This is a genomic window from Erythrobacter litoralis (assembly GCF_029760855.1).
GTDB lineage: Bacteria > Pseudomonadota > Alphaproteobacteria > Sphingomonadales > Sphingomonadaceae > Qipengyuania > Qipengyuania litoralis_A.
The window spans coordinates 283,931-341,601 of sequence record NZ_SOSI01000003.1 but is presented as its reverse complement, the minus strand read 5'-3'; the positions used below and the strand labels follow the sequence as shown (position 1 = coordinate 341,601).

General features: G+C 60.9%; 53 protein-coding genes and 1 tRNA gene (2 of these 54 running past the window's edge). 29 read left to right on the top strand and 25 right to left on the bottom strand.

The genetic code is table 11. From position 1 onward, the window contains the following. On the bottom strand, positions 1–265 hold the start of the coding sequence (gene nth / locus E3U23_RS07365; RefSeq protein ID WP_279350584.1) for an endonuclease III. The gene continues 386 nt to the left of window position 1, outside the view; 265 of the gene's 651 nt are visible here — the first part of the coding sequence; its start codon is at positions 263–265; the stop codon falls past the left edge of the window. A 10-nt stretch (positions 266–275) separates the two neighbouring features. After that, a complete protein-coding gene (dapB, locus tag E3U23_RS07360; protein ID WP_279350583.1) occupies positions 276–1,004 on the bottom strand; it encodes a 4-hydroxy-tetrahydrodipicolinate reductase in 729 nt (242 codons plus the stop codon). Positions 1,005–1,112: 108 nt separating this feature from the next. On the opposite strand from dapB, the gene E3U23_RS07355 reads away from it, so the two are divergent. Next, positions 1,113–1,832, top strand: a complete 720-nt coding sequence (locus E3U23_RS07355) for an NAD-dependent deacylase (protein WP_279350582.1) — start codon at positions 1,113–1,115, stop codon at positions 1,830–1,832. On the opposite strand, the gene E3U23_RS07350 is transcribed toward E3U23_RS07355, so the two are convergent. From E3U23_RS07350 to rpsT, 4 genes are all read right to left on the bottom strand, one after another. Then, positions 1,823–2,821 carry an SGNH/GDSL hydrolase family protein gene (locus E3U23_RS07350; protein WP_279350581.1) on the bottom strand — a complete coding sequence of 333 codons (999 nt, stop codon included), beginning with the start codon at positions 2,819–2,821 and terminating at the stop codon, positions 1,823–1,825. The genes E3U23_RS07355 and E3U23_RS07350 overlap by 10 nt on opposite strands. An 80-nt stretch (positions 2,822–2,901) precedes the next feature. After that, positions 2,902–3,693: a HesA/MoeB/ThiF family protein gene (locus E3U23_RS07345; RefSeq protein ID WP_279350580.1), complete on the bottom strand. Its 792-nt coding sequence runs from the start codon at positions 3,691–3,693 to the stop codon at positions 2,902–2,904. Between the two features lie 49 nt (positions 3,694–3,742). Further along, positions 3,743–5,200 carry a chromosomal replication initiator protein DnaA gene (gene dnaA / locus E3U23_RS07340; RefSeq protein WP_279350579.1) on the bottom strand — a complete coding sequence of 486 codons (1,458 nt, stop codon included), beginning with the start codon at positions 5,198–5,200 and terminating at the stop codon, positions 3,743–3,745. Between the two features lie 451 nt (positions 5,201–5,651). After that, complete coding sequence (gene rpsT / locus E3U23_RS07335) at positions 5,652–5,912, bottom strand: 30S ribosomal protein S20 (protein ID WP_279350578.1); 261 nt, start codon at positions 5,910–5,912, stop codon at positions 5,652–5,654. A 205-nt stretch (positions 5,913–6,117) separates the two neighbouring features. On the opposite strand from rpsT, the gene msrB reads away from it, so the two are divergent. Both msrB and E3U23_RS07325 read left to right on the top strand, forming a co-directional pair. After that, a complete protein-coding gene (gene msrB / locus E3U23_RS07330) occupies positions 6,118–6,516 on the top strand; it encodes a peptide-methionine (R)-S-oxide reductase MsrB (protein ID WP_279350577.1) in 399 nt (132 codons plus the stop codon). A gap of 100 nt (positions 6,517–6,616) precedes the next feature. After that, positions 6,617–8,815, top strand: coding sequence for a PBP1A family penicillin-binding protein (locus E3U23_RS07325; protein ID WP_279350576.1), 2,199 nt, complete (start codon positions 6,617–6,619; stop codon positions 8,813–8,815). A gap of 62 nt (positions 8,816–8,877) precedes the next feature. Here the strand turns inward: E3U23_RS07325 and E3U23_RS07320 are convergent, their stop codons facing one another. The 3 genes from E3U23_RS07320 to hflK form a co-directional block, all read right to left on the bottom strand. Next, positions 8,878–10,407, bottom strand: coding sequence for a Do family serine endopeptidase (locus E3U23_RS07320; protein WP_279350574.1), 1,530 nt, complete (start codon positions 10,405–10,407; stop codon positions 8,878–8,880). 141 nt (positions 10,408–10,548) lie between these two features. Further along, positions 10,549–11,394: a protease modulator HflC gene (gene hflC / locus E3U23_RS07315; protein ID WP_431732668.1), complete on the bottom strand. Its 846-nt coding sequence runs from the start codon at positions 11,392–11,394 to the stop codon at positions 10,549–10,551. Position 11,395: 1 nt separating this feature from the next. Continuing rightward, positions 11,396–12,538 (bottom strand): protease modulator HflK, encoded by a 1,143-nt coding sequence (hflK, locus tag E3U23_RS07310; RefSeq protein ID WP_279350573.1) that lies wholly within the window; start codon positions 12,536–12,538, stop codon positions 11,396–11,398. Between the two features lie 76 nt (positions 12,539–12,614). Between hflK and E3U23_RS07305 the strand changes: the two genes are divergently transcribed. From E3U23_RS07305 to E3U23_RS07290, 4 genes are all read left to right on the top strand, one after another. Beyond that, entirely contained in the window at positions 12,615–13,589 is a 975-nt protein-coding gene (locus E3U23_RS07305) for an Mrp/NBP35 family ATP-binding protein (RefSeq protein WP_431732667.1), read from the top strand. Beyond that, positions 13,568–15,865, top strand: a complete 2,298-nt coding sequence (locus E3U23_RS07300) for a xanthine dehydrogenase family protein molybdopterin-binding subunit (protein WP_279350571.1) — start codon at positions 13,568–13,570, stop codon at positions 15,863–15,865. The genes E3U23_RS07305 and E3U23_RS07300 overlap by 22 nt, the downstream gene beginning before the upstream one ends. After that, positions 15,862–16,884 carry a ferrochelatase gene (gene hemH, locus E3U23_RS07295; protein ID WP_279350570.1) on the top strand — a complete coding sequence of 341 codons (1,023 nt, stop codon included), beginning with the start codon at positions 15,862–15,864 and terminating at the stop codon, positions 16,882–16,884. Before E3U23_RS07300 ends, hemH begins: the two co-directional genes overlap by 4 nt. A 62-nt stretch (positions 16,885–16,946) precedes the next feature. Further along, positions 16,947–18,353 carry a cytochrome P450 gene (locus E3U23_RS07290; protein WP_279350569.1) on the top strand — a complete coding sequence of 469 codons (1,407 nt, stop codon included), beginning with the start codon at positions 16,947–16,949 and terminating at the stop codon, positions 18,351–18,353. Here E3U23_RS07290 and E3U23_RS07285 read toward each other — a convergent pair. Next, positions 18,350–18,508 carry a DUF1674 domain-containing protein gene (locus E3U23_RS07285; protein ID WP_279350568.1) on the bottom strand — a complete coding sequence of 53 codons (159 nt, stop codon included), beginning with the start codon at positions 18,506–18,508 and terminating at the stop codon, positions 18,350–18,352. The genes E3U23_RS07290 and E3U23_RS07285 overlap by 4 nt on opposite strands. Before the next feature lie 57 nt (positions 18,509–18,565). On the opposite strand from E3U23_RS07285, the gene E3U23_RS07280 reads away from it, so the two are divergent. After that, complete coding sequence (locus tag E3U23_RS07280; RefSeq protein WP_279350567.1) at positions 18,566–19,804, top strand: RsmB/NOP family class I SAM-dependent RNA methyltransferase; 1,239 nt, start codon at positions 18,566–18,568, stop codon at positions 19,802–19,804. On the opposite strand, the gene E3U23_RS07275 is transcribed toward E3U23_RS07280, so the two are convergent. From E3U23_RS07275 to E3U23_RS07260, 4 genes are all read right to left on the bottom strand, one after another. Next, positions 19,805–20,464, bottom strand: coding sequence for a potassium channel family protein (locus tag E3U23_RS07275; protein ID WP_279350566.1), 660 nt, complete (start codon positions 20,462–20,464; stop codon positions 19,805–19,807). It lies immediately after the preceding gene. Next, the gene (locus E3U23_RS07270; RefSeq protein WP_279350565.1) at positions 20,454–21,782 is read right to left on the bottom strand and encodes a TrkH family potassium uptake protein; all 1,329 of its coding nucleotides are present in this window, start codon (positions 21,780–21,782) and stop codon (positions 20,454–20,456) included. The genes E3U23_RS07275 and E3U23_RS07270 overlap by 11 nt, the downstream gene beginning before the upstream one ends. 64 nt (positions 21,783–21,846) lie before the next feature. Further along, entirely contained in the window at positions 21,847–22,233 is a 387-nt protein-coding gene (locus tag E3U23_RS07265; protein ID WP_279350564.1) for a response regulator, read from the bottom strand. Further along, positions 22,233–23,159 (bottom strand): HWE histidine kinase domain-containing protein, encoded by a 927-nt coding sequence (locus E3U23_RS07260; RefSeq protein ID WP_279350788.1) that lies wholly within the window; start codon positions 23,157–23,159, stop codon positions 22,233–22,235. Before E3U23_RS07260 ends, E3U23_RS07265 begins: the two co-directional genes overlap by 1 nt. Between E3U23_RS07260 and E3U23_RS07255 the strand changes: the two genes are divergently transcribed. Next, entirely contained in the window at positions 23,130–23,291 is a 162-nt protein-coding gene (locus tag E3U23_RS07255) for a hypothetical protein (protein ID WP_279350797.1), read from the top strand. The two genes, E3U23_RS07260 and E3U23_RS07255, sit on opposite strands and share 30 nt — an antisense overlap. 108 nt (positions 23,292–23,399) lie before the next feature. Here the strand turns inward: E3U23_RS07255 and msrA are convergent, their stop codons facing one another. Further along, entirely contained in the window at positions 23,400–23,939 is a 540-nt protein-coding gene (gene msrA / locus E3U23_RS07250; RefSeq protein WP_279350562.1) for a peptide-methionine (S)-S-oxide reductase MsrA, read from the bottom strand. A 106-nt stretch (positions 23,940–24,045) separates the two neighbouring features. Between msrA and E3U23_RS07245 the strand changes: the two genes are divergently transcribed. The 9 genes from E3U23_RS07245 to E3U23_RS07205 all read left to right on the top strand — a co-directional run bounded on the left by E3U23_RS07245 (position 24,046) and on the right by E3U23_RS07205 (position 34,875). Then, positions 24,046–24,909 (top strand): class I SAM-dependent methyltransferase, encoded by an 864-nt coding sequence (locus tag E3U23_RS07245; RefSeq protein ID WP_279350560.1) that lies wholly within the window; start codon positions 24,046–24,048, stop codon positions 24,907–24,909. Positions 24,910–24,980: 71 nt separating this feature from the next. Then, positions 24,981–25,739, top strand: a complete 759-nt coding sequence (locus tag E3U23_RS07240) for an SIMPL domain-containing protein (protein WP_279350559.1) — start codon at positions 24,981–24,983, stop codon at positions 25,737–25,739. 13 nt (positions 25,740–25,752) lie between these two features. Further along, positions 25,753–26,628, top strand: a complete 876-nt coding sequence (aguB, locus tag E3U23_RS07235; RefSeq protein WP_279350558.1) for an N-carbamoylputrescine amidase — start codon at positions 25,753–25,755, stop codon at positions 26,626–26,628. 17 nt (positions 26,629–26,645) lie between these two features. Continuing rightward, on the top strand, positions 26,646–27,152 hold the full coding sequence (gene folK, locus E3U23_RS07230; RefSeq protein ID WP_279350557.1) for a 2-amino-4-hydroxy-6-hydroxymethyldihydropteridine diphosphokinase: 507 nt from the start codon (positions 26,646–26,648) through the stop codon (positions 27,150–27,152). 62 nt (positions 27,153–27,214) lie between these two features. Then, positions 27,215–27,290: transfer RNA gene (locus E3U23_RS07225), tRNA-Lys, on the top strand. A gap of 135 nt (positions 27,291–27,425) precedes the next feature. Further along, positions 27,426–29,048 carry an efflux transporter outer membrane subunit gene (locus E3U23_RS07220; RefSeq protein ID WP_279350556.1) on the top strand — a complete coding sequence of 541 codons (1,623 nt, stop codon included), beginning with the start codon at positions 27,426–27,428 and terminating at the stop codon, positions 29,046–29,048. Further along, positions 29,035–30,345 (top strand): efflux RND transporter periplasmic adaptor subunit, encoded by a 1,311-nt coding sequence (locus E3U23_RS07215; RefSeq protein WP_279350555.1) that lies wholly within the window; start codon positions 29,035–29,037, stop codon positions 30,343–30,345. Before E3U23_RS07220 ends, E3U23_RS07215 begins: the two co-directional genes overlap by 14 nt. Next, entirely contained in the window at positions 30,342–33,419 is a 3,078-nt protein-coding gene (locus E3U23_RS07210; RefSeq protein WP_279350554.1) for an efflux RND transporter permease subunit, read from the top strand. The genes E3U23_RS07215 and E3U23_RS07210 overlap by 4 nt, the downstream gene beginning before the upstream one ends. Positions 33,420–33,669: 250 nt before the next feature. Further along, positions 33,670–34,875 carry an Nramp family divalent metal transporter gene (locus E3U23_RS07205; RefSeq protein ID WP_279350553.1) on the top strand — a complete coding sequence of 402 codons (1,206 nt, stop codon included), beginning with the start codon at positions 33,670–33,672 and terminating at the stop codon, positions 34,873–34,875. 373 nt (positions 34,876–35,248) lie between these two features. Here the strand turns inward: E3U23_RS07205 and E3U23_RS07200 are convergent, their stop codons facing one another. Next, complete coding sequence (locus E3U23_RS07200; RefSeq protein WP_279350552.1) at positions 35,249–36,070, bottom strand: ImmA/IrrE family metallo-endopeptidase; 822 nt, start codon at positions 36,068–36,070, stop codon at positions 35,249–35,251. Continuing rightward, positions 36,067–36,396 (bottom strand): helix-turn-helix domain-containing protein, encoded by a 330-nt coding sequence (locus E3U23_RS07195; RefSeq protein ID WP_279350550.1) that lies wholly within the window; start codon positions 36,394–36,396, stop codon positions 36,067–36,069. Before E3U23_RS07195 ends, E3U23_RS07200 begins: the two co-directional genes overlap by 4 nt. A gap of 108 nt (positions 36,397–36,504) precedes the next feature. On the opposite strand from E3U23_RS07195, the gene E3U23_RS07190 reads away from it, so the two are divergent. From E3U23_RS07190 to E3U23_RS07180, 3 genes are read left to right on the top strand one after another with little or no spacing between them, the layout of a single operon-like run. Further along, entirely contained in the window at positions 36,505–37,836 is a 1,332-nt protein-coding gene (locus tag E3U23_RS07190; RefSeq protein WP_279350549.1) for a site-specific DNA-methyltransferase, read from the top strand. After that, a complete protein-coding gene (locus E3U23_RS07185; protein WP_279350548.1) occupies positions 37,833–38,624 on the top strand; it encodes a DUF5681 domain-containing protein in 792 nt (263 codons plus the stop codon). The genes E3U23_RS07190 and E3U23_RS07185 overlap by 4 nt, the downstream gene beginning before the upstream one ends. A 50-nt stretch (positions 38,625–38,674) precedes the next feature. After that, positions 38,675–39,565 (top strand): hypothetical protein, encoded by an 891-nt coding sequence (locus E3U23_RS07180; protein ID WP_279350547.1) that lies wholly within the window; start codon positions 38,675–38,677, stop codon positions 39,563–39,565. A gap of 71 nt (positions 39,566–39,636) precedes the next feature. Here E3U23_RS07180 and arsH read toward each other — a convergent pair whose 3' ends face one another. The 4 genes from arsH to E3U23_RS07160 are packed head-to-tail and all read right to left on the bottom strand — an operon-like array spanning position 39,637 to position 42,487. Next, positions 39,637–40,383 (bottom strand): arsenical resistance protein ArsH, encoded by a 747-nt coding sequence (gene arsH, locus E3U23_RS07175; protein ID WP_279350546.1) that lies wholly within the window; start codon positions 40,381–40,383, stop codon positions 39,637–39,639. Positions 40,384–40,399: 16 nt separating this feature from the next. Continuing rightward, positions 40,400–41,686 carry an arsenic transporter gene (locus E3U23_RS07170; protein WP_279350545.1) on the bottom strand — a complete coding sequence of 429 codons (1,287 nt, stop codon included), beginning with the start codon at positions 41,684–41,686 and terminating at the stop codon, positions 40,400–40,402. Further along, entirely contained in the window at positions 41,686–42,114 is a 429-nt protein-coding gene (arsC, locus tag E3U23_RS07165) for an arsenate reductase (glutaredoxin) (RefSeq protein ID WP_279350544.1), read from the bottom strand. The genes E3U23_RS07170 and arsC overlap by 1 nt, the downstream gene beginning before the upstream one ends. 40 nt (positions 42,115–42,154) lie before the next feature. Continuing rightward, positions 42,155–42,487 (bottom strand): ArsR/SmtB family transcription factor, encoded by a 333-nt coding sequence (locus tag E3U23_RS07160; protein ID WP_279350543.1) that lies wholly within the window; start codon positions 42,485–42,487, stop codon positions 42,155–42,157. A 309-nt stretch (positions 42,488–42,796) separates the two neighbouring features. Between E3U23_RS07160 and E3U23_RS07155 the strand changes: the two genes are divergently transcribed. The 4 genes from E3U23_RS07155 to E3U23_RS07140 all read left to right on the top strand — a co-directional run bounded on the left by E3U23_RS07155 (position 42,797) and on the right by E3U23_RS07140 (position 45,557). Next, on the top strand, positions 42,797–43,405 hold the full coding sequence (locus tag E3U23_RS07155; protein ID WP_279350542.1) for a hypothetical protein: 609 nt from the start codon (positions 42,797–42,799) through the stop codon (positions 43,403–43,405). Between the two features lie 31 nt (positions 43,406–43,436). Then, complete coding sequence (locus E3U23_RS07150) at positions 43,437–44,108, top strand: hypothetical protein (RefSeq protein ID WP_279350541.1); 672 nt, start codon at positions 43,437–43,439, stop codon at positions 44,106–44,108. Between the two features lie 595 nt (positions 44,109–44,703). Then, a complete protein-coding gene (locus tag E3U23_RS07145) occupies positions 44,704–44,928 on the top strand; it encodes a DUF2188 domain-containing protein (protein ID WP_279350540.1) in 225 nt (74 codons plus the stop codon). A 2-nt stretch (positions 44,929–44,930) separates the two neighbouring features. Then, on the top strand, positions 44,931–45,557 hold the full coding sequence (locus E3U23_RS07140; protein ID WP_279350539.1) for a hypothetical protein: 627 nt from the start codon (positions 44,931–44,933) through the stop codon (positions 45,555–45,557). Between the two features lie 574 nt (positions 45,558–46,131). Here E3U23_RS07140 and E3U23_RS07135 read toward each other — a convergent pair. Beyond that, positions 46,132–46,590 carry a hypothetical protein gene (locus E3U23_RS07135; RefSeq protein WP_279350538.1) on the bottom strand — a complete coding sequence of 153 codons (459 nt, stop codon included), beginning with the start codon at positions 46,588–46,590 and terminating at the stop codon, positions 46,132–46,134. On the opposite strand from E3U23_RS07135, the gene E3U23_RS07130 reads away from it, so the two are divergent. Further along, entirely contained in the window at positions 46,560–50,192 is a 3,633-nt protein-coding gene (locus tag E3U23_RS07130; RefSeq protein WP_279350537.1) for a tetratricopeptide repeat protein, read from the top strand. The genes E3U23_RS07135 and E3U23_RS07130 overlap by 31 nt on opposite strands. 9 nt (positions 50,193–50,201) lie before the next feature. On the opposite strand, the gene E3U23_RS07125 is transcribed toward E3U23_RS07130, so the two are convergent. The 3 genes from E3U23_RS07125 to E3U23_RS07115 form a co-directional block, all read right to left on the bottom strand. Continuing rightward, positions 50,202–51,716 (bottom strand): type IV secretory system conjugative DNA transfer family protein, encoded by a 1,515-nt coding sequence (locus E3U23_RS07125; RefSeq protein ID WP_279350536.1) that lies wholly within the window; start codon positions 51,714–51,716, stop codon positions 50,202–50,204. After that, a complete protein-coding gene (locus tag E3U23_RS07120) occupies positions 51,685–52,842 on the bottom strand; it encodes a hypothetical protein (protein WP_279350535.1) in 1,158 nt (385 codons plus the stop codon). The genes E3U23_RS07125 and E3U23_RS07120 overlap by 32 nt, the downstream gene beginning before the upstream one ends. A gap of 71 nt (positions 52,843–52,913) precedes the next feature. Next, positions 52,914–53,264, bottom strand: coding sequence for a TA system antitoxin ParD family protein (locus E3U23_RS07115; protein ID WP_279350534.1), 351 nt, complete (start codon positions 53,262–53,264; stop codon positions 52,914–52,916). Positions 53,265–53,835: 571 nt separating this feature from the next. On the opposite strand from E3U23_RS07115, the gene E3U23_RS07110 reads away from it, so the two are divergent. The 3 genes from E3U23_RS07110 to E3U23_RS14340 form a co-directional block, all read left to right on the top strand. Next, positions 53,836–56,184: a TonB-dependent receptor gene (locus E3U23_RS07110; RefSeq protein ID WP_279350533.1), complete on the top strand. Its 2,349-nt coding sequence runs from the start codon at positions 53,836–53,838 to the stop codon at positions 56,182–56,184. Positions 56,185–56,541: 357 nt separating this feature from the next. Then, complete coding sequence (locus tag E3U23_RS07105; protein WP_279350532.1) at positions 56,542–57,402, top strand: phosphoribosylglycinamide synthetase; 861 nt, start codon at positions 56,542–56,544, stop codon at positions 57,400–57,402. Next, on the top strand, positions 57,399–57,671 hold the start of the coding sequence (locus E3U23_RS14340; protein ID WP_431732666.1) for an NTP transferase domain-containing protein. The gene runs 531 nt beyond the window's last position; the window shows 273 of its 804 coding nt (coding positions 1–273); the start codon lies at positions 57,399–57,401; the stop codon falls past the right edge of the window. Before E3U23_RS07105 ends, E3U23_RS14340 begins: the two co-directional genes overlap by 4 nt.

Below are 57,671 nucleotides of genomic sequence, written 5' to 3'. Positions count from 1 at the left end.
CGTTCTTCGCTTTGGAATTGAAAAGCCCGATCGTCTTGATGTGCCGCTTCAGCCCCTCCTCGCCCAGATCGAGCATCTGTTGCGGCGTTTTCACCTTCGCGAACAGTGCGCGGGTGGCCTTGTTTACGCCGACGTCGGTCGCCTGCGCGCTTAAAGCCACCGCGACGACCAGTTGGTAGGCGTTGCCGTATTCGAGTTCGGTTTCGGGGGCGGGATTGTCTTCTGCAAGGCGCCGGAAAAATTCGAAGATCTGATCTTTGGTCATGCTGCGAATGTCAAAGGTCGAGCACGTCGGTCATCGCGTAGCGACCCGGTTCACGACCGATCAGCCATTCTGCCGCGCGCACCGCGCCTCGTGCGAAAATCGAGCGGTTCTCCGCGCTATGGGACAGGGATATGCGTTCCTGTTCGCCGGCAAAGATCACCGAATGCTCGCCCGCCACGGTGCCGCCCCGCAACGCCGCGAAACCGATCGCGCCTTCGGCCCGTGCACCCGTATGCCCGTCGCGTCCGCTTTCGCGATAGGCTCCGAGGTCGATGTTGCGTCCCCCGGCGGCGGCTTCGCCGAGCAGGAGCGCGGTGCCTGAAGGCGCATCGACCTTGCGGCGGTGATGCATCTCGACGATCTCGATATCCCAGTCGGGTCCGAGCCGCTGCGCCGCCTCGCGTACCAGATGGGCGAGCAGGGTAACGCCGAGCGAAGTGTTGCCGGTTTGCAGGACCGGGATACGTTCGACCGCCTCGTCGATAAGCCGATGGTGCGCTTCGGAAAGGCCGGTCGTGCCGATGACGATGGGAATATCGGCGTCGCGCGCGGCGGACAGGTTCGCCTCGAGCGCTTGGGGGGCGCTGAAATCGACTAAGGCATCGGCGTCCTTCGCGAGTGCAGCGACGTCGTCGCCGTGATCCGCGCCTCCGACATAAATATGCTCGCTAGCTTCGATTATCTGCCGCAAGGCTGCGCCCATTGCGCCGGCACTTCCAATTATAGCCAGTCTTGCCACGCTCACCTCCGTTCGCCTGAGCTTGTCGAAGCCCCGCCTTTTCTTCTAGCGGAGGCTGTAAGGGGAAGTAGAGCCCTTCGACAAGCTCAGGGCGAACGGGAATTGCGCATGTCCAAGGCCGAAAACATCGTCATCCTCACCGGCGCGGGCATATCCGCCGAGAGTGGGATCGACACCTTTCGCGATAGCGGGGGATTGTGGGAACAGCACCGGGTCGAAGATGTCGCGACGCCCGAAGGGTTCGCTCGCGATCCCGATCTGGTCCAGCGGTTCTACGATGCGCGGCGCGCGGCGGTGCAGACGGTTGATCCAAACGCGGCGCACGAGGCGCTCGCGCGGTTGGACCGCGAATGGCCGGGAGAGTTGCTGATCGTGACCCAGAACGTCGACGACCTCCACGAACGTGCCGGTGCGAAGCGGGTCTTGCACATGCATGGCGAGCTGTTGAGTGCGCTATGCGCCCGCTGCGAGGCCCGCCATCGATGGAACGAGAAGCTGGTCGATCGGCCACCCTGTCCAGGCTGCGGCGAGACGGCGCTGCGTCCCGATGTCGTGTGGTTCGGAGAAATGCCTTACGAGATGGACCGCATCTACGCGGCCTTGCGCGATGCCGACATCTTCGCATCCATCGGGACGAGCGGCGCGGTCTATCCGGCGGCGGGCTTCGTGCGCGATGCCCGCGAGCTGGGTGCCCATACCGTCGAACTTAATTTGGAACGGAGCGGAGGCTCGCACTGGTTCGACGAGGCCCGGCAGGGCCCGGCGGGGCAGCTCGTACCCGAATGGGTGGACGAGCTGCTGGCCGGGATATCGCCGGATCAGGCGTAGGCGAGGGTGGTTTGGCGGCGGCGGGCATTGGCGCGCCGCATGGCAGCACCGGCCAGTCCGAAGCCGAGGATCATCAATGCCCATGCGTCCGGCTCCGGTACGGCGCCGGCACCGCCGGCCGCAGCAAAGCCGAACTGCGACTGGATATCGCCGAACGCCGCCGCCTGAACAGCTGCAGTCGGGTGGACGCCGTCGAACGAGAAATAGCCCGTGCAATCCGGGAAGGCCTGCGCCTGCTGGCACGTAGTCGTAAAGTCAAGGTCCGCCGGGAGGCCGAACGCGGTCGGATCAGCGGACAGACGGGTAAAGAAATCGAAGAAATCGAAATAGTTGACGTTCACGCCGTCGGAGAGAGGCAGCGCGCCGAGGGCAGTTGCGAGGTAGCCATTCGCTTCTACCGCTTGCGGTACGGCATTAGGGAAGCCAGTGATGAGAAAGTTGGTCACGCCAAGGTTGGCGAGATCGAGTACACCCTGCGCGTAAGCGTTAGCCGCCGCCATCAGGTAGGCGCTGTCGCTGTCGAAGCCGGCCGGTGAACCCGGCTGGAGCGCCGCGAAAATGTCGTTGCCGCCGAAGGTCAAGACGTAAAGCCCGGTCGGATCGACTTCGCCTCCGGCAGCGAGGAAGCCTTGATAAATACCGAGCTGTTCGCCGAGGTCCGGTACCGCGGATGTATTAATCGCCCGCGCGCCGCCGAAGGCGAAGTTCGTGCCGCCTTCCAATGAAGCCGTGGTCGGCATGTCGAACAGTTCGAGGCTCAGAAGGTCCGTATAGTCGTACCCGTTGGTGAAGCGGCCTTGAAAATAGCCGTTGGCCGAGCTTGCGACGGCGGGATTGAGGAAATTGACGTTGCCCGCATCGACGAGGGAATCGCCGAACACCGTTATCGAGGTAATATTCCGGTTCGGATCATCCGCATCCTGCGCAACAAGCGGCGCGGCGATTGATGTTACGGCAAACGAAGCCGCGAGTGCGGTGGCTTTCAGCATGGGTCTCTCCTCGGTTTTTTATAGTTAACCGGGTAACACTACGCCTTTCGTCCCATCGCGCAATAGCGCGTAATCGATGGTTAATATTTGTCCGGTTTCGGGACTCCGGACCCACATGCCTTGCAGTTCGGGTCTTTCGCGATGGCGAATTGACGCATCGCCGGGGCCATTCCGTCGAGCAGGTGCACCGTGCTCCATTGCGGCTCGCCGAAACCCCCCGTGGGATTGAGGAGAATGCGCACCGCATGCAGCGATGCGAAGGTGCCGACCCAGCCCACCATGGCGCCCAGCATGCCTTCTTCTGCGCAAGTGTCGCAATCGTCGGCATCGAAGGCATCGCCGACGAAACAGCGATAGCAGGCTTCGTGCGGCAGATGTCCGGCGAATGCGCCCACCTGCCCTTGAAAGCGACCGACCGCGGCGGAAAGGAGGGGGACGCGCTCGGCCACGCAGGCATCCGACATGGCGAGCCGGGTGGCAAAATTGTCGGTACCGTCGAGCACGAGGTCCGCGCCTTCGACCAGCGTTGCGGCGCGGTCGGAGTCGATCCGTCGATCGCTGATCGTTACATCGAGTGCCGGGTCGAACCCGGTCACCCAGCGTTTCGCCGCGACCGCCTTGCCATGGCCGATATCGCGCTCGGAATAGAGCGTCTGGCGCTGCAAATTAGTCGCATCGACCCGGTCGTTATCGACCAGCGTAAGCTTTCCGATCCCGGCGGCGGCAAGATACTGGAGGGCGGGGGAGCCGATCCCACCCAGACCCACGAGGACAAGATGCTTGCCGGCCAGCGCCACCTGCCCCGCGCCGCCGATTTCGGGCAACACGATATGGCGGGCGAACCGGTCGAGACGGTCGGGGGATAAGGGCATGAACGGCCTGTTGGCAGGCTGTGGATGCCCTGTCGATAGCTTCCGCGCGTCAGCTTTCGAGCTGGCGCAACAGGCTGCGCACATCGCCGTCCATATCCGCATCGCGTTCGCGCAAATCCTCGATCAGGCGCACGGCGTGGATAACGGTGGAGTGGTCCCGCCCGCCGAACTTGCGCCCGATTTCGGGGTAGCTGCGCGGCGTGAGAACCTTCGACAGGTACATTGCCACCTGCCGCGGACGAACGACGGCGCGCGCGCGACGCTTGCTCGACATCTCGCTGCGGTCGATCCGGTAGAACTGGCAGACGGTACGCTGAATTTCGTCGATCGTGATCCGCCGGCGATTGGCCGACAGGATATCGGTCAACTGTTCCTCGGCCAGCTGGAGCGAGACTTCCTGCCCCGTCAGCTGCGCATAGGCGATCAGCTTGTTGAGGCCGCCGCACAGCTCGCGCACATTACGCGTAATCGTACGGGCGAGAAAATCGAGCACGTCCTCCGGCACGGCAAGCGGCGCAAAGCGAGTGAGTTTGCTATGCAGGATCTTCTTGCGAAGTTCGATATCGGCGGGCTGGATATCGGCGACGAGGCCCATGCTGAGGCGGCTGAGCAGCCGCGGTTCCACCCCGTCGAGCGCCTGCGGCGCGCGGTCGGCCGCGAACACAAGGCGCTTGCCTTCGGCCAGGAGCGCATCGATCGTGTAGAGCAATTCTTCCTGCGCTGACGCCTTGCCGATGATGAACTGGATATCGTCGACGAGCAGCAGGTCGAAACTGCGCAGCCGCGCCTTGAATTCCATCATTCGTCCGGCTTTCAGCGCCTGGACGAATTCGACCATGAACCGCTCCGCGCTGCAGTAGAAGATGCGGCTGCGGCTGTGCGCCTGAAGGAAGGCATGGCCAATCGAATGCAGGAGGTGCGTCTTGCCCTGACCGGTCGCCGCCTTGAGATAGAGCGGCGAGAATTGCGGCTTCTCGTTCGCCGACATGCGCTGCGCCGCGTTGAAGGCGAGCACATTCGCTTCGCCGGTGACGAAGGCGGCAAAAGTCAGCGAGGCATCGAGCCCGATGCTCGAGGTGAAACCGGAATCCCCGATCGTATCGGCACCGATCGCATTGATCGCGCCCGAATCGTTGGCCGCGCGGCGATTGTCCGCACCGAGGCGCAGTTCCGAAACCTGCCGGCGACCGGGATGGACGCCTATGCGCACGCTGCGCACTTCGCTGCGGGCGATCTTCCAGGCGAGGCTAAGGCGGTCGGCGAAGCGGTCCTTTACCCAGTTGGCACTGAATTCGGTCGGCAGGAAAAGGTCGAGCGTTCCGGTTGCGGCATCGATCCGGCCGAGCTGGATCGGCTTGATCCACTGGCTATGGAGCTGGTGCCCCAGATCCTTGCGCAGGCCCTGGCTGATATCGGCCCAGTCCGCTGCAAGATTTACGGCTTCCAGATCTTCCATATCGTTATCGGCCTTGCGTTTGATGCCTGCAGCGTCCGATGCCTTCACCATGTTAATCCAACCCCCGGCCTCATCGGCCCCTGTCTTGCGTGAAGGGCGACCCGGCACAGCTTCGCCGTGCCCCGGAATCGCATTCCGGCGGTCGCTCCCAAAGGTAGCTTCGAATGTGGTAGCCCGGGCTGTCCCTTCCCGAGCGGTGGCCATTGTGTAGGTCGCGTTCGCGATGAGTCGCAAGGGTGGAGAACGCAAAAAATCTGAAATAAACTTGTTGACCGGGCGAAAGCCGCAGGACCCCGTTCAACCCTTTGCATTTCAACGATAAAGCCGTTTTGGCGTTACCGAATCACGGAAAAACAAAGGGTTTCCTTTCGGGCAATATGACGGAACTCTGACACCGGCTTGCGACAGCAAAAAGGGCCAGCACCGCTACGCGCGGGCTGGCCCTCATCGTTGCTTTTTAGGTAGATATACGCAGCGCCTGAGGCGCCCCGCCGATAACCAGTTAGAGTGCCGAAACGCGCTTCGACAGACGGCTCATCTTACGGGCCGCCGTGTTCTTGTGCATCACGCCACGCGCCACACCGCGAGCGAGTTCGGGCTGCGCCGCCTTGAGCGCCGTCTGCGCCTGATCCTTGTCACCCGCTTCGATCGCGGTCTCGACGCGCTTCAGATGCGTACGGATGCGGCTGACGCGCGCGCCGTTGATTTCGGCACGGGCATTGTTGCGACGGATGCGCTTTTTGGCTTGCGGCGTATTGGCCATGTGTGTCCTCGGTCGGGCCACGCAGCGAGCGTGGCGGAAATCTCGTAAATCGTCGAAAATGGCGGACGAACCGCCGGAAAGCGGCGCACTTAGCCACCGTGCGTGGATTCGTCAAGGCAAACCGCGCCGCCCCCTCGCACTCCGCACCGGAACCGCGGCGCCGGGTGCACCGTTGCCAGTTCATACCCGAAAACGGAAGAGACTTATGAGCGACAGCAAGACGATGACCGATGCCGAATGGCGCGAGAAACTGAGCCCCGAGCAGTATCACGTACTCCGCGAAGGCGGCACCGAACGGGCCTTCACCGGCAAATACGACAAGAACAAGCAGGACGGCGAATATCACTGTGCCGCCTGCGGGCAGGTCGTGTTCGAAAGCAGCGACAAATACGACAGCGGTTCGGGCTGGCCGAGCTTCACAGATCCCGCCGAAAGTGATTCGGTCGAAACGAAGCGCGACACCAGCCACGGCATGGTCCGCACCGAGGTGCTATGCGCGAATTGCGAAAGCCACTTGGGCCATGTTTTCCCGGATGGGCCGGGCGAAAGCGGGCTTCGCTATTGCATCAATTCCGCCGCGCTCGATTTCGCACCGGAGGGATAGCAGCTACTGCGCCTTCCGATATTCACCCGCCGTTACGGCTCGCCATGAAACAGCGCGGCGACTATAGGGCAGCCAGACGGTACCGGGGTGACGGCGAAGAATGGATAAGAGAGGCGATCGGCGAAAGCGATCGAAGCGTGATGGGCGCGCAAAACGCGCCGCGTCCGAGACACGGGAAGGCGGCCGCTTTGCTCGCTGGATGAAGCGGCTTTTCCTGTGGGGCGGCGCCATTGGCGCGCTCGGGCTGCTGTTCCTGGCAATCGCCGTCATCTTCGCTGCGCGCTCTTTGCCGAGCTTCTACCAATTGAAGGCGACGCAGAACGCGCAGACCATCGTCGTGCGCGCGAGAGACGGAACCGAGATCGTCGAACTCGGGCCGAGCTACGGCAAATGGCTTTCGTCGAACGAAATACCCGAAGTCATGAAGGATGCGATGATCGCGGTGGAGGATCGCCGCTTCTATTCTCATCCCGGTGTCGATCCTTACGGCCTTGGGCGGGCGCTTTATACAGCCGCAACGGACGACCGGCGCGTATCGGCAACGTCTACAATTACCCAGCAACTCGCTCGAAACGTCTTCCTCAACTCCAATCGCACGCTCGATCGCAAGCTGCGCGAAGGCGTGCTGGCGCTGGCGCTCGAATGGAAATTCTCCAAGCAGCAGATCCTCGAGCTGTACCTCAACAAGGTCTATTTCGGCGGCGGTGCGTACGGCATCGACAGCGCGAGTCGAAAATTCTTCAGCCATCCCGGCACCGATCTTTCCGTGGCCGAAGCGGCGATCATCGCCGGTCTCGTCAAGGCGCCGAGCCGCTACTCCCCGACCGCAGACGTCGACGCAGCCGTCGGGCGGGCGGGCGTGGTCCTGCGGCTGATGGAAGAGCAGGGGTACATCACGCCTGCGCAGGCGTCTGTCGATGTCTCGAACGTCAAGCTGAAGGAAGAGCCGGGGCAGAACTCGGTTCGCTATTTCACCGACTGGGCGCTGCCGCAGCTCGATCTGCTGCTGCCCGAGACCTTCGAGCCGATCGAGGTCTGGACCACGCTCGATCCCGGCATGCAGGCGGCGGCAACCGCGGCGATCAAGGCCAATTCACCGACCGGGGCGCAAGGGGCCCTGGTCAGCCTCGACCGCGACGGGGCGATCCTCGCGTTGGTGGGCGGCACGGATTACGTCGAGACGAATTACAACCGGGCCACCAGCGCGCTGCGACAACCCGGTTCCGCCTGGAAGCTCTTCGTCTATCTCGCCGCTCTCGAAGCGGGTTACACGCCGGACGACCGCGTGGTGGATACGCCGGTGACGATCGGCGGCTGGAGCCCGCGCAATTCGAGCGGACGCAATATCGGCGAGACCAACCTGCGCACGGCGTTCGCCTATTCGATCAACACGGTCGCCGCCCAGCTCGGCAACGAAGTCGGCTTCGGCACGGTCGCTTCGATGGCGCGGCGGTTCGGCATCACCACCCCGATCACGACCTATCCCTCCATGGTGCTGGGGTCGAACGAAACGCGCCTGATCGACATGACACGCGCTTTCGCGGCGATCTCCGCTGGCGGCAATTCGGTCGAGCCCTACGGCATCGTCAAGGTGACGACCGCAGACGGCGAATTGCTTTACCGCCACGAACAGCGCCGCGCGGCGCAGCTCATTCCCGATTACGTCACCGCCGGCATCACCGACCTGCTGCAGACGGGCGTGCAGACCGGTACCGGGCGGGCGGCTCAGATCGGGCGCCCCGTGGCAGGCAAGACCGGCACGACCAGTTCGAACAAGGATGGCTATTTTGTCGGCTTCTCCTCCGGCATCACAACCGGCGTCTGGATGGGCCGCGACGATAACCGCGCGGTGAGCGGATTGCAGGGCGGGCGCGCACCGGCACAGGCCTTCGCTGCCTATATGCGCTATGCCGTGAAGGATCGTCCGGTCGAGGAATTCGTCACCGAGCTCAAATTGCCCGAGTGGCAGCTGGAGCCGGACGACGAATATCTCTTCGGCGATCCCGACGACTATTACTACATCGACGAGCAGGGCAACCTGATCGAACCGGGCCGTGGTGAGGGACCGGTCGAGCAAAACCCCTATCCCGCCGATCCGAACGCTCCACCTTCGCAGGATGGGACTACGCCGCGCCCGCCCGCGCCTCCGCCGACACGCCGGGTGCCGCCGCCGCCGGGCAGCCAGGACCGCGCTGTAGATGGCGCACCGCAGGCGGTGGGCGATGACTTCCTTGACCGGGCATTGGGCCGGGGCGGCGAACCGCGCTCGCAACCTGCGCCTACTCCAACTCCGCGCTGATACGAAAAAACCCTCCCGGCATTGCTGCCGGGAGGGTTCGATATTGCTTCGAATTTCGACGTTTAGTTGAAGCGTACCGCCACATATTGGGCGGGACCACCACGGCGCTGAACCCGCAGCAGGACCGCATCGCGGTTTTCCCGCCGCGCGGCTTCAACCGCGGCTTCGAGCGCCGAGGGTGTGTTCACCGTTTGATAGTTGGCGCTCAGGATGATGTCGCCGCGACGAAGGCCCTTGCGCGCCGCATCCGAATTGGGCGACACGCCGCCGACAACCACGCCGTTCGTATCGGCCGAAACGCCAAGCTGCCGCGCGATCTGCGGGGTAAGGGCGATGACCTGCAGGCCGAGCCGCTCCATCACCACTTCGCTGCCCGTTTCGGGTTCCTGCTCGTCCATGTCTTCGGCGTCCGGATCGAACATCTGGCTTTGGCGCAGCTCTTCCTCACTCGGGCGCTTGCCCACTGTGACATTCAACCGTCGCCGTTCGCCATTACGGATCAGTTCGACAGGGATACTCGTGCCGGGTTCGATATTGGCGACCAGGAAGGACAGCGTCTGATCCGGCGTCACGTCCTCGCCGTTCACACGCAGGACGATATCGCCGGCCTGGATGCCGGCGCGTTCCGCCGCTTCACCCGGCTGAACGCCTTGGACGAATTCGCCGCGGTTCTCGCTGATGCCCAGCGATGCCGCGAGATCGTCGGTCACTGGCTGGATCTGCACGCCGAGATAGCCGCGCTGGATTTCCACCCCGCGCCGCAGCTTGTCGACGATGGGTGCGGCCGTTTCGGCGGGGATCGCGAAGCCGATCCCGACGCTGCCGCCCGAGGGCGAAAGGATGGCGTTGTTAATGCCGATTACATTGCCCTGCATGTCGAACAACGGACCGCCCGAATTGCCGCGATTGATCGAGGCATCGGTCTGGAGATAGCGATCGTAGGCGCCGCCCGAACCAGTGTTGCGATACACGGCGGATACGATGCCGCTGGTCACCGTTCCGCCGAGGCCGAAGGGATTGCCGATCGCGACCACCCAGTCACCCACGCGGGCCTGCGACGAATCGCCGAACTGTACGAACGGGAAAGGTTCGTCGCGGGCGATCTTCAGCACTGCGAGGTCGGAAGACGCATCCGCACCGACCAGTTCGGCCGGATATTCGGTGCCGTCCGGCATGGTCACGGTGATTTCCTCGACCGTGCCTCGGCCCGTCGGGCTGACGACGTGATTGTTCGTAACCACATAGCCATCGGCCGACATGATGAAGCCGGAGCCGAGCGACTGGCCTTCGCGGTATTGCGGCTCTTGTTGTCCGCCGCGCCGCTGGTTGAACAGATCTTCGAGCGGTGTGCCTGCGAAGGGATTTCCGCCCGATTGCACCTCGACCCGCTGGCGAGTGGAGATATTGACCACGGCCGGCTGCAATTGTTCGGTCAGATCGGCGAAGCTGGCCGGTGCCCCATTTCGCGGGACCATGCGGGCCATCTGACTGTCGTCGTTCTGCGCGACTTGCGCGCCCGCCGGAAACCCGGCCAGCGACATGGCGGCACCGCCTGCAAGAAGGGCGGCAGTTACGGAATAGGCATAACGCACAGGTTGGTTGTCCTCTCTAAAGTTGAGTGACCCGGCACGAAGCCGTAGATAAATCACCTACGCTTTCGTGCGGTTTCCGCTCCGAATTTGGTTCAGCGCGCTTAATCGCGATTGAACGGGGCGGGGCGGTTCGACGAACGGTCAACGCTGTCCGCGGAACTGCCTCAAATACTCGTTGTCGGGCGACAGGATGAAGTTGCTGGCTGCATTCCCGTTCTCCGGTGCGAAGGTCGCATCGTAGCTCTGCATGGCGCGATAGAAATCGTAGAACTGCGCATCCTTGCCGAACGCATCCGCATAGATGCGGGCGGCTTCCGCGTCGGCGTCGGCCCGGATGATGCGGGCATCGCGGCCGCCCTGCGCGCGAATGGTGCGCGCTTCGCGTTCGCGATCGGACTCCATGCGGCGGAAAGCGGATTGCAGCGGGGCTTCGGGCAAGTCGGTCCGCTTGATCTGCACATCGACCACTTCGGCACCGTATTGGCGGGCCTGCCGGTCCAAATTTGCGCGCACATTGGCGAGCGCCGAACCGCGTTCCGCCGTCAGCATCGCCTGGAAGGTCCGGCGACCAAGTTCCTGCCGCAGCACCGAGTTCAGGATCGGCTCGAGCGCGCTACGTACGCCGTCCGTCGAGCCTGCGCGTTCGACCATGCGCACGGGGTCGGTGACGCGGAACCGGGCATAGGCATTCACGAGCAGGCGCTGCTGATCGTTCGACAGCACTTCCTCGTCCGCCATCTCGAGGTCGAGCAAACGTTTCTCGACACGGACCACCCGGTCGATGAAGGGCGCGCGCAGATAAAGCCCGGCCTTCGAATCTCCACCGACGGTATTGACAGTGCGGATCGGCTCACCCGTCCGCACGACAACCGCCTGCTCTTCTTCGGGCACGACATAGATGCTCATGGCAAGAATGACGACGAGCACCGCGAGCACGATGATCGAGAGCTTGTGATCCTGCCAGATACGTTCGGGGTTCATAGCCATCTCAATTTCCTCCCGTCGTGGGGGCGGGGGCGGCAGGCGTCGCCTGTTGGGCGCGGCGCTGGATTTCGGGGAGCGGGAGGTATGGCGTCACACCGGGGGCCTCCACGATCGTCTTGTCGGTCTTGGACAAGACGCGTTCCATGGTTTCGTAATAGAGGCGCTGGCGAGTGACCTCGGGCGCGAGGCGATATTCCTCGTACACCTTATCGAATGCCTCGGCTTCACCCTGAGCCTGCGCCAGGACCTGCTGCGCATAACCCTGCGCCTGGTTGCGCGCAGCATCGGCGTTCTGCTCGGCGACCTGCACATCGCGGAACGCGTCGACGACTTCGGAGGGCGGGTCGGCCTTTTCGATTTCCACACCCAGCACGCGGATACCGGCATTGTAGCTATCCAGAGTGCGCTGCATCCGCTCGCGCACATTCTGTTCTATCGCCGCGCGGCCCTGACCGGAGAATGTCTCGTCCAGATTTGTCTCGGCCACTGCGGCGCGCATTGCCGCCTCGGCAACCTCGGCGACGGTATCTTCCGGCGTCGTCAGGCGGAACTTGAAGTTCGCCAGATCGGTTATGTTCCAGCGCACGATGTAACTTAAATCGACGAGGTTCTGGTCACCGGTCAGGATCAGCTTCACCTGCTGGTTGTTGCCCGGAATGCGAATGGCGCGAACGCCTTGCACGTCTTCGACATCGACCGTCTCGATCGGGAAGGGTGCCGTGAAATTGATACCGGAATCGAGCGATCTCGTATAACTACCGAAGGTCTTGACCACCCCCTGCTGCTGCGGGCCGATCAAGTGGATGCTAGTCGCCAGAAGAACGATGACGACAAGAGCGATGATTGCCAACGGAAACCAGCTCTTGCCGTTTGGGCGTTGAGGCATGCGAAAGCCGGGGCCGCCCGGCCCACCGGTACGGCGCGGGCCTTCGGGACCGCGGTTCTTGAAGATATCCTCGATATTCGGACCCCGCCGACCCTGATTACCGGAATTCCCGCCCGAGGGCGGAAGCCACGGATTGCGGGGACCATTCGGTTTGTCGGCGCGCGGCTTGTCGCCATCGTCGTCGTTCTTGCCGCCCCACGGATTGTTCGTGCCGGCCATCGCCAGGCGAATACCCTTCGTAAGCCCGTCCAAAAGTCTCATGTCTGTTCTTATAGGTGCGCTTCGCGGGAAAAACAGGGGTTGCCGCGCGCTTTTCGATGATACAGCAGCAGCGGCCATGGCCGGGACAAATCCTAAAACACGCTTGCAAGGCAGATTGGACGACGACGAGGCGCGCCGTATCGGCGCTGTCGTCGTGAACGAAGGCCGCGCGACTGCGGTGCTGGACGTCGCCGGGATGGCCGAAGCCGAGCGTTCCGGCTTTGAGGAGCGTGTGCGATCCGCCCTGCTTGCGGAAGACGATATCGCCGATGTGCGTATTGCCTCCACCGCCCAGCGAACCGCGCGCACGATTATCGCCATCGGATCGGGCAAGGGCGGGGTCGGCAAATCCACGTTGACCGCCAACCTCGCCGTCGCGCTCGCACGGCAGGGCGTGAAGATCGGCCTGGTCGACGCCGATATTTACGGCCCCTCGCAGCCGGTGATCTTCGGCGTGCAGGGCACCAAGCCTACCACACGGGACGAGAAGCTGGTCCCGGTCGAGACGCCATTCGGCGTGCCCTTGCTTTCGATGGGCCAGCTCGTCGCGCCGGGGAAGGCGCTGGCGTGGCGCGGGCCGATGGCGGGCGGGGCGCTTACCCAGCTGATGGATGCGGCGTGGGGCGAAACCGAAGTGCTGCTGGTCGATCTGCCGCCCGGCACCGGCGACGTGCAATTGACCATGCTCCAGAAGTTCAAGCCTGCGGGTGCCGTGCTCGTGTCCACGCCGCAGGATCTCGCGCTGATCGATGCCGCGCGCGCCGGGCAGTTGTTCGATGCTGGCGGCGTGCCGGTGATCGGTCTCGTCGAGAATATGGCCGGCTATGCCTGCCCGCATTGCGGCGAGGTGTCCGACCCGTTCGGCGCCGGCGGAGTGGAAGCCGCCGCCGAACGGCTCGAATTGCCGTTCCTCGGACGCATTCCGCTCGACCTCGCGATCCGGCAAGGCAGCGATGGCGGCAAGCCTCCCGCGGCGGGCGACGATGCGGTCGCCGCGCCGTTCGCGGACATCGCCAAAACGTTGCGCGAATGGCTGAGCGCGAGAAGGTAAGCTTTCCCGTGACGCGGCGAGGCCTGCTTGCCAGCGGCGCGGTGGCGGGCGGGCTGGTCGTCGCTTGGACGCTCTGGCCGAGGCATTACGGCGCGCCCCTGTCGCCGCGCGAGGGCGAGTTCGCATTCGGCGGCTGGCTGACGGTGGCGCGCGACGGGGTGGTCACGATATCCATCCCGCAGCTCGAAATGGGGCAGGGGGTTACGACCATCCTGGCGCAGGTCGCGGCGGTGGAACTGGGAGCCGATTGGCGGCAGATTGCGGTGGAACCGGCGCCGCCTGCCGGCCTCTATGCCAATTTGCCGCTTGCCGCCGAGTGGGCAGAAATGTGGGCAGCGATCCCCGCGCTGGCCGATACGGCGGACGACTTTCTCGTCGAGCGCTTCGCCCGGGCCGAGGCATTCGGCGCGACGGCGGCCGGCACCTCGCTCGCCGCTTACGAAACGCCGCTGCGCGAAGCGGCCGCCAGCGCGCGCGACATGCTGACCCGCGCAGCCGCCGAACAGTTCGACGCCGCGCCAGAGGAATGCCTGGTCGAAAACGGCATCGTATCGCATGGTGGCCGGGGGCTCCCGTTCGGCGCGCTGGTCGATGCCGCCGCCGAACTCGATCCGCCCGACCCTCCGCCGCTGAGGCCCACGCTCGCCTTCGAGGAACCGACCTTCGGCGAGGCGGAGACCTCAACGGCATTTCCTCGATTGGACCTGCCCGCCAAGATCGACGGGAGCTTCCTGTTCGCGGGCGACGTGCGCCTGCCCGGCATGGTCTATGCCTCGGTCCGGCATGGGCCGTGGGGGCTGCCCGAACTCTATCGGTTCGATGCCGATGCGGTGGCCGGCATGCGCGGCTTGATGCGCGTGGTGAAGTCCAAACGCTGGCTGGCTGCGGTTGCGACAAGCTGGTGGATCGCCGACCGTGCGTTGGCCCGAATGCGAGCGCATTTCACCGGGCCAGGCGCGGTCGATCACGGCACGCTCGAGACGCTACTGGAAACAGGACTGGCCGAGGCGGACGAGCGGGCAGAACGCATCGCAAGCGTGGGGGAGCCGGACGAGGCGCTCGGTGGCAATACCTTCGCGCGTCGCTATGCAATCGCGCCTGCGGTTCATGCACCGCTCGAAACCGCATCGGCGACGGCGCGGATCGAGGGCGGCCGGCTGGAGCTGTGGATGGCGGCGCAGGCGCCCGAGGCGGCGCGGATTGCTGCGGCAAGGGCTGTCGGACTCTCGCCTTCCGATGCGGTGCTTTATCCGATGGCGGCGGGCGGCAGTTTCGACGCGAGGCTGGAAAAGCAGCATGCGATCGAGGTCGCACAGATTGCGGCAGAGGTCGGGCGGCCGGTGCAGCTAACTTGGTCGCGCGCGCAGGATATGCAAGCGGTGCCGCCGCGCCAGCCAATCCGGGCCGAACTTGCCGCCAGCCTTGCGGGCGAGGGCGAGCCGATTGCCTGGCGAACCCAGCTCGCGATGCCCTCTACTATGCGGGAAATTGGCCACCGCCTGTTCGACAATGCCACACCAGAGGCGGCGATCGAGGGAAGCGCCGGCACCGCCGATCCTCTAGCTTGCGAAGGTGCGATCCCGCCCTACGGCATCGCCCATGTCGCGGTGGATCACATCCCCATCCGTCTGCCTTTGCCCACCACCCGGATGCGCGGGGGCAGCGCGGCTTACACGGCATTCTTCACCGAATGCTTCATCGATGAGCTGGCGGTCGAGGCGGGGCGCGACCCGTTTCTCTATCGCATGGCGCTGCTCGGCGGGGCGCCGCGCATGGCCGAATGCCTGCGCCGTGCAACGCGGTTGGCGAACTGGGACGGCGGGAGGCAGGGCAGCGGGCAGGGGCTGGCCGTGGTGCGGATGGGCCGTGATCCCGAAACCGCCGGCCACATCGCATGCGTTGCCGAGGCGACACCGGGGCCGGGCGGCGCGACGGTGAGCCGCCTGACGGTTACCTGCGATATCGGGCGCATCGTCAATCTCGACATCGCACGCCAGCAGATCGAGGGCGGGCTTATCGTCGGGCTGTCGCAAGCGGTCGGTGCAAGCCTGCGCTACGATAGCGGGCGGCCCGTGCCCCGGACGCTCGGCGGCTTGAACCTGCCGCGCCTTTCGACCTCGCCCGAAATCGTCCTCGATTTCCTGCCCAGCAAGGCGGAGCCGTTTGATCCCGGCGAACTCGGCACCGCCGTAGCTCCGCCTGCCATCGCCAACGCCCTGTTCGCGGCGACCGGCAGACGCTATCGCACCCTCCCGCTAATATCGGAGAGCGCATGACCTGGCAGCCGCAGTCCCTCCCTACCGATCACCCGCCCGTCGCCAGCGGCAAGGTTGGCGTGCTGATCTGCAATCTCGGCACGCCGGACAGCGCCGAGCCAAAGGCGGTCAAACGCTATCTGGGCGAATTTCTCTCGGACAGACGCGTTGTGGAAATCCCCGCGATCGCGTGGCAGCCGATCCTGCGCGGCATTATCCTGAACACACGCCCCAAGAAAAGCGCCCACGCCTATTCGCAGGTGTGGACCGAGGAGGGCTCGCCTCTCGCCGTTATTACCCGCAATCAGGCGGAAGCGATGCAGAAGCGGCTGGGCGGCGGCGTGCTGGTCGACTGGGGCATGCGCTACGGCAATCCCGCCCTCGGCGACCGGATCGAGAAGCTGATGCAGGCAGGATGCGAGCGGATATTGCTCGCACCGCTCTATCCGCAATATAGCGGCGCGACGACGGCGACGGTTGTGGACAAGGCTGCGGACAAGCTGCGGGAAATGCGTTGGCAACCGAGCCTGCGCACATTGCCCCCCTATCACGACGACCCTCTCTATATCGATGCGCTGGCGAAGGATGTTGCCCGCCAGATCGATGCGCTGTCGTTCGAGCCGGAAGTGCTGCTGCTCAGTTTCCACGGCATGCCGCAGCGCACTCTGGAACTGGGCGATCCCTATCATTGCCATTGCCAGAAGACCTCGCGCCTTCTGCAGGAACGGCTGAAGCGACCGGATCTGCGCTTCCGCACTACTTTCCAGTCGCGCTTCGGACGGGCGAAGTGGCTTGAGCCGGCAACGGATACGGTGCTCGAGGAAGAGGGACGGAAAGGAACTAGGAGGCTCGCCATTGCCGCGCCGGGCTTCTCCGCCGACTGTCTCGAAACGCTGGAAGAACTCGCGATACAGGGCCGGGAGCAGTTCACAGATGCAGGGGGCGAGGATTTCGCCGCGCTATCCTGCCTCAACACCTCGCCCGCCGGGCTCGATATGCTGGAAGGCCTCGTCCGCCGAGAACTCGCGGGCTGGATTTAGATCGAATTTCTATTTACACGAAGGTAAGTAGCAAAACGCAATCCATTCCACGGGAGAGACGAATGGCGACTGCGGCGGCCGATATGGCCTTGGGCTCGGAAAGCCCGCCCGAACATTTCAGCGAAGGCAAGGTGAGTGCGCGAGACCTCGCTCATATTCCAGGCGAAGCGGGACCTCCCCTTATCGGCAACACGTTCCGTCTTCTGGCCGACCCCCACGCATTCGCTCGCCGGATGTTCGAAACCTACGGCAAGGTCTACAAGAACCGCGCCTTCGGCAGCTGGCACGTTGCCCTGATCGGGGCCGAGGCGAACGAGCTCATCCTGATGGACCGGCACCGGAACTTCAGTTCCGAACAGGGCTGGGGGCCGACCCTGCACAAGCTGTTTCCGCGCGGACTGATGCTGATGGATTTCGACCATCATCGGATCGACCGGCGCGCCCTGTCGATCGCGTTCAAGCCCGAACCGATGCGGCACTATGCCGGCTCGCTCGACGCCGGGATCGCCCGCGAGGTATGGGGCTGGGGCGGCGAGATGCTGTTCTATCCGGCAATCAAGCAGCTGACCCTCGACCTTGCAGCGGAAAGCTTTCTCGGAATTCCGTTCGGGCCGGAGTCGGCGAAGATCAACCAGGCCTTCGTCGACATGGTGCAGGCGTCGGTCGCGCCTGTTCGCAAGCCTCTGCCCTTCACCGCGATGAAACGCGGTGTCGATGGGCGCGCCTATCTGGTCGATCTCTTCACCCGCGAAACGCACAAGCGACGGGCCGAGGGCGGCGGGCAGGATATGTTCAGCCAGTTCGCCAATGCGACGCGCGAGGACGGCACGCTCATCCCGGTCGATCAGGTCGTCGATCACATGAACTTCCTGATGATGGCGGCACACGATACGATAACTTCGTCGGCGACGGCGCTGGTCTGGAAGCTGGCGCAGCATCCCGAATGGCAGGAGAAGTTGCGGCAGGAGATCGTCGCGATCACCGGCGGACCGGATGCGGCGGGCGAGGCGCGAGGCGTATCCTACGACGATCTCGGCAAGCTCGACCTTACCGACATGGCGTTCAAGGAATCGCTGCGGATGATCCCGCCCGTCCCCTCGCTGCCACGCCGGGCGCTGCGCAGTTTCGAGTTCAGGGGATACCGCATACCGGCCGGGGCGGAGGTCGGCTTCAACGTGCACCTCACCCATCACATGGACGAATACTGGGACGCGCCGTTCACTTTCGATCCCATGCGCTTCACACCGGAGCAAGTGAAGAACCGCCACAAATATGCCTGGCTGCCGTTCGGCGGCGGCGCGCATATGTGCCTAGGCCTGCACTTCGCCTATATGCAGGTGAAGATCCTGATGGCGCAGCTTCTGCAGCGCTACCGGATCGAGATTGCCGACGGTTATGCGCCGGAATGGCAGCCGTGGCCGATCCCCAAACCGAAAGACGGGCTGAAGATCACGCTCCGCCCGCTTTAAAAATCGATTGCGATCCCATCCTTCACCCAATCGCCATAGCGCGTGGGGCTGAGGTCTTCGTCGACCTCGCCCTTCTTCGGCTTCGGCGGAGGATCGCTGCTCCAGCTTTCGGGCTTTTCGAAGGGTTCGGGCCGCTTGGTCGCGCGTTTCGTCATGGTAAGGAAATGCGCATGCTGGCGCGCGGTTTCAAGGCGGGCTAGGGCGCCGAGATAATGGCCGATCCTTCCGGAATTCACGCGCGCAAGGCGGCGCTTCGTTTGCTCGATGCCGTATCGCGGCGGGGCGAAACGCTCGATCAGGCGTTCGGCGCGGCGACGCAGGATGTCCGCCGGTTCGAGGACAAGGCGCTGGCGCGCGCCATCGCGGGCGAGACCTTGCGCTGGTCGGACGATCTCGACCTCGCGATCGACAGAGCGACAAAAAAGCGCCTGCCGGACGATGCCAAGGCCCGGATCGTCTTGCGGCTGATGCTCGCCCAGCTATGGCGGCTTGGCACACCGCCGCACGCGGTCATCGCGACGGGCCTGCCACTACTTGCGGGGGGGCCGCGGCGATTGGCCCACGGTGTGTTCTCGACCCTGGCGAAACGGGACGATCCTCTACCGGGAGCACCGACCTTGCCGCCGGATGTCGCCGCACGGTGGGGCGAGCGATCCGCGGCCATTGCGCGCGGTCTTGCCGAACCCCCGCCGCTCGACCTGACATTGAAAGACCCTTCGGAAACGCAGCACTGGCAGACGCAGCTTGCAGCCGACAGCTTTGCATCCGGCCATCTGCGACTGCCGCGCGGCGAGAACGTCGAGAAACTTGCGGGTTTCGCCGAAGGGGCATGGTGGGTGCAGGATTTCGCCGCGTCGCTTCCTGCCATATTGCTCGGAGCGGGCGAAGGTCGCCATGTTCTCGACCTGTGTGCCGCACCGGGCGGAAAGACCCTGCAACTCGCGGCAGGCGGATGGGATGTCACCGCGCTCGATATGTCGAAGCGGCGGCTTGATCTGCTCAAGGCAAACCTGAAACGCACCGGCCTTTCCGCATCCCCCGTCCGCGCCGACGCACTCCGCTGGGAGCCGAAGCATCGGTTCGATGCGATCCTGCTGGATGCGCCATGCACCGCCTCGGGCACCGCCCGGCGCCATCCCGACGTGATCCATCGGATCGGGCCCCGGCAGATCGAGGAAGCGGCGGAGCTGCAGCGCGCCTTGCTTGACCGCGCCGCTACCTGGCTGAAACCTAATGGACGACTGATTTACGCGGTGTGTTCCATCGAGGACGAGGAAGGCCCGGACATCGTGCGCGATTGTGCCCTTCAGCCCGATCCCATTGTACCCGCCGAACTGCCCGCCGGTCTCTTGCCGACCGATGAGGGCTGGCTTCGCACCGATCCGGGCATGATGGCGGAGCAGGGCGGCTTGGACGGTTTCTTCATCGCCCGCTTCCGCGCGCCGACCTGATCAGGGCGCGGAAAAGCGCTCGATATCCTCGATCCGGCCGGAAACGACCAGCTCGTCGTCGGGGAAGATGATCGTGTCGGGTACGGCATGGATGAAATCCTGCCCTTCGCGTTTTACGCCGACAACCGTTACGCCGTAACTCTTGCGGCACTGGCTGGTCACCAGCGGCACGCCGACGATCGCTTCGGGCGCAGCGAGCTTGGCGATGGCGAACTCGTCGCCGAACTGGATGAAATCGGTCAGCCGCTCGTTGAGGAGATGGGCAACCCGCTCGCCCATCCGCTGTTCGGGGAAGACGACATGGTCGGCACCCGTCCGTTCCAGAATGCGCGCATGGCGATCGTTGGTCGCTTTGGCCCAGATGTTCTCGAAACCGAGATCGGTGAGCGCGAGCACGGTCAGCACGCTCGCCTCGATATCCGTGCCGATCGCGACCACGGCGCCCTCGAAGCCCGAAATGCCGAGACGCTTGAGCGTTTCGGGATCGGTGCAGTCGGCCTCCACCACGCGGGCGAGATCAGAGGCGTATTCCTGCACCAGCGCCGGGTCGATATCCACGCCGAGCACTTCGTGCCCCATCCGCTCCAGCGTCAGAGCGACAGCCCCGCCGAACCGGCCCAGGCCGACCACCAGAATAGGTTTGCGATGTTTAGCCGACAATGAGGTCCTCCTCGGGGTAGCGATAGGGCCGCTCGCGCTTGCCGAGCGCAAGGGCGGTGGCGATGGTGATGGTGCCGACACGCCCGATGAACATTAGCGCCATGATGACGACCAGTGCCGTCGGCGGCAGATCGGCGGTGATGCCGGTCGACAGGCCGACGGTCGAAAAGGCGGAAATGCACTCGAACAGGATGTCGTCGAGCGGCAACGGACTGATCGAGGCGATGTAGGTGGTGGCGACGAAAATCAGCGAGGCACCCAGTACGGTGACCGACAGGGCCTGCCGCTGCACTTCGCCCTTGAACCGGCGCTGGAATAGTCCGGTATCGCGCCGGCCCAGTATCTCGGAAAGAACGACCGCAAACAGGACGAAGAAGGTCGTCACCTTGATGCCGCCCGCCGTGCCCGCGCTGCCTCCGCCGATGAACATCAGCAGGTAGTTCGCCATGACCGTTTCATCGTGCATGCCGCCCATATCCAGGCTGTTGAACCCGGCGGTGCGCGGCATAACCGAATGGAAGGCAGCGTTGAGCATTTTGGTGCCCACGGCCATCGGGCCGAGCGTTGCGGCATTGCTCCATTCCATGAACAGGATCGCGGCGAAACCGCTCGCCAGCAGGAATGCCGTGCCCGCCACGGTGACCTTGGAATGCAGCGCCCAGCGCCGCCAGTGCAGCCGGTTCGCGCGAATATCCTGCATGACCGGGAAGCCCAGTGCGGTTAGGACGACGGAAAGCGCGATCGGACCCAGAATGACCGGGTCCGCCTGATATCCCATCACGCTGTCCGAGAAGCTGGAGAAGCCCGCATTGTTGAACGCGCTGACCGAATGGAACAGTCCGTGCCATAATGCGGCGGGGAGGGACATGTCGTAAGAGAAGGCGAAGCGGGCGGCGAGAATGATAGCGACTACCGCTTCTACCACCAACGTGATCGCGAGGACGAGGCGCAGCACGGAAGGGACATCGCCCGTCGCCAGCCGGTTGCGCTCGACCTGAGTGGTCACGTGATCCCGCACGCCGAAACCGCGCCCGACCATCAGGCCGAACAGGGTGGCGGCGGTCATGATGCCGAAGCCGCCGATCTGGAACAGGATCAAGATCACCGTTTGGCCGAACGGCGACCAGTAAACCGGCGTGTCCTCCACGATGAGCCCGGTCACGGCCACGGCGGATGTCGAAGTGAAGAGCGCCGTAAGGAGCGGCGCGGCGCGGCCGCTGGATGTCGCGAAGGGAAGGCTGAGGATCAGCGCGCCGACCAGAATCGCAGCAGCGAACAGCAGCGGAATCAGCAGGATCGGGTCGCGCAGTCGCCGCATCGGGAGGCGCCTGTGCGCCTTTACTGCCTACGGGTAAAGCGGGTTTATCGCATGCTTTCGCTTTTTATTCGGCGCTGCTTTTCAGCTCGACATCGGGCAATACCGCTTGCAGCGTCTCGTAAAGTTTGCCGTTGGTAATAGGCTTGCGAACGATCTTCTCGTTCGGAAGCACGAAGGTGATTTCATCGCGGTCGTAAGCGGTGATGAACACGAAAGGCACGCCACGTTCCCGCAGAACTTCCGCGACAGGCTTCGACGTATCGCCCCCGCCGAGGTTCACATCGAGGAATGCTGCATCCATCTCGTCCGATTTGGCGCGGGCTTCCGCGTCCTGCAGGTGCACGCTGGGACCGACGATCTCGAACCCGAGATCTTCCAGCATGTCGCACATCTCGAAGGCAATCAGAACTTCGTCCTCGACTACGAAGATCTTCTCTTTCCTGCTCGGCATTATTGAAGCCCCTGCTCGGTATAAGGCATATCAAGTTCCCATCGAAGGCCGTCTTTCTCCAGCCCCCATTCCACGGTTCCGCGTGTTTCCGCAGCGATTGCGCGCTGCGTTATGAATGCCCCGAAAGTATTACCCTCTGGCAAGCTTTTCGGATGCGGCCCCCCGCTTTCCTGCCAGGTTACAATCAATCGCTGACCATCTTTTTCGGATTTCAAATTCCAAGTCAGGGAAACAGTTCCAGCCGGATCGGACAGGGCGCCGTGTCTTCTCGAATTGGTCGTGAGCTCGTAAAAAGTCATGGCGAATGCGACACCGGTAGGAGATGAAAAATCGACCTCTGCACCGTGTGTTTTGAGGCGACGGGGATCGATCGGCACAATGGCTTCGTCCAATATGTCGTCGAACGAGACACGGCCGATCTTTTTGCCCAATAACCCGGCATGCGCCTGCGCATAGGCAGAAAGCCGGCGGTCCAACCTTTCGAGGAATTCCGGATTGACGGTCCCGCGCAGCGAACGATTGACAATCGCCTGGGTCACGCTGAACGCATTTTTGACCCGGTGGTTGAGTTCGGCAATCAGCAAGCGCTGATTATCCTGCAAGCGCCGTTCTTCGTCGATGTCGATTACGGCTACGGCCGCCCCGACGCGCTCGCCGCTCTCGTCACGAATAGGCTCCGCAATGGCGCGTATCCACGAACGCGAACCATCGCCGTGCTCGTAATCGACATCGAGCTGTGAATGATCGGCTTTTCCGCGGATCACTTGGGCGAGAGGATAATCGCCGGACGCAACCCTCCGGCCATCCTCATGATAGCCGACCCATTCTTCATAGGAATCGGCATCCGCAGACAACCGGACGGGATGGCCGAGCATCCGCTCGATATTCGAATTCCCGTGAAGTATGCGTCCGTCCCGGTCCGCGATAAGAACGCCGACCGGGACAGTTTCGAGAGTGGACTCGAACAGCAGCCTCATCCGATCCAGTTCGGTGCGACTGGCATCCCGCTCTTCGGAAAGGATCGCTATCTGCTTACGCAGGGCATCGAGTTCGTCTGAATTCTGTTTTTCAGGCATGGCAATCAATGTGTTCCATGCCTGGCTTTAACAATTTTAAAATACAAGAGCAGTCCGAGATTTTACCCATCAACCTGCGATTGTTCTGCTTCAGGCGTCCTGCTTCACCTTGTTCTGGAAGCTCTTGCGCAGCTTCATCAGCTTCGGCGGGATGACGGCCATGCAATAGGGATTGCGCTGGCCTTCTCCGGCCCAGTATTCCTGGTGATAGTCTTCGGCCGGATACCACGTGTCCGGACCTTCGATGGTTGTGACAGCGGTGCCGTCGTTCTCGGCATTCCAGCGTTCGATGGCCGCCTGCGCTTCGTCGCGCTGAGCATCGTCCTGCGGGAAGATGGCGCTGCGATACTGGGTGCCGACATCGTTGCCCTGTCGGTTCAGCTGACTCGGATCGTGCGTGCCCATGAACACATCGAGGATTTCGGGCAGCGAAATGGTCTCGTCATCGAACGTCACCCGCACTGCTTCGGCATGGCCGGTATTGCCCGAGCAGACTTCCTTGTAGGTCGGATCGGGCTTGTCGCCGCCGATATAGCCGCTTTCGACTTCGCTGACGCCGATCACGTCCTTCATCACCGCTTCGGTGCACCAGAAGCAGCCGCCGGCCACGATTACCTGTTGCTGTGCCATAATTCTCAATCTCCTTGCTTGGAGGTGGAGATAGGAAGTGCGGCCCCGCTTGTCATGGGGGGTGGACGGCCTAGAAGGAAGGCAACCGATCACTGGGAGACGAACGATGCGCCTTTTCTCGATCCTCGCTGCCGGCTGCGCGCTGGCTACCGCAATGCCCGCCGCCGCCGATCATCACATGAACCAAACTTCGGGTGGGCAAGACACGATGCCGACGATGGACGTAACGGCCGGACAACGCATGGCGGCTACCCTTTTGCATACGCGGCGGGCGGAGGATCAGAGCCGCGACGAATGGCGGCACCCGGCCGAAACGCTCGCCTTCTTCGAGGTCGAGCCGGGGATGACCGTAGTGGACTACATGCCGGCAGGCGGCTGGTATACACGGGTGCTGGTACCGTATCTGGGCGAAGAGGGCCGCTATGTCGGCCTTACGCCTGATCCCGCCGCCGCCGATAACGAGCGCTTCGGCGAGTATTTCGGCGCGCTGCCCGGCCGGTTCGAGGAAGCGCGCGGGGGCTGGAACCTCGACGGCGCACCGGTCTCGGTCTACGCCTCGCAGGACATTCCCGACGCGATGAAAGGCACTGCAGACCGCGTGCTGGTGTTCCGCGAAATGCACAATTTGCTGCGCTCGGGTGTGATGTATACCGAGCTCACGCGTATGCGCGATTTGCTTAAGGACGACGGGATGCTCGGCATTGTGCAGCACCGCGCCAAGGCGGATGCCCCAGCGTCCTACACCACCGGGGCGAACGGCTATTTGCGGCAGGAAGACGTCATCGCGCTGGTAGAGGCGCATGGGTTCGAACTGGTCGGCATGAGCGATATCAACGCCAATCCGAAGGACAGCGCCGATCATGAGGGCGGCGTATGGCAATTGCCGCCGAGCCTATCGGGCGAGAACGAAGCGCTCCGTTCGGTAGGCGAGAGTGATCGGATGACGTTGCTGTTCCGCAAACGCGCCTGACCGCCCGTAATTCACGGTTCATTTCCGGCATTGCAACCATGTAGTCCTGTTACATGGGGAGTGCCGGAATAATGGACTGGAGAACGGGCGTCATTTTCGGCGCGCTCCTGCTCGCAGGTTGCGCAGATCGGGCCGACGAGGCGCGCGGCGTCGATCATGGCGAAACGCTGCTGTCGGTCAGCGCCAGTGGCCAGGCGGAAAGCCGGCCCGACCGTGCCGAGTTCGAGGCGGGCGTCGAGACATGGGCGCGCTCGGCCAGACAGGCGAGCGAGGACAATCGCGAAAAGATCGCCGAAATCGTGGCGGCACTGCGTGAATACGGCGTCGGCGACGACGATATCCAGACCCGCTCGGTCCAGGTGCGGCGGATCGACTATGGCGACCGCAAAGGCCAATTTCTCGCCAGCAATATCGTTGCGGTGACGATGGACGAGCCGGCGCGCGCGGGCGAAGCGGTCAGCGCGGTGACGGATGCCGGGGCCAACATCGTCTCCGGCCCGAACCTGTCGATGACCGATCCCGAAGCGACCGCCAACCTCGCTTACGCCGATGCCTACAGGGCCGCGATGGGGCGGGCCGAAGCCTATGCGAAGGCGGCGGACATGACGGTCAGCCGCGTCCTCTATATTCGCGATGCCGGCGGGATGCAGGGCCAGACCTATCTGCGCGGAGCCGAAGCGATGGAGGAGGGCTCTATGGTGCGTGCCCAAGCTGCCGCCCCGCCGCCCGTAGCCGCGCCGCCGCCCGACGATGCCTCTCCCGGCGTGATGGTCGGCACGACCCGCTCCGACGTCTATATCCAGGTGGACTTCGCGTTGAAGCCCGCATAATCCGCGTCGGCCTATGAGACATCTGCGCCTTGCCATTCTCCAGCTTCCGCTCGCCCGGCCTGTGGAAGCGAATAATATTGCCGCCGTTGCCTCTCTGGTGGAACAGGCGGCGGGCGAGGGGGCGCAGGTCGTGCTGCCTCCCGAACTTTTCGCCGGCGAGTATTTCTGCCGCACGGAAGAGGAAGAGTTCTTCGCCCGCGCCCGCCCGACCGCTGAGCATCCCAGTGTGCTCGCGATGCAGGAGCTTGCAGGAAAGCACCGCATTGCGATCCCGACGAGCTTCTTCGAGCGCGACGGACATCACTACTACAACACCCTTGCCATGATCGGGCCGGACGGCGCGCTTATGGGCACTTATCGCAAGAGCCATATCCCCGACGGCCCCGGCTACGAGGAAAAGTACTACTTCCGTCCTGGAAACGACGGATTCAAGGTATGGGATGTGCCATGCGACGGAGGCACCGCCCGCATTGGCGTCGGCATCTGCTGGGACCAATGGTATCCCGAATGCGCACGTGTCATGGCGCTGAAAGGGGCCGAGGTGCTGCTTTATCCCACCGCCATCGGCTCCGAGCCCTACGACGCCGATCTCGACACCAGCCGCATGTGGCGCCGCGCGATGATCGGGCATGCGGTGTCGAACTGTATGCCGGTCGCGGCCGCAAACCGGTTCGGGCACGAAGGCCCGTCGGACCGCCCGCAGAAATTCTACGGCCACAGCTTCATCAGCGACGAATGGGGCGATCTGGTCGAACAATACGGGCGCGACGACGAGGGCGTTCTTCTCGCGACGCTCGATCTCAACCGGGCGGCGACGCACCGGGCCGGCATGGGCTTCTTCCGCGATCGACGCCCGCAGCTCTACGGCCGGATTTGCGAAGATATCTGACGTCGGGCGAGGGCGGCTTGGCAGCATCGCACGCCTATGTGATCGCGCTCGGCTCGAACATGCGGGCACATGGTTTGCCCCCCGAAGCACTCATTACGGCCGCCACAGAAGCACTCGGCGAGAATGGCTGGAACGTCCGTGCCGTTTCGCCGACCATCCGTTCCGCGCCCGTCGGTCCATCGCAACGACGCTATGCCAATGCCGCCGCGCTGATCGAAAGCAATCGGCCGCCGGAAGCGATGCTCGCGGAACTGCAGGAGATCGAGCACCGGTTCGGACGGCAGCGGCGCGGCCAACGCTGGCGGGCCCGACCGCTCGATCTCGATATCGTTCTGTGGAGCGGCGGCGCCTTTGCGTCCGATAGGCTGACCATTCCCCACCCGCTCTTCCGCCAGCGCGACTTCGTCCTGCGCCCCGCCGCGGCCATCGTCCCGCACTGGCGCGATCCGGTCAGCGGCCTGACGGTTCGTCAGCTGGCGGCCCGCCTCGTTCGTCCCCGCATCCGAAATATCGAAACGACGTAATCGCGACCCTAAAACCCATGTTGACCCTCGGCGCGCACCTGCTAGGTGCCTTGGCCGTGGTCGGGCCCTTAGCTCAGTCGGTAGAGCAACTGACTTTTAATCAGTAGGTCGCTGGTTCGAACCCAGCAGGGCTCACCACCTCTTTTCACGATGCGATGACGAAAGTTTCTGCAAATCGCTCAGGGCAAGCACGGTGCGTATAGACTAATCGTCGCGTCCACGTCCTTTTATTGGTGGATGTGGGCTTGATCCTTCGGCAAGCGGGATAGGCTTATGAAGGACGTCTCCTCGCCGGCGCATCGCACGATTGCGATTTTGGCTGCTAGCCTTGTCGCGGGATGCGCTACGGTCGGTCCCGATTATACCGCGCCCCAAACAGATCGCGCAAACGCCGACTTGCTCGATCCGTTGCCAGCTCCCGCATTCGACGGTGTGGCGTTTCTCGCGAGCGAAGGCGCGATCGAGGAATGGTGGCGGTGGTTCGGTTCAAGTGAACTCAACCGGCTTGTGCAAACCGGCTTCGCCAAGAGCCCGACTTTGGCGGCCGCGCGGGCGCGCTTGACACAAGCGGCATATTTGCTGCGCGCCGAGCGCGGACTGTTGCTTCCGGAAATCAGCGCGAACGGACAGATACAACGGCAGCGTGCCGGCGCAGGTGGTTTTGGTGGTCAGGGGCAAGGACAGGGCCAGGGGACCGGTCAGGGCCAAGGTCAGGGCGGCTTCGGCGGGGGCGGTAGCAGCGAGTTTACGATCTACACCACGCAAATCGCTGTCGACTACAACCTCGATCCGTTCGGACGCGAAGATCGCCTGATCGAATCTGCCGAAGCGCAGTTGGCAGCGGCCAAGGCGGAAGTTCAGGCCACCTATCTTTCTCTCGCAGGCAACATCGTGTCGAGCGCGCTCGAAGCGGCGGCGATCCGTCAGCGCGCCGCTGTGACGCGCGAGCTGATCGATGGACAGCGCAATCGCTTGGAATTGACGCGCATCCGCGTGGAGGAAGGATATACCGCGCGGGCCGATCTGGTCGCCGCGGAGGCCGAGATCCGCGCCTTGGAGGCGCGCCTTCCCGGCTTTCGCCGCGATCTGGCGTTGGCGGAAGCGCGGTTGGCAACACTGACGGGTCGGCCGCTCGCGCAGGCCGAACTCCCAGCATTGACTTTGTCGACGCTTACGATGCCTGAAACAGTGCCGGTGACCCTTCCCTCGACACTGGTACGGGCACGGCCCGACATACGAGCGGCGGAAGCGCGGCTCGCGGCGGCAAGCGCCGAGATCGGTGTCGCGACGGCGAGCCTTTATCCCGATTTCACGTTATCCGGCGCAGCAGGATTGAACGGTATCGAGGGGCCCGGTTTCGGTCCGACCCTGGACTTCATATACTCGGCAGGCGTGGGACTGCTCGCGCCCCTGTTTCAAGGCGGTCGATTGCGGGCGCAGCGCGATGCGCAGATCGCGGTGTATCAGGAAACGCTGGCTCTTTATCAGGAAACCGTTTTGGGCGCCTTCGAAGAGGTTGCGGGGGGGATTTACGCGCTGGAAGCAGACGGCGAGGCGCTGCAGAGGCAAATACAGGCCTTGGATGCGGCGCAGGAAAGCCTCGATCTGACGGTGTTTCGTTATCGTGAGGGCGCCGCCAGTCTGTTCGACGTGCTGCAGGCCGAACGAACCTATCAGGAGGCGCGCCTTTCCGTGGTCGACGCCTCGGCCCTGCGCTTTCAGGATACTGCGGCCTTGTTGGCCGCAGTTGCAGCCGGGCCGCTGGACGAAAGCTTCCTTTCCGCGCAGACGGGCGACGGGGCGATCGCCGCGACGCGGGCGGCGCTTTGGGAAGGCCGACCGCCAGCCCTTCTTCCGCAATACGAAATCGAACGGACTATCGATGGCCGAAACTGACGGGGACGGATCGCAGGCGAGATCCGAAGGGGATGGCGATTCCACGCTTCCCGAGCGAGCCCGTGCCATGGTTTGGTGGCGCAAGGCGCTGATCGGAGCCTTGATTGTCGGTGTGATCGTATTGATCTGGTACTTCTTCTTCCGGTCGGGCGAGGAAGAGCAGCAAGGCCCGCAATTGCCGCCGCCCGCCACTGTGACGATCGACCAGGCGACGCGGCAGCAATGGGATAGCGAGATCACGGCGACGGGGACATTCGCGCCTGTCAGGGGCGTCGAAGTAACGGGCGAACTGGGCGGTACGATCGAGGAGATATTCTTCACCGCCGGGCAATATGTCCGCCAAGGCGCGCCGCTTATCCGGTTGGACACTTCGACGGAACGCGCGCAGGTCGCGCGTCTGGAGGCACAGCTCAGGCAGGCTTCGGCCGCCGCGGCGCGGGCTCTTCGCCTGATCGAACGCGGCGCCATTGCGCAAGCCGAGGTCGAACAGACGGTGGCAGAGCGCGACGCCCTTGCCGCGCAAATCTCCGAAGTCCGTTCGGTCATCGGCAAGAAGACGATCCGTGCGCCCTTCAGCGGCCAACTCGGCATCAGGCTGGTGGAACGAGGCCAATTCCTGTCGCCCGGCACCGCGATCGCGCAACTTGTGCAGCCCTCGCCGCTCTATCTCAATTTCGAGCTTCCCGAAGGCAGCATCGCGGCGGTTTCCGTGGGACAGGGCATCGAAGCGAAAGTGGAAGGCTTCGGCGATGAGATCATCGGCGGGCGGGTCACCGCGATCAATCCCGATGTGGCGACCGGAACGCGCAACTTCACAGTCCAGGCGACGGTCGCGAACAGCGATGGGCGCATTCGGCCCGGGCAGTTCGCACAGGTTACGCTGGATACGGGCCGATCGCGCGAGGTCGTGAGCGTTCCTGCGACTTCGGTGGTGTTCAATGCCTATGGCAGTTCGGTATTCCTTGCCGCCGAACCGACCGAAGAACAGCGTGAGGCGCTTCGGAAGCAGCGCGAACAGCAGGCAGAAGACGGCGGCGGGCAAGGTGGGGGCGGCTCCGGCGGGGGCGAAAACGCATCTTCGGGGCAGGGCGGGCCGCCTGCGCCCAAATTTATCGCCAAGCGCGCATTCGTGAAAACAGGCGAGAGGCGCGGGCTCGACATCGCCATCCTCGAAGGCATTGAGCCGGGCCAGCGGGTCGTGGTTTCCGGTCAGGTCAAGCTCAGCGATGGAACGCCCCTGATACCGTCGCAGAATGAGCCGCTTCAGGATGTTCCGGCAGTGCCGGAGACCCCGTGAACTTCCTCCAGCGCTTCATCGAGAGACCGGTTCTCGCCCTTGTCGTCAGCATGGTGATCGTGCTGTTCGGCCTGCAGGCAGCGACGGCGCTGAGCGTGCGCCAGTATCCTGATACGACGTCGACGACGATTACCATCAATACTCCCTATGTCGGCGCGAATGCCGACCTGGTGCGTGGCTTCATCACCACGCCGCTTGAACAGGCGATCGCGACGGCGGAGGGTATCGATTATCTCGAAAGCACCAGCAGCCAAGGATCGAGCACGATCAATGTGAGGCTGGATCTGGGCTATCCACCCAACGATGCGGTCGCGGAAATCCTGACCAAGATCAATCAGGTGCAGAACCAGCTGCCTGCCCAATCCGAAAACCCGGTGCTGACGGTACGCACCGGCGGCGATCAGGCGGCGATGTATATCGCGTTTCAGAGCGATATTCTGAGCCGCGAGGAAATCACCGATTACCTGAACCGCGCGGTCAAGCCGCGGCTGGAAACGGCCGAGGGTGTCCAGCAGGCGGCCGTGCAGGGTGCCGGGTCGCTCGCCATGCGTATCTGGCTCGATCCCGACCGGATGGTGGCGTTCGGCGTCACGCCGGGCGAAGTGCGGACCGCGCTCTCGAGCAACAATTTCCTTGCCGCTGTCGGTTCCACCAAGGGATCGACGCTCTCGATCCCGATCGAGGCCAATACCAATCTGACGTCACCAGAAGACTTCGACGATCTTGTGATCCGCGAGGAAGACGGCGCTATCGTTCGGCTCGGCGATGTCGCCGACACCATGCTGGGCGCGGAGACCTACGACAGTTCGGTCAAGGTCGAAGGCGAGCCTGTGGTGTTCATGGCCATCGAAGTGTCCCCGACGGCGAATATTCTCAGCGCCGTGGGGGAGGTCCGCGATTTGCTGCCCGACATTCGCGAACAATTGCCCGAAGCGGTTACCTTCGAGGTGGTTTACGATGCGACCGAGGCGATCGAAAGTTCGATCGGATCGGTGATCCAGTCGCTGTTCCTCGCGTTGGCGATCGTGGCGGTGGTTATCTACCTGTTCCTCGGTTCGGTCCGTTCCGCTATTGTCCCCGCCGTCACCATGCCCATCGCGCTAGTCGGGGCGTTCTTCCTGATGCAGGCGCTGGGCTTCTCGATCAATCTTTTGACGCTGCTCGCGCTGATCCTTGCCATCGGTATCCTGGTCGACGATGGAATCATCGTGGTTGAGAATGCGGCGCGCCTGATCGAAGAGGGGTGCGAGCCCGAAGACGCGGCGAAGCAGACCGTGCGCGAGCTCGGCAAGACCATCATTGCCATGAATATCGTCGTGCTCGCCGTATTCGCGCCGATCGGTTTCATGGGCGGACTGACCGGATCGCTGTTCACCGAATTCGCTTACACGGTAGCGAGTGCGACGCTGCTTTCCGGCGTGGTCGCGCTGACCCTGTCGCCGATGATGTGTGCCAAGCTGCTGAAACAGGACCATGAGAAGAACCGCTTCGCCAAGTGGGTCGATACGTGGTTCGGCAAGTTCTCGGACGGATATCACCGGCTACTGGTAAAGGCGCTCGATCATGCGAAAATCATGCTGGTCATCGGCCTTGGCATCATCGCCAGTATTTACCTTACGTACAACGCCGCCGAGAGCGAGTTGGAGCCGCCCGACGATGGCGGTTTCCTTATCACAAGTATCCAAGGCGATCCCAACGGTTCGATCGATGCTCTCGAGCGTGCGACCGACAATCTTGCGAACCGGCTTGGCCAAAACGAAGCGGTCGATCTCGTCTTTATGCAAGCGGGCGGGGGCCAGCCGGGCGATGCGTCCTCGAGCGCATTCGGCGGGATCGTCCTGAAGGATTGGGGCAACCGCGACCAGACGCAGCAGGAGTTGCAAGGACCCTTGCAAGGCCTTGCGGCGCAGAGCCCTGCCTTGCAGGCCGCGGTCATTTCGCCCCCGTCGCTGCCCGGGTCGGGCGGGGGTACGCCAGTCCAGTTTATCGTTTCAACCGTGGACGATCCCGAAGCCTTGCTCGACGTCTCGCAAGGCCTGCTCGATGCTGCACGCGCCAGCGGCCTGTTCGCTTTCGTCGAAAGCGATCTCAAATTCGACCGGGCTCAGTATTCGCTGCAGATCGATCGCGACCGTGCGGCAGCGCTGGGGGTCGATATCGAAGCCGTCGGTACCGATCTTTCGACCATGCTGTCGGGCGGGTTCGTCAACTATTTCACGTTCGACGGTCGCAGCTATCGCGTCATCCCCCAAGCCGAGCGCGCCGAGCGCCTGACCGTCGAGCAATTGAGCAAATATCAGGTTCGCACCCGGTCCGGCGAACTGATCCCGCTATCGACTTTCGTGACGGTCGAGCAGAGCACCCAGCCGCGGCAACTCAAACGGTTCAACCAGCTGAACGCCGCGATCATCTCTGGTGTCCCGGCGGAAGGCGTCTCGCTGGGCCGAGCGATCCAGTTCCTGCAAGACACGGCGGACGAAAGACTGCCCGCAAACTACACCGTCGATTACGCCGGCCGTTCGCGCCAGTTCGTGGGCGAAAGCTCCTCGCTGTTCGTCGCCTTCGGACTTGCGGTCGCGCTGATGTATCTCGTCCTGTCCGCGCAGTATGAGAGTTTCCGCGATCCGGCAGTCATGTTCATGGCCGTGCCGATGGCGATCGCCGGCGCGCTGTTCTTCTTTGCGGCGGGGATCGTGACGATCAATATCTACACCCAAATCGGATTGCTGGCGCTGATCGGCGCGATCATCAGGCACGGTATTCTGCTGGTCGAGGTCGCGAACCAGCAGCAGGTCGAAAACGGTCTCGATAAACGCGAAGCAATGGCGGAGTCCGCGCGTCTGCGTTTCCGCTCGATCATGATGACGACCATTTCGACCTTCGTGGGCGTGATCCCGCTCATCGTGGCAGGGAGCGGCCCCGGCGCAGGGTCGCGCTTTGCAATCAGTTTCACGCTCGGTTTCGGACTGCTGGTCGGGACGCTCTTTACCGTGTTCATGGTACCTGCGCTGTATACGTTGGTGGCGCGCGATCGGACTGGCGAAGGCGGAACAGAGGCGAAAAGCGCAAGCTGAAGGCATAAAGAAGTAAGCGCAGCACTATCAAACGGCGAACAGCGGTTTCCACACCTGTTCGGCCAAGTTTCTCAAACTGTGTGAACGGGTACTTTCGACCCTCACTTGCCTATCGTTCCGAACCGGACAAATCTAAGGCCGTTTCGGGAGAAAGCTTATCATAGCCCAGAATAGCAACGCAGATCCGGGACCCGACATCGACGATCCTACCGGTTCCGACGCGAACACGGTTCCGCCGACGCGTGGAAAGATGTGGCGTCATCTCGGTCCGGGCATTGTCGTCGCGGCGACCGGCGTCGGGGCGGGGGATCTCGTCGCTACGCTAATCGCAGGTTCGCGCTTCGGCTACGCGCTTCTTTGGGCTGCCGTGGTGGGCTGCATCGTCAAGATCGCACTGTCCGAAGGATCGGCCCGCTATCACCTCGCTACCGGTTCGACGATCCTCGCCGGCTGGCGTTCGCTCGGCCGTTGGACGAGCTGGTATTTCGGCATCTACGTCGTGATTTGGGGTTTCATCTACGGAGCAACCGCCATGAGCGCCACCGCCTTGCCGCTCACTGCTTTGTTTCCCGGTCTCTCGCTTCGGAGTTGGGCGATGGTCGCGGGCGTGTTCGGCTTCGTATTTGTCTGGTTCAATCGATACGAGACGTTCGAAGCGGTCATGAAAGTCCTTGTCGGCACGATGTTTGTCATCATGACCGGTCTCGCAATCCTCGTCGCGCCAAGCTTGCCGGATATTGTCCGCGGCATGACCTTCCAGCTTCCCGAAGACTCGCTGTTCTACACGCTCGGCCTGATCGGTGGGGTCGGCGGCACGATTACCACCGCAGCCTATGGCTACTGGACGCAGGCCAAGGGCTGGCGCGGAACACCTTGGCTGCCGATGATGCGAGTCGACAATTCCATCGCCTATATCGTGACCGGGCTTTTCGTCATCGCGATGTTGATTGTGGGCGCCGAGCTTCTCTATTCTGCGGGAATTGCTCTGGAAGACGGCGACCGGGGGTTGCTCGGCTTGTCGGATGTACTGGCAGCGCGTTTCGGACCGACCATCGCCATCCTGTTCCTGGTCGGGTTTGCGGCCACATCGCTCTCGTCTCTCCTTGGCGTATGGCAAGGAATGAGCCTGTTCTTTTCCGACTGGTGGTACCAGTTGAAAGGCCGCGGCGAAGGCGGACACGAGGGAAGCAACGCCTATCGCTTCTATCTCACATGGCTGACATTCCCGCCAATGGTCCTGCTTTTTGCGGATCGCCCCTTGCTGCTCGTGATCGTCTATGGCGCGTTCGGAGCGCTATTCATGCCGTTCCTCGCCATAACCTTGCTAATGTTGAACAACTCGGAACGCATGCCCGCCGAGGCTCGCAACGGCGTGGTCGCCAATGTAACGCTCGCCGGATCGGCGCTGTTGTTTCTCATCCTAGCCGTTCAACAGGTTGCGAAGTTCTTAGGCTGACGAATGTCCGAAGAAAGCGCGAGCGGTTGGGACACTGAAGCACGGAGCGCTTGTTGGATTCCGACAGCGAAAGCTTTTTCGAGTCTAGATCGGGCTAGACGTAGCTCACAGTCACTGCGTCAGTGGCGGAGCAGGCAGTCATCTGCGAACCGCTCTCCACCATGTTTTCCCTGATTTACAGGGAATCTACAGGGAAACAGAGGTTTTTCGGCCATCGGCATGGTTTTGGATAGCTCTCAAATCCGCAGAATTCTGCGATTACACGACGAAATTCCCTGCGTGCAGAACAGGGAATTGCGTTCTCGGGATCAGGGTAGATCGATCGGCAGATCAGGGAACGTGAGTTCCTCGAACAGCGAATAAGCTTGCGTGTCTATTCCGCCAGTTCAGCGTGGAGCAGAACCATCGCGTGACCATCGCGCTGAGCGAGCACTTGCTCGCTCAGCATGCCGACCTTGCGCTGCGACCATTCGCCCAGCCAGGTGCTGGGGTCACACTCTTCCATTTCCGAAATTTGTGCCGGAGCGAGCCCATGATCGGTTGCGACGGAATCTTCCGGCACCTCTGCTCCGATTGTAACGTCGATGAACGGGAAATCATCGGGTTTGTAGAAGCGCGCGATCTTGCCGCGGTGCAGGAAAACAAGCGCCAGGGTTTCGCGGTGTGCATCGACATAACTACGGGCCATCGCTTCCTTGCTGACAAAGAATTCATCGGCGAGCCTGACGATCTCGCTTAGATCGGGCTGCGGAGTGGTTAGATTTGCGCGGATTTTGCGTGGCGGCATGAGCAAGTGCGCGGCGAAGCGATTGGCCTCGGCCTCCGTCCGCGCATGCCGGTTCTTCGCTGCCGCGCTATCGCTCTTCAAATCGCTATGCGAGCAGGAAAACCCGCCGCTCTTAGGAAGATGCGTGGGCAGAACAAAATGACCAAGCTCGTGCCCGATCGAGAAGCGCTTTCTCTTCGCGCCGCTTGAGCGGGCCAGGAGGATTGACCCGTCGGCCTTGTACTCGTCCATGATAATGGCTGCTTCATAGGCAGAAGTATCGATTTCTCGGATCTCATGGATGTCGAGCTGGTGGCATAGGGCCTTAATGTCGAACTTCAGGGGGAGATCCGGCGCAAGCTCGTGAATGCGATCTGCCAGCCTGGCTGGCGACCCCACTCCGTCGAGCTCGATGCGGTCGAGGGTCAAGCCTGCTTTTCCCGACGCTTCCTTAAACTATCCATCATCAGGCGGATGGCCTCGCGATCATCCTCATCGAGCGCCTTGAAGTCGCGAAACATGGCGACCATCTCCGCCGGCTGATCCGCAGCCTCGGGATTGTCGCCCACGAGGTCGGTCACGCGCACCCGAAAGAGTTCGGCGAGTTTCATGACGAGCTCCATGGAGGGATTGCTCGTCTTTGCCTTTTCCAGGTTGAATACGTGGGCTTTGGATATGCCGACCGCTGTCGCGACGTCTTGAAGCGACATGCGTTTGGCCATGCGCTGTTCGCGCAAGCGATGGGCGAAGCTCATGACTGGACCTCTCTCGTTCAATCGAGTTGTGCACAATCATACAGACCTGGTTGTAGCAAGCAAGCGTTCAATCTATGTATACGAAATCGGCAGCCGAAGGATGATTCGATGAAGGGTTCAGGTTCGCAGTTAGTCGAGTGGGATGTCGCCTCGCTCAAACCGTATGCACGCAACGCGCGCACGCATTCCAAAAAGCAGGTGAAGCAGATCGCGGCTTCGATCGACCGGTTCGGATTCACCAACCCCGTGCTCGTGTCGGACAATGGCGAGATCATCGCCGGCCACGGCAGGGTCGAGGCGGCAAAGCTCCTCGGATTGAAACGGGTACCGACGCTGGCGCTATCGCATCTAAGTGAGGAAGAGCGCCGCGCTTATGTTTTGGCGGACAACAAGCTCGCGCTCAATGCAGGCTGGGACAAGGAAATCCTCGCTATCGAGCTCCAGGCGCTGGTCGATCTCGAGTTCGATATCGAGGTGACCGGGTTCAGCCTCGCCGAGGTCGACTTCGCGCTTGTCGATGCCAGAGAAGCTGATCCCGAGACAAGGGACGGGGCCGAGGACGCTGTGCCCGAGCTCTCGGGTGATCCGGTGACACGCGCTGGCGACATATGGGAACTTGGGCGTCACCGACTGCTATGCGGCGATACTCGCGATCCGGCAGCGATGGACAGGCTCATGGACGGCAAAAGAGCCGATCTCGTGTTCACTGACCCGCCTTATAATGTCGCGATCGACGGCAATGTCTGTGGTCTTGGCTCGGTCAAGCACCGCGAGTTTGCCTTTGCTAGCGGAGAGATGAGCGAGAGTGAGTTCACTTGTTTTCTCGGAGATACGCTAGGGAACATGAGCCGGGTGATGCGCGATGGCGCCATTGCTTTTGTTTGCATGGACTGGCGCCACATGGGCGAACTCCTTGTAGCGGGCGGTGAAGCATTTACCGAACTCAAGAACCTCGTGGTCTGGAACAAGACTAACGGCGGGATGGGCGCATTTTATCGTTCGAAGCACGAGCTCATCTTCGTGTTCAAGCAAGGCACCGCGCCGCACACGAACAGCTTCGGTCTTGGCGAAACGGGTCGCTATCGGACCAACGTCTGGGATTATGCCGGCATTAGCTCCATCGGGGCCGATCGGGCCGAGGAACTTGCCATGCATCCAACGGTCAAACCGGTCGCGCTCATTGCCGATGCTATCATGGACTGCTCCAAGCGCGGCGAGATCGTGCTCGACGGGTTCGGCGGTTCAGGCAGCACACTTATTGCCTCGGAAAAGACAGGACGCACGGCGCGGCTTATCGAGTTCGATCCCATCTATTGCGACACTATCGTAAAGCGTTGGCAAGCCTATACGGGCAAGCCAGCAAAGCTGGCTAGTACTGGCGGATGCTTTGACGATGTTGCAGATGCCCGGCTCCCGCTTGAGATGGAGGCAGCCGAATGAAGCGGGCGGCTAAATCGGAACGCGACCGCTCGAAGGATTATGAGGTCGGTTACGGAAAGCCCCCGGCCAAGCACCGGTTTGAAAAAGGGCGTTCCGGCAATCCTAGCGGGAGGCCCAAAGGATCTAAAAACAAGGTCTCAAGAACTCCGAACTTAGAGGTAGGCACCCAGCCTGCCAATCAAATGCTTTTGGAAGAAGCCTATCGGACCGTCACCGTGCGCGAAGGCGAGCACCTCATCGAGATGCCCGCTATCAAGGCCGTGTTCCGAGCAATGGGAGTCTCGGCCATGAAGGGCAATCGCCTCGCCCAGACGGCGCTCGCTGAACTCGTCCGCGATATCGAGGAAGCGGATCGCCGCTCGCGTGTCGATCACTTCGAGATAGCGTGCGAATATAAGAAGGGGTGGGATGAAGCGATCGAGCGTGCGCGAGATGCCGGGAGGCCGCTGCCACAGCCCATACCCCACCCTGACGACATTATCATCGATGTCCGAAACGCAGACGTGCGCTACGCAGGCCCCATCACGAAAGAAGAGAAACGGCATTTCGATCGGCTCCTTGCCTATAGGGATGACCTGCAGGACGACGTCAGCTTTCATGCCGAAGGCTACAAGCGAAATGCCAAGGAGAAAGTGCCTGCAAGCATTTTGCGGACCCTCGCCAAGTCATGGGAGCAGGCAACGAATTTCTACGACAGGATCAATGAGCCGCTGCCCGAGCGATATCGAAAGAAGCTGGAAGACCGCTTCTATCCATCCTGCCTCACTGAAGGAAGCGACGAAGAATGACCCCGCGACCTATCAAACTATCCAAAGCTGTTCGCAGCCGGCTTGACGCGATGAACGCCTCCAAGGTTGTCGTGGCCGAAGTCGTGACAGTGACGCGCGACAATTCTGCGACCTTTGCGCATCTTGGCATTAGCTTCGCCAATGGTTCGGTCACGACCTCGGACCCGGCGATTCCTCCGCGTGCAGCGGGGCGCTGGTCGGCGCGAAATCTCGATGGCTGGGAAGACAAACGCCGCGACCTGGCGAAAGAAACCCGCGAGATCTCGCACTTTGCTCCCAGTTGGCGGGGAAGCGGCAGCCATCTCAGCTCGCGCACGATCGAAGCATTCCCCGTCGATTACCACCCGGCGCGTATGCATTCGGTCTCGGCAAAAGTTCTTGAACCATTGAGAGACGGCGCGCTCGTCCGGATCCGTATTGATCAACCGCTCGACCGATCCGACCCTGAATTCGACCGCGACCTTCAGTTCAACCTTCGGCTGCTGAAAGAATTGGTCGGCTCGGCTTCAATTTTCGACGCCGATCTTTCCGACGAGGATTACGCTGCGATCCAGCGGGTCGATTGGGAATTGCTCCCGCCCGGCAAACGGGATGAGGTGCTGGCCCGAATGTTCACTTCCAAAACTTCTGACCCAGAACGTATGCGGGTCGCCAGCGAACGACTGGAAGCACTCACCAAGCTCGGGCCAAGCGAGCTCATCCTCGGGAAGGGTCGCTTCTCGAACTATTTTGGCGGCCGTTTTGGAAGCGATCTCGTTGCTCTCGAGAATTTGGAGTACGGAAACGCACTTTATCTATTCGAAGAAGACTGGGAGAAGCTCAGCCAGCTTAGCCGGTCGGAGTTGATCAGGCGGCGAGATCCAACTGTCACGCGTGTGCCCCATGTTACTGGATGGCAATCGCTCGTTTGTAAAATGTTGCGAGCAACGCCGAGAACCTAGGATGCTCATGTCCGTTTTGCGCCCCAATCTCGGTCGTTCGGGCCTACGCTGCGAAGGCCCGAAAGCGGTCATTATGATGAGGACAGGGCAATAGCCGATATATCGTTCTTAGGATCGATGACGCGCCCGGACTCTTTGCGCTCAGAATAACGATCGACCAGTTGTTCGGCATGCGGGCGCAGCAGGACGGTGAACCGCACCAGTTCCTCCATGACGTCCACGATGCGGTCGTAGAGCGGGGAGGTCTTCATGCGGCCCGCATCGTCGAACTCCTTATATGCCTTGGGCACGCTGGATTGGTTGGGGATCGTGAACATCCGCATCCAGCGTCCGAGAAGGCGCAGCGTGTTGACGGTGTTGAAGGACTGCGATCCGGCAGATACCTGCATGACTGCCAGCGATCGCCCCTGGGTGGGTCGCATGCCTCCGATGCTGAGCGGCAGGTGATCGATCTGTGTTTTCATGATGCCAGTGATCTGGCCGTGCCGCTCCGGGCTGCACCAGACCATGCCGTCGGACCAGAGCGCATGTTCCCGCAGTTCATGGACGGCGGGATGGTCATCGCCACCAACCTGATCGGGAAGCGGCAGATCGGACGGATCGAAGATGCGCGTTTCCGCACCGAACAGCCGCAGCAAACGCGCGGCTTCTTCGACCGCGAGGCGCGAGTAGGAGCGCTCGCGCAACGAACCGTAGAGAAGCAGGATACGGGGTGGCGACTGATCGCCGCCGAGGCCAGCAGCCGGCCGGGGATGAACGAATGCCGGGTCCAACGCAGGGAAGGTGTCGGGATCGGGCAGCGGGCGTAAACGCGACATGATTGAGCTCCGAGGATCAGACCAGAGTCAGGCGAAGGGCGAGCGCCGCCAAGGTCACCAGCAGGATCGGCGTGGTCAGGGTGATGCCGACGCGGAAGTAATAGCCCCAGCCGATCTTCACGCCTTTCTGTCCGAGAACATGCAGCCACAGCAGCGTCGCAAGCGAACCGATCGGGGTGATCTTGGGGCCAAGATCGCAGCCGATGACGTTGGCGTAGATCATCGCGTCGCGAACGGGGCCCGTGACGCCGGTTGCGTCGATCGACAATGCGCCGACGAGGACGGTGGGCATGTTGTTCATGCCCGAAGAAAGCACTGCCGACAGGATGCCTGTGCCGAAGGTCGCGCTCCACACACCGCCCTCTGCCGAGCGTTCGAGCAGTCCCGCTATGACAGCGGCGAGCCCGGCGTTGCTCATGCCGTAGACGACCAGATACATGCCGAGCGAGAAGATCACGACTTGCCAGGGGGCCTCGCGGATCACGTGTCCGGTCAAAATGGCCTGTCCCCGCGCAGCGATGGCAATGAGCGCCAGAGCGCCGACCGCCGCGACCGCGCTGATCGGTACGCCGAGCGGATCGAGGACAAAGAAACCGACCAACAGTAATGCCAGCACCACCCAACCGGCGCGGAAAGTCGCGCGGTCTTGAATCGCCTCTTCCGGAGCGCGCAGCTGTGTGAGGTCGTAGGTGGCTGGAATGTCCTTGCGGAAGAACACCATCAGCGCTGTCAGCGTGGCCGCGATGGCGGCAAGATCGACCGGCACCATGACCAGCGCATATTCGCCGAATCCGATGTCGAAGAAGTCGGCGGAGACGATATTGACGAGGTTCGACACAACCAGCGGCAGGCTAGCAGTATCGGCGATGAAGCCTGCCGCCATAACAAAGGCCAGCGTCGCCTTGGCGTTGTAGCCCAGCGCGCGGAGCATCGCGATTACGATCGGGGTCAGGATCAGCGCGGCACCATCATTGGCGAAGACCGCCGCAACGCCTGCGCCGAGCAGCACCACGAGCACGAACAGCATACGCCCGTTCCCGCGGCCCCATCGTGCGACATGGAGCGCGGCCCATTCGAAGAACCCTGCGCGGTCGAGAATCAGACTGATGAGAATGATCGCGACGAAAGCGCAGGTAGCGTTCCAGATGATATCCCACACTATCGGGATGTCTGCGAGCGAGACGACGCCGGTGGCAAGCGCCACCAAGGCTCCCCCGATAGCACTCCATCCGATCCCGAGCCCACGCGGCTGCCAGATCACCAGCGTAATGGTGGCGACGAAAATTCCGATCGCGAGCAGCATCAGGCGATACGCGCGCCCGCCGCGTCCACGACCTTCTCACCGTCCTCCTTGGTGAATGCGCCGCGCTGGGGAGTTGGCACGATGTCGAGCACCATCTCGGACGGGCGACAGAGGCGAACGCCGAGCGGCGAAACGACGAGCGGGCGATTGATCAGGATCGGGTGCTCCATCATCGCATCGACCAGCGCTGCATCACTCAGGCTCTCATCGCCGAGCCCGAGTTCGGCATAGGGTGTGCCTTTTTCACGGAGCAACTCCCGAGGGCTCAGCCCGGCGCGGTCGATCAGGCTTTCGAGCATGACACGCGATGGCGGAATCTTGACGTATTCCACGACGTGCGGCTCGATCCCGGCATTGCGGATCATCGCCAGCGTATTGCGCGAGGTGCCGCATTCGCGATTGTGGTAGATGACGATGTCGGTGGTCATGGATATTCCCTTCACATAAGGAGTCTTGAGCGCGCGACGCTCAGCAGCATTCGGCAAGCTCGGCGACGAGCGGTTCGCACAGGTCGGCTCGTCCGCCGCAGCAGTCCTTCGCGAGGAACAGCATCAGATTGCGCAGGACCTCGATGTTCGCGCGCTGGATCATTTGGCGCCCCCGCTTTTCCGGGACGACGAGGTCGGCGGCGACGAGGATGGCGAGGTGGCTGGAAAACGTGCTCTGACTGAGCCCCGATGCGTCAACGAGTTGCCCAGTGGAAAGGCCCTCTGGTTCGTGACGCACCAGACGCCGAAAGGCGTCGAGGCGGGTTGGGTGAGAGAGAGCAGCAAGGGACTCAAGGGCGCTGGAGGTTTGCATCCATCGGTATTTATCGATGGGACAAAGCGACGTCAAATTCTATCGGAAGTTATCGATGAATGAACGGCTGGATTCAACCAGACCTCCAAGCAAGTCGCTAGCGCGGACGTCCAGTTGCACAGGAATAGGTGCCACAAGCTGTCCGTCAGGAACCGGCCCATATGTGGTCAGCCGCGGTTCACGGCCATCCCTGCATTCGGGTCGAAACAATCCGAGGGAGTTGAAGAGATGCGTTGCCTGATCTTGTTCGCGTTTGCGACTTCGTCATGCATGGCAATCGAGACTGCACGCCCTGCCTTACCGACCGAATTGGCCGCCAACGGAGCTTCCGTAGCGATGTCCGGCCTCAATGGAGGCAATAGAGGCGAATGGCGCGCTGGTTCTTTTGGTGGCAGTTACGATCGGCGGGTAACGCGTTCGCGATACTTCGATCGGTACACGGGGTTTCGGCAAGGTGCGCAGATCACGATTGCGATTGCGTCAGGCGATACGCCATCTATAGCTGCGTGCGACCTTTACGAAGGCCGCGTGGATGCATCTCCTGCAATTGAAGTTGTGCTCGATCCCGTAACATATATCTGCGCTTTTTTAACTGCGGACGGGCAGCGGGTTGGTGAGATGATGATAGGCGCCGAGATCGCGGCGGATCTTTCGGCGCGCTCGGAACGCCGCGGCGATCTCGATTTGGGCGGGCGCCAATACTCCGTGCGTTCACTTCACGAGTTTGAGAATGTGCAGGTTCCGTCGGGAACGCCTCTCGCTTATTTGATCAAACGGGACGGCCGAGCCATAGGCGCGGTCACTTTAGACGGGGCACCTTCGCTGGTCGAGGCAGTCTATATTGACGATAAGGACAAGATGGCGCTTTCTCTCGCTTCCGTTGCTCTAGCATTGATGGTCGATCCGGCGACGTACTGAACGCCAATAAGGGATATTGTTCATGCGGGTTTTGATTTTGCTTGCCGCATTGGGTGTCGCAGGATGTGCGGCCCACACTATGCAATTGCCGCCTTCGCTTGCCGCTGCATCGTCCATTGTTCGAGATATTACCGGCACGCAGGGGAGTATTGCAGGGGCTGCGCGCGTCGGGGACAGCGTCGGCCGTTATCAGCGCAGCTTCGTTCGCGTAACTGTGCTGGAAGCGGATCGCCGGGATGCGGGGAGCATGACGATGGCCATATCCGGCGCAGTGGCCATGCAGGCAGACTGTCGGCTAAGCGAACGCAGTATCGGCGGAAACACCCTCCAAATTCGGGTTACGCCTTTTCAAATGAGTTGCGATCTTATAAATAACCAAGGTGTGTCCGGGCAATTGGAACTATTCGAGATCGCCGAACCGGTTGCAGGCCCGATCGTCCGAACTACACGTGCCGGCGGCATCCGTTATGGCGGCAAGACGTTCGATCTTCTACCCAACTACAGGATGAACGGTCAGGACGTATCACACGCTACACCGGTTGGGTATATTCTGATGGATGCTGGCAGCGAAATCGCCGCTATTGAAACGGATACAAGCCCGCGACTGATTGTCCGCGATAATATCGAAGTAGAAAGCGAAGAAATCGCGGTAGCAGCGGCTCTCATCCTGACGACGTTCTGGGATAAGCGGACCATGCAGTAGTTCAAAACATGCCTTGTTATTGCTCGGCGTTATGTCGGCCATTTTCGGGGAAATAGTGAAACTGCCTTAATAAGCGTATCCTTTTTCTCGAGGCTTCGGCCACGTTCGTTGCCATCTTAAATGACGGGTGTAACGATGGAAACGCTTTCGGTCACAGTATTTGGGAATAGATTTGCCGCTTGGTTAAATGGCCTGCACACGATCGATTTACGAGAAACCGACAATATTCTTTCGGCGACCCAAGCCGAACGACTGCTTCTAACATCGCCAGCCCAAAAGCGGACGGTCTGCAGTCGGCCCTAAGCTGCCGTTGGGCGGCACTCGCACCGATTGACCGGAATTGGGCCGGTAGCGGTTTGGCCGCTTTTGGTCGGCGCATCGCAAATGCGGACATGGCTGGGCCTCAGAATCTGCTTTCCGCACTGACGGCCTTTTTCGCATGGAACGAACTTCGGCAGAGGGCACAGATGGTGCATGCCCCGACCTGCTCCTCACTACAGGGTCTAGAATGGAAAGGAGTGGACGGCATGGCACAATATCTAGAAGATCCTGTTGCCATCCCCTATTTTGAATTTGGTCGCGAATGGAGGTCAGAATGTCCAAAAAAGGTCAGCATGTCGTCCCCAACAAGGGAGAATGGAGCGTTAAGAAGGCGGGCGCATCCAAAGCCAGCAGCACTCACGCCACACAGGCGGAGGCCATCAAAGCTGCAACCAAGGTGGCGCAGAATCAAAAGACCGAACTCTATATCCACGGTCGGGACGGGCGGATCCGTGAGCGCAATTCGTACGGGAACGACCCACATCCGCCGAAAGGTTAGGCGTGCCAACCCCTTTCGAACGATCAGTTTTCATTAACTGTCCTTTCGACGAAGATTACGCGCCTATCCTTCAAGCGATCGCATTCTGCGTGATGCTCCTCGGGTATGACCCTCGGCTTGCGCCGGAAAATACCGATAATGCCGCCAATCGGCTGGATCGGATCATCGAACTTATCAACGGATCAAAATACGGCATTCACGATCTAAGCCGATGCAAATCCTCTGCAGCTGGCGAATATTCTCGAATGAATATGCCATTCGAGTTGGGGATCGATCACGGCTTTCGTCGCGCGGGCCGGGGACCGCTGGCGGATAAGGTCATCTTGATCCTCGAGAGCACCCGGTACGATTACCAGAAGGCGCTGTCCGACATCGCCGGCTGGGATATTCAAGTGCACGGCGGCGATTTTCAGAAAGCGGTTCGGCGGGTGCGGGACTGGCTAGTAGATAAAGCAGGGGCCGATCCAATTGGAGCGGCTAGGATCCAAGGCAAGTACATCGCTTTCCAGGAATGGCATTACGAGCGCGAGCTTTCGACCGGCGCCTCCGATGACGACATCAAGGAATACCCGACGAATTTGATTTTGGCTGCAATGCGTCAATGGATGGATGCAGGCCAACCAGTTTGAGAAGTCGAGGGCGCTTGGAGGGCTTTGCGCGAAGGCTGAAACGGCGAGTTTTTATTGGGGCGTTCAGCAGGCCTCAGTTTGGGCCGGTTGCGGTAAGTCCGCTTCAATGCTTTCGGATGCCCGAAGCGGACACCATGGCCATGACTCAGCTGCGAGGGTGCAGGTGGCGGCATGCTGGAGGAGGCCGTTCTTCGCCGGTTATCAGACATGGACTGTCATTTTTAAACATGGACAGATAATTACTAGCTTTCGGTTAGATGCGTCTTGCCGATCTAAAGCGCGTCGTTACTCAGAGCATAATCATTCCCTAGAAAGATAAATCTACATCACATGTCCAGATGTTTGTTAAACCAGCATTTATCGTGGTCCAAGGTTGCTGAGTGCGTAACGTTCCCTCTGCTTCGTTGAATGCAGCATCGAAGACATAATGTTCGGAACGTTCCCCAATCGATTATTCTTCTAGTCAGTCAATATCCTCGCGAAACTCCGGAATGAGACGGGCGATAAGCCGCCATCGCCTCGCTTCAGAGAGATCGAAGCGATCCTCGGCAGCGTCCGCTCGGCTGAGCGCTTCCTAGCAGGTGAAATAGCCGTACATGTCCAGGTCGGCGAGAAATCGATCTGCCACGGTTTCCCAGAACAAGGTTTGGGCCAGATCGTCTTTCATCCAAGCGAGATCTGCGCGCTGTAGCGCGGTAGCGGTATCCCTTAGTAGATTCGCATCGCCAAGAAGTGCCGTTTCGCATGAAGAGGATCGGTGATAAGCTCGAACTCCGGCCGAGCTTCCTTCCAGCAGCAACGGAGGCAAGCTGATCTGCAGGCTTCTTTCTCCGGGCAACCGTAACCAACGAGGCGACGCTGCCTTTGCAAAAGCATACGCAATTGAGTTAATCCTCCAAATTGTCACTTCTCCAAGTAGTGCATAAGAAGTTCGGGATCTTTGTCCGGCAAAATGAGCCAAGGAACCGACCATATCGATTAGTGCGATATCAAAGAAAAGCCATGGAGGACAAAGAATTGCGCCAACCACCATTTGTCGGCGAATCGCGACGATTGGTCGTCGACGGACTCCTCGAGATACTTGAGGAAGTTCAGTATCATGAACGGGCAGCCTGGGTCTCGATTGAAGCCCCCTCCGGTTGGGGGAAAACGCGAGTGGCGCACGCCTTCTACGAGCGGCTCGCCGCCCGGCAGGAAACCGAATACTGGCCGTCCACCATTTTGGAGGCAACCGATGCGAGCTTTCTCGATGTCGCCTCACGCCGCAAACGGGTGTTCCCCGAACCTCATGCGATCGACCGCGTTTCCGGGTCGCTTCCGGAATTTTTCTGGTGGGGGATAGCCTGTGATTTGCGCAACGGTGTGCCTGCGGAAGCACTTCATCAGGATCTCGGACAAATTGAAGCACACAGCCTCTATCTTGAAGCGGCGTCAGCGGCCCTCATCAACAGTGAGCGAAAAAGCAGCCTCACGCTGGAAAGGGCGCGCAAGGTAGCCTCTGCCCTAGTCGAGGAAGCTGCGGGAGAGGGTCTTGGGCGGCTGTCAGAATTGCTTCTAGGCTCTGCTTTGCCCGGCATGGGCCTGATGGTGGATCTCGCCAAGCTGGGCTTCGGCCAAGCGCGGGACCGGCAGGAACGGAGGGAGGCTGTAGCAGAGGCCGGAATGGCGCTGGAGGCAGCTGACGACGACGTCTCCAATACAACTGCCCTCTTGCGTCGTTTAGCGCGACCCGGCTTGCCGATCATCGTGTTCGTCGAGGATATTCACCGGGATGATGGGCTGGTCAGCGAACTCGTTTCCAATCTTGTGCGCTCGAACGCGGCTATCATGCTCATCTCCACCACTTGGCCCGGTGAGATCGAGCGTTCTTCTTTCCTGTCTTCTCTCACCAGAGCTGAGGAGCTCGGATCGGATCGCATTTTCCGATTGAAACACGATCAACCTCTACCGGCGATCTTTCCCGCTGGGGCCTCGATGGACGAATTACCTAGCGCTGCGCTCAAGCAGCTCATCCTCTCCTATTTTCACAATACAGAAGCCGCCGTGCTCAATGGCCTCGCCAATCGCTACAACAATCCGCTGCCGATCGAGATCATCTGCACCCTGCCCAAGCACCAGCGCGGCGCGCGCGAAGGAAAGCTTGTGCTTTCGGCAGAGGAGATCGAACGGCTGCCCCGCAAGGTGGAAGATCTCTATCGCGAACTGTGGGATGAGATTCCGTATGCCGCGCAGTGCCTGCTCGCACTCTCGACGCTTGCTATCCCTACAGGCAGCGCAGAATGGAACAGCGCGCTGGTGAGCGAAGCAATCGAGACGGTGAGCGAGTCGCTCTTCGGCAACGAAGGCGACGATGCGACCGGGGACACGGACGAAGCGCTGAACGGGTGGGTTCGCGATCTGCATAACTGGATGCGGCGCTTCAACGAACCTGATCAGATGGCGATCGCGCGGAGCGAACTGGACAGCGAGGAACTTTTCGGTCGTGAGACTATCCTGCCTTTTTTAGAAAACCTCGCCTCCGCACTTGCTAAGAAGGATTTGAACTGCGAGGGCGAGATTGCGTCCGAGCAGCAGTATCAAGCATGGTTGGTTATCAATCTGCGGAGTAAGGGACTGCTCGACAATGACATTCTCGTCGATGCCGTGCTGCTGTTAATGCGTGCCATGGCAAATTCTCCGCGCGCCCTTCCGAACCGTTTGGAGTTGTTCGGCTGGTTCTGGAACAGGCTCCAGAAGGAGTCTGAAGAGGCTGAAGTCACTGACGAAGCGGGAGAAAGCAATGAGGACGAGGAAGAAGCCAAAACTCTTCAAAAGAAATTCTTCATGATTCTCGAGCTCGCGGCCAATGCGTCCGCGCAGGCGGGTCGCGTGGCGCAAGCTATACCGACATTCGAATTACTGCTTTCGGAACGCCAAGACGCCCACGGCAAAGATCATGCCGATGTGTTGCGCACACGTGACCAGATAGCAGCATGGACCGGCTATGCCGGCCGCGCCGCCGAGGCTCTCGAACAGCATCGAACTCTGCTAGAGGATCGTCGGCGCATACTCGGAGAAGGTCATCCAGACATATTGGCCAGCCGCAACAACGTGGCGTTCTGGCTTGGCGAAACTGGGCGCCTGGGCGAGGCACTGGAGGCACAGCGCGCCCTACTCGATGATCGCCGTCGCATGCTTGGGAAGGATCATCCCGATGTCCTCACCACAAGAAACAACATCGCGCATCTGCTCGGTGCAATGGGGCGGGTGGAACAAGCCATCGAAGCCTTTCGTGAACTGTTGACCGATCGTGCCCGCATACTCGGCGAGGAACATCCTCTGACCCTTCTGACCCGCAATAACCTCGCTACTTGGCTTGGCGAAGGCGGCAGAATAGCGGAGGCGCTGGAGGCTCACCAAGAGCTTCTTAAGGATCGCCAACGTCTGCTTGGTGAAGATCATCCGCATGTGCTTTCGACTCGAGGCAATATTGCGAACTGGATAAAGGAAACAGGGCGGGTCGAGAAAGCATTGGATGCACAACGGGAGCTGTTGAAGGATCGCATTCGTATCCTCGGACAAGATCACCCGGATGTTCTGGCGAGCCGGAATTCAATCGCTACTTGGTTGGGTGATAGCGGACGGATAGACGAGGCGATTGAAGCCCATCGCGCAGTGCTGGAAGATCGATGTCGAGTGCAGGGCGCGGATGATCCCACGACACTGAATAGCCGCCACAACGTCGCACATTGGATTGGTCGGATTGGTCGCTGCGAGCAAGCTCTCGAAGCCTTTCAGGATTTGCTGATCGATCGTCAGCGTGTTTTTGGTGACGCCCACCCGGACACATTGCGCACACGGAACGAGATCGGTCATTGGCTAAGCCAATGCGGTCGCCTGGAAGAAGCTTTAGCAGTGCACTCGAAGCTGCTGGCCGATCGCATTTCTATCCTAGGCGAAGATCATCCGGCGACCATGTTGACTCGGAGCAACTTTGCCTACTGTTTATACCGGACCGGCCGAATTGACGAAGCCTTGACCGCTCATCGCACTTTGCTGGAGGATCGCCGTCGCGTGTTTGGCGATGACCATCCCGACGTGTTGCTGACTAGGAATGAGATCGCCGTCTGCCTCGGCGATTTGGGACGCATTGATGAGGCGTTGGTCGCCCATGAGGCGGTGCTTGCGGACCGTAAGCGAATACATGACAAGAACAATCCTTCCATCTTGCAATCACGTATCAGCATCGCTGCCTTGCTTGGGAAATTGGGACGGCACGAAGGAGCGATCGAGGCGCACCAGGCAGTACTCGAGGACCGGCTTCGCGTGCTGGGGGAAGAACACGCTGATACGCTGCAATCACGCAGCAATCTCGCCGCGGTATTGGCGAACGCCGGCAAATTCGATAACGCGCTCGCCGCTCATCGGGAATTGCTTAAGGACCGGCAGCGCATTCTCGGCGAGGATCACCCCGACACACTACAAACACGTAGCAACATCGCCGCCGTCTTAGCGTATGCTGGACATCTCGACGAAGCGGAAGCCGCCTTTGTCCAGCTTTTGGACGATCAAATGCAATTGTTGGGGGCAGAACACCCAGCTGTTCTGAAAACGCGACAGAATCTTGAAGCAGCCCGAAATTTGCGTACCGAATGAAAAATACGGCTAATCATACCTTTTGAGCAGATCGGCAATTGCATCCGCCTCGCTTGTCTCCGCCCGCTTTTCGTCTTCCCGGGGATAAACGTTCTTGAGCCGCTTTACCGGTTTCTTCTTCTGCTCAGACGGCGGAGCGTTGAGGTAGAGCGGGTTCTCATCGAACCTGCCTGCAAATGCAGGATCGGCGAGATAATTCGGCCGCCGAGCAATAAACGCATCATCACCGCGGGTCTGGACGATCATCTCGTCATCATCGAGATCAAGTACGGTTTCGGGGCGCATGAGCACAAACAGATCGGCAAGGCTCTTCGCCGCGCTCATGTTCGGTGCGCCGAAGGCCTGCACGACCTGGCAGTTGTTGATAATTGTTTCCCAACTCGTCGGATAGGCATGCTTAAGCTGCGACACGTCCTGCCAAAAGCTCCAGGTCTGCAGGCCGTAGCCGCGCATCAGGGTGATCGCCTGGCGCAGCGGCGGGAACTCCCCGAGCTGTGCCGCTTCGTCGAGGATCAGCATTGTCGATTTCGGTGTGCGATACCGTCGACGCATGATCGCCTTGAGCAATGTGTTGACCCACAGCCGCAGAAGCGGTGCGTGGCTTTCCAGCATGTGCGGCGGGAGCACAATGTAGATCGTCATCGGTTCGCCGTGCGTCACCGCTTCCAACGAGAAGGACGAACTAGACGTCGCTTCGCGCACCGGCGCGCCCCGCACGAAATCGACCATGTCCTGTGCCGTGCTGACGATGCTGCCCAGCGTGGTGTCGGCCAAGTTGCGTACCGAGGCAGCCGCCCGCCTGACTTCTGGATGGGGTGATTGCTTCAGCAGCTGGTAGAGGGGGTTGCCCGAGTCCGGCACGGCGCCGTCCGATGGGCCGTTCATTCCGAGCCCTAGATTGGCACGTACGCCGGCAAGAGTGCGCTCCGTCCGGTCCTCGCAGCATGCCGCGTGCAGCAGGAGCGCCGCGACGAGATGCTGCCCGCGGCTATACCAGTACTGGTTGTGGCTGTCCTTCTTCATGTGGATCGAGAGGCTTTCGGCCAATGAAGCGGCCTCATCCACGCAATTAGGGTCCGCGGGGTCGATGGCATCGAGGGGGTTGAGGCATGCGGATTGGCCGGCGACGATATCCATTGGGTCGATCACATGGACCTCCTGCCCCAACACCTCCTCTCGATAGCGACGCGTGACGGCGGCGTTCTCCCCCTTCGGATCGACAACAATCATGGGACCATGATGGGTCAGCAGCGCTGGGATGATGCAGCCGACCCCCTTGCCGGCACCCGTCGAGGCGATCGTGACCAGATGCCCTTCCGCGCCGAACAGGATCGGATCGACGAGAGCAGAACTCTGCTTCGAGCACGCATCACCGAACGCGAAGCCAATATTCGGTTTCTCATGAGCCTGTTCCATCGACCAGCCAACGAGCAGTCCCGAGCCTTCAATACGATCAGGCAGTCTTGGAGAACGCGATGCGGTGGCATAGGTCTCACTGAGCATAGCCGGCTTCCGTGTCGACATAGCGGACTTCCTCGTCGAGGTGCCAGGCGAGCGGGCCTTTGGTCAGCTCCATGATAGGCACATCATCTGTCATCTCGATCAGGCCATCGGGGGTGACTGTAAAGTGCGCGCCGAACAGCGCGTTGCCGTAGCGGACAAGCGCCCTCAGTTTCCAGCCGTCCTCGGGTGGGTCGGCTCTTGTAACGGAGAGCGGTATATGTTTATCAATCAAAGCCTGCTGTTGAGGGTCCGCATTTTCAGCAAACCCCTCGCTCGCTTCGATGACCGCGAACGGGCCTTCCTCTCCGCAAACGACCCAGCAAAAATAACGCAGATAATGCTTTGCCTGCTCATCTGACTTCAGATCAAGCGGCGCCTGTTCGTTCAATTCGTGGACCTGTTCCGATGCGACCGTCAAGGGTGCCATTCTCCCTTCAAGCACGACAAACGCTACTTGACCTAGCATTCCGGTGCGATGGCGCACGACCGCATCGACGAAGAGCGCTTGGCCGTAGAAGGTCAACGGCGTACAACGCAGCGCCACCTGGCGGTGCTCTAGCGGCCAGGGGGCCTCCACCCCATCCAGCACCAGCTTGCGGGTCAAGCCCGTCAGAATGTCTTGAGCATCCTGTGGCTCGATTGGTTGCCAGTCGGCAATGAAGGGCGGCGCCAATCGAGATAGGAGATCAGTATCGATCCGAGCAGTAATTTTCGCCCGCAATGCGTTCTCGATCTCTTCGTCCATCGTAATCGAAATTCTTTGGTTATCCCGGCCGCCGAAGCTGGAGGGCTCAGCATCTCCCTGGCTTGGATCTTTATTGCCTAACTGTTCTTCGCCTTTATCCCTGATCCTCCCGAACTCTTCGAGTTCTCTGAGAGGCCCGAGAAGTCCGCGTGTCATTACATCATCAACCGGATTACCGGTGTCGTTGTCGTCGTTCTCATTCCTTTCGATAGCATCGCCCTCAATTTCGGACAGAGCAAAGGACGCTGTCGGAGACTTCGCCAAGCTTGCGGCCACCAACCTGTATATGCGCGAATTGCGCGCCATGTCGCGCCGCATATGCGGGTTCTTGTCCGCGAGCATCTGGTAGAAGTTCGCGGAGTCCTGCAGCAATTTCACGGCGACATCGGCGTTTGTATGCATGCGTAACTCCTCACTGATGCTTCGGTCGAAATAAGAAATTATCCTCCCGGCTTGATTCGTGGTGGCCTGCGTTACCCTTTGAAGCTGCTTCGCATTGTTTTTGCCGTTCGGTTTATTGCCTGTTCATCGCCTTCATTTAGGATCATTCGACCTTCGAAGAGTAACTGGTTCAACCCTTTAACTCTGGCGGAAGGTGAAGCTTCGATCGCTATGCCTAGCCGCGCCCAGTGCTCGACCTGTCCCGAGATCGAGCGACTGTGGATCTCGCCTTCATCGCGGGCTCTTTCGACCAGCGCTACCGACAAGCGGACAGCAGTCACGGTGCCGCCTTGCCGGTCCTTCCCGATCGTTGGCTTCTCATTTATTGGTCGTTCCAAAAGCTTATGGCGAATATGAGGATTATGAGCGATGAAACGATCCATTCTAAAATCGCTTAGAAGCTTACAATACTGACTAGTCGTTTGTTTGCGCCGGATCGATCATCTTGCAGCAAGTACTAAAGGAACACGTGAGTACAAGATCGTGTTGCAAAATGCAACGCGGTGGCTCTCGTTCTGTCAGTCAGGTAGAATTTCGAGCGTAAAGGCATGACGTGAGCAGAGCGAAACACCGAAAATGGGAGTGAGTATCCGGCGCCAGTATGAGCGTTAACGAACGACCGCTTCTGGGCGTTTACCTTGCGGACGGGAATGGCTGAAAGTGGGGCGCGTTTCAGACAGTCCGCTCTGATGGGTAGCTGTCAGACAGCTCGTGGGCCGGAGGGCGTCCGTCTCTTTCTGGTAGTTCAGCCCGTAACAAGCCGTTCGGCATACGACGCCTTCTTGACTGTTAGCAAACTTAACATCCGGCGATGTCACGCGGAGCTCCTTACGATTGCTACGAGACGCCTTACGGGAAAACGGAGGCCTTTCACCTAACTGTCTTCGAACTGTCGCCTCGCTGTCCTGATCGGTTGATAGAAGCCCCACAAATCCAGTTCCATTGGGGTCTTCTATGCGCGTTCAAACACTTGGCCGGTTCGCTTTGCTTAGCGCCACTTCCGTTCTTCCTTTCGGCGCCCTTCACGCGCAATCTTCCTCCCAACCTTCGACGGGCGAAGAGCCGGCAGCCATCGGCGATGTCATCATCGTCACGGCGCAAAAGCTGGAGCAGGTAGAGACCGACGTGCCGATTACGATCTCAGCCGTTAGCGGCGAGCAGATCGAGGAATTAGGGGTTACCGATCTCGACGAATTGTCGAGCTACGTGCCAGGGCTCAACATACAGGAGCAAAGCGCAAACAATCCTGGCATCGTAATTCGCGGCGTAACCAGCGACTCCGGTTCGGCGCAGCAAGGGCCGCGCGTCACCCTTTATTACAACGGGGTCGATATTTCCCGGTCGCGAGGAAGCTATCAGGCCATCTACGATCTTGAGCGGGTCGAGGTCATCAAGGGGCCACAAGCCACCTTGTTCGGAACCGCCTCGGCTGTCGGGGCGATCAGTCTGGTTTCGGCAAAGCCGCGGCCCGGGTTTGCCGCCGAGATAACAGGCGGCTACGGCAATTTCGATCAGACTTTGCTCTCCGGCTTCATCAATGCGGGCTCCGATACATTCGGCCTCCGTGCTGCGGCGGAATGGCGTACTCGCGATGGGTATGTCGAGAACCTTGCCGAGAGCCAGGAAGATGAACTCTACGCCCAAGATCAGCTGGGCGCCCGGGTTTCCTTACGATGGCGTCCGACGGATACGACGTTGGTCGATCTTGTCGGCACCTATGACAGGCAGCGAAATGGCGGCACACCGTTCGTTTCGGGACGTTTACCCGCATACGCCGGTGCGCCGGGCGGCGCCGCCAACGCCTTCGAGTCTGCCAATCTTGGCGGTTCGCCTTTTTCCGCGCAAGCTTTGGGGGACGATCAGCTCGGCCTCGACCGCGACGTGTACGATGTCAATCTAACGATCGAGCAAGAATTCGGAGAAAGCTTAATCTTCACTACTGTGAACGGCTACCGCGAGTTCGACAGCGCTGAAGTTTTCGACGCCGATGGATCCGCCGCACCATTTCTGGAATTCGCCGAGATCGCAGAAGGGTGGCAAATCAGCCACGAAGGGCGGTTCTCTTATGTCGATCCCTTTTGGCGTGCTGCTTTCGGGTGGAACTTCTTCCGCGAGGACGGTCGGCAAAACGTGCCTTTCTCTACCGAGGAAGGTACGTTTTTGCAGTGCCTGACCAGCCTCGCGACCCCGGCTCCGCTTATCCCGGGCATACCGTGCGTGGCGCCGGACGGCAGCGTCCCGGCGAGCGACGTGACCGCGCTCGTGACTCAAGGCGCGGTAAATTCCATTCCCTACACATCGGTATTCGAAAATCAGGGACGTAACGACAGCTATTCCGTATTTGCCGATGTAACCGCTATACCCAACGAAGCGATCGAATTAACCGCCGGGGTACGTTTTCTTATCGAAGAGCGACGTTCGGCTTTTCTTGCTGACGTTCCCGCCTCGGTGATTACCGGAGCGCCACTCGTTCCCGGGCAGGTCGATACGGGCGGAGAGACTTTTGATGACGAGCGAAGCTTTTCGGCAGTGCTGCCTCGTTTCAATGCCCTGTTCCGTCTGACACCGGAAGTAAACATTTATGGTACGGTTTCCAAAGGTCGCCGTTCTCCGGTCGTCCAGATCGCGGCCGCACAGGTGCTCGGAGCGCCAACACAGATCGTGCCGGAAGAAACGGTCTGGAACTACGAGGGCGGAATTAAAGGCCAGACCGGAATTATCGGCGGGTCGCTAAACGTATTTTATCAGCAGTACGACGGTTTCCAGGTCAGCGTTGTGCAGGCGGATGGCACCTCGCGCACGGAAAGCGCCGGTTCGGCAAGTAATCTTGGCGTCGAGGCAGAAGTTACTGCCGATCCCGCCCCTTGGCTGGGTTTGTTTCTAAACGGCGCTTATATCGATGCTAAAATCGACGAGGACGACGCTTTTTCCGGCGCGTTCTCCGGCGCACGTTTTCGACTGCAACCCAAATACCAAGCCTCAGGCGGCTTTACTATAGACGCCCCTATCTCCGACGACATACGCTTCTTCGCGACGCCATCGTTCACTTACCGCAGCAAGCTTTTCTTCGAACTGCCGAATAGCGAGCTTCTGAGCCAAGATGACGTGTTTCTCGTGAATGTGCGGGCCGGCGCCAGTTTTGCGGACGACCGGTTCGAAATTTCCGGATTTGTCCGCAACGCTTTCGATGAAGAATACCTGCTCGATGCGGGAAACACCGGGGGCGCATTCGGCATTCCGACTTTCATTCCGGCGGAACCCCGTTTCTATGGTATTCAATTGACCGCTCGGGTCGGCGGATGAGTCCAACTTGCGGAGCGTCCAGCGCTTTAGGTTCCAAAATGGGATAAAGGAACTGATCGCTTAGGGCGTCGATGAATTGCGGCGCCCAAGCAATTTGAACCTTCGCAACATCGCGGTAACAGAGTCATATAGCGGAAATACGATCGCAGCGGCGCAGTCACATTGTTGGCGTATGAAATTCCTACGATGTTGCCGTCAGTCCACGCCTTGTCGATCTCCGCAGCTGACCGCTCGCGATTGCGGTTTTTGTTTTGCGCCAAGCACGCTTGCTCGGACGGCGCATTAAGCCCGACCGATGGTAACCATGCTGCGTACCACCATGAATTGCTCACGACCTTACGCGGCCTCGGGCTGAGTGTGGAAACTGTTGACCGGTACGAGGCGCTATACAATCCGAATGGCTTTGATTTTGTCGTGACCTTGCTCAATCGCGGCGGGTTCCAGAACAGCGAAATGCTCGGTCCGCTGCTCGCGACGAAGAACGGTTTGCCTTACCTAGGCGCGACCCCGATCCTTCGCGGGTTGGCCGACGACAAGCATCTATGCCGCCAACTGGCGCGTCTGCATAACATCCCGATCGCGCAGGGCGGTATTGTTCGCCAGGGCGGAATTAGCACGATCGAACCGTTCGAAGCCGATCTGTATGTCGTGAAGCCCAACGCTTCCTCTGCTTCTTGGGGCATTCAGTTCTGCGAGACTTGGGCGCAGGCACAGATGCAGATCGGGCGTCTCCACTGGGAAGGCCACGACGCCGTAATCGAAGAATGGTTGCCGCTCTACGACGTTGCGGTTCCCGTCATCGGGGGGCGTAATGGAATGCCGCAGCTTCTTCCGCCGATGCTTTTCAACAACGGCGATCCACTATCCTTCCGATCCTATGAAGAGAAGCGCGGACTTATTCCGCAAGACGTATCGGACGATCTCATAGAGATCGATGACGTTGCCCTGTCCTCTCGGTTTCACGCGATGGTCACGCGGCTACTACCCGAATTCTGGCCCTTCGATTATGGGCGGCTCGAATTTCGGTATGATCCTAGGACGGGTACCATCCATTTCATGGAGATCAATGTTTCGTGCAACCTATGGTCGCGTAAATCGGTGTCCCGTGCTGCCGCGTTGTGCGGATTGGATCACCCCGCTTTGGTAGAGACAGTGTTGGCGCATAGCTTGCAGCGGCAGGGCTTGATTGAAAGCGATCATAGAGTTGCGGTAGCGTGAAAGCCGCCGCGATTGTGCTGGCCGGGCGGCGCGAAGGACGGATCGATCCCTTCGCTCGCGACCATGGCGTAGACGATAAATGCCTGATCCCGATCGCGGACGAGCCATTGATCGTCCATGTCGTACGGGCACTCGCCGAATGTGAATGCGTGTCGCACATTGTCGTGGTTGGCGGCATGGAAAGCTCCCTGCGTGAGTGCATAAATCCAATCATCTCCTTTGCGAATAAACCCCTCACGATACTTCCGGCAGCAAACAATCTGGTCGAT

Coding starts and splice junctions, on each gene's coding strand:
- E3U23_RS07115 (WP_279350534.1), bottom strand. CDS start 53,264: ATGGATCGTTTCATCGCTCATAATCCTCATATTCGCCATAAGCTTTTG.
- aguB (WP_279350558.1), top strand. CDS start 25,753: ATGAGACATCTGCGCCTTGCCATTCTCCAGCTTCCGCTCGCCCGGCCT.
- E3U23_RS07305 (WP_431732667.1), top strand. CDS start 12,615: ATGGCCGGGACAAATCCTAAAACACGCTTGCAAGGCAGATTGGACGAC.
- E3U23_RS07265 (WP_279350564.1), bottom strand. CDS start 22,233: ATGCCGAGCAGGAAAGAGAAGATCTTCGTAGTCGAGGACGAAGTTCTG.
- rpsT (WP_279350578.1), bottom strand. CDS start 5,912: ATGGCCAATACGCCGCAAGCCAAAAAGCGCATCCGTCGCAACAATGCC.
- hflK (WP_279350573.1), bottom strand. CDS start 12,538: ATGAGACTTTTGGACGGGCTTACGAAGGGTATTCGCCTGGCGATGGCC.
- E3U23_RS07220 (WP_279350556.1), top strand. CDS start 27,426: ATGAAGGACGTCTCCTCGCCGGCGCATCGCACGATTGCGATTTTGGCT.
- E3U23_RS07190 (WP_279350549.1), top strand. CDS start 36,505: ATGAAGGGTTCAGGTTCGCAGTTAGTCGAGTGGGATGTCGCCTCGCTC.
- E3U23_RS07195 (WP_279350550.1), bottom strand. CDS start 36,396: ATGAGCTTCGCCCATCGCTTGCGCGAACAGCGCATGGCCAAACGCATG.
- arsC (WP_279350544.1), bottom strand. CDS start 42,114: ATGACCACCGACATCGTCATCTACCACAATCGCGAATGCGGCACCTCG.
- hemH (WP_279350570.1), top strand. CDS start 15,862: ATGACCTGGCAGCCGCAGTCCCTCCCTACCGATCACCCGCCCGTCGCC.
- E3U23_RS07160 (WP_279350543.1), bottom strand. CDS start 42,487: ATGCAAACCTCCAGCGCCCTTGAGTCCCTTGCTGCTCTCTCTCACCCA.
- E3U23_RS07135 (WP_279350538.1), bottom strand. CDS start 46,590: ATGGTGGTTGGCGCAATTCTTTGTCCTCCATGGCTTTTCTTTGATATC.
- E3U23_RS07180 (WP_279350547.1), top strand. CDS start 38,675: ATGAACGCCTCCAAGGTTGTCGTGGCCGAAGTCGTGACAGTGACGCGC.
- E3U23_RS07145 (WP_279350540.1), top strand. CDS start 44,704: ATGTCCAAAAAAGGTCAGCATGTCGTCCCCAACAAGGGAGAATGGAGC.
- msrA (WP_279350562.1), bottom strand. CDS start 23,939: ATGGCACAGCAACAGGTAATCGTGGCCGGCGGCTGCTTCTGGTGCACC.
- E3U23_RS07120 (WP_279350535.1), bottom strand. CDS start 52,842: ATGCATACAAACGCCGATGTCGCCGTGAAATTGCTGCAGGACTCCGCG.
- E3U23_RS07185 (WP_279350548.1), top strand. CDS start 37,833: ATGAAGCGGGCGGCTAAATCGGAACGCGACCGCTCGAAGGATTATGAG.
- E3U23_RS07350 (WP_279350581.1), bottom strand. CDS start 2,821: ATGCTGAAAGCCACCGCACTCGCGGCTTCGTTTGCCGTAACATCAATC.
- E3U23_RS07345 (WP_279350580.1), bottom strand. CDS start 3,693: ATGCCCTTATCCCCCGACCGTCTCGACCGGTTCGCCCGCCATATCGTG.
- E3U23_RS07130 (WP_279350537.1), top strand. CDS start 46,560: ATGGAGGACAAAGAATTGCGCCAACCACCATTTGTCGGCGAATCGCGA.
- E3U23_RS07285 (WP_279350568.1), bottom strand. CDS start 18,508: ATGACGAAACGCGCGACCAAGCGGCCCGAACCCTTCGAAAAGCCCGAA.
- E3U23_RS07125 (WP_279350536.1), bottom strand. CDS start 51,716: ATGTCGACACGGAAGCCGGCTATGCTCAGTGAGACCTATGCCACCGCA.
- E3U23_RS07240 (WP_279350559.1), top strand. CDS start 24,981: ATGGACTGGAGAACGGGCGTCATTTTCGGCGCGCTCCTGCTCGCAGGT.
- E3U23_RS07110 (WP_279350533.1), top strand. CDS start 53,836: ATGCGCGTTCAAACACTTGGCCGGTTCGCTTTGCTTAGCGCCACTTCC.
- E3U23_RS07215 (WP_279350555.1), top strand. CDS start 29,035: ATGGCCGAAACTGACGGGGACGGATCGCAGGCGAGATCCGAAGGGGAT.
- E3U23_RS07290 (WP_279350569.1), top strand. CDS start 16,947: ATGGCGACTGCGGCGGCCGATATGGCCTTGGGCTCGGAAAGCCCGCCC.
- E3U23_RS07245 (WP_279350560.1), top strand. CDS start 24,046: ATGCGCCTTTTCTCGATCCTCGCTGCCGGCTGCGCGCTGGCTACCGCA.
- E3U23_RS07355 (WP_279350582.1), top strand. CDS start 1,113: ATGTCCAAGGCCGAAAACATCGTCATCCTCACCGGCGCGGGCATATCC.
- E3U23_RS07325 (WP_279350576.1), top strand. CDS start 6,617: ATGGATAAGAGAGGCGATCGGCGAAAGCGATCGAAGCGTGATGGGCGC.
- E3U23_RS07280 (WP_279350567.1), top strand. CDS start 18,566: ATGGCCGATCCTTCCGGAATTCACGCGCGCAAGGCGGCGCTTCGTTTG.
- E3U23_RS07205 (WP_279350553.1), top strand. CDS start 33,670: ATGTGGCGTCATCTCGGTCCGGGCATTGTCGTCGCGGCGACCGGCGTC.
- E3U23_RS07300 (WP_279350571.1), top strand. CDS start 13,568: ATGGCTGAGCGCGAGAAGGTAAGCTTTCCCGTGACGCGGCGAGGCCTG.
- dnaA (WP_279350579.1), bottom strand. CDS start 5,200: ATGGTGAAGGCATCGGACGCTGCAGGCATCAAACGCAAGGCCGATAAC.
- msrB (WP_279350577.1), top strand. CDS start 6,118: ATGAGCGACAGCAAGACGATGACCGATGCCGAATGGCGCGAGAAACTG.
- E3U23_RS07170 (WP_279350545.1), bottom strand. CDS start 41,686: ATGCTGCTCGCGATCGGAATTTTCGTCGCCACCATTACGCTGGTGATC.
- E3U23_RS07270 (WP_279350565.1), bottom strand. CDS start 21,782: ATGCGGCGACTGCGCGACCCGATCCTGCTGATTCCGCTGCTGTTCGCT.
- arsH (WP_279350546.1), bottom strand. CDS start 40,383: ATGTCGCGTTTACGCCCGCTGCCCGATCCCGACACCTTCCCTGCGTTG.
- hflC (WP_431732668.1), bottom strand. CDS start 11,394: ATGGCTATGAACCCCGAACGTATCTGGCAGGATCACAAGCTCTCGATC.